Origin of the sequence: Mycobacterium sp. WUMAC-067, from assembly GCF_020217485.1 — a bacterium.
Taxonomy (GTDB): Bacteria; Actinomycetota; Actinomycetes; order Mycobacteriales; family Mycobacteriaceae; genus Mycobacterium.
In genome coordinates this window covers 56091-113761 of record NZ_JAEKMI010000010.1, presented here as the reverse complement: position 1 = coordinate 113761, position 57671 = coordinate 56091, and the positions used below count along the sequence as shown (strand labels likewise).

The 57671-nt window shown below is 68.2% G+C and carries 52 protein-coding genes and 1 riboswitch (2 of these 53 cut by a window edge); of the genes, 22 read left to right on the top strand and 30 right to left on the bottom strand.

Annotated elements, in window-relative coordinates; all coding sequences use genetic code 11:
- The 7 genes from JF781_RS09640 to JF781_RS09610 form a co-directional block, all read right to left on the bottom strand.
- Nucleotides 1–1626: the 5' portion of an ABC transporter family substrate-binding protein gene (locus JF781_RS09640; protein ID WP_225329963.1), read on the bottom strand. Its footprint begins 282 nt before the window's first position; the window shows 1626 of its 1908 coding nt (coding positions 1–1626); the start codon lies at nt 1624–1626; the stop codon falls past the left edge of the window.
- Nucleotides 1627–1671: 45 nt separating this feature from the next.
- Nucleotides 1672–3561: a translational GTPase TypA gene (gene typA / locus JF781_RS09635; protein WP_225341158.1), complete on the bottom strand. Its 1890-nt coding sequence runs from the start codon at nt 3559–3561 to the stop codon at nt 1672–1674.
- Nucleotides 3562–3787: 226 nt separating this feature from the next.
- A complete protein-coding gene (narI, locus tag JF781_RS09630) occupies nt 3788–4519 on the bottom strand; it encodes a respiratory nitrate reductase subunit gamma (protein WP_225330455.1) in 732 nt (243 codons plus the stop codon).
- Nucleotides 4512–5180 carry a nitrate reductase molybdenum cofactor assembly chaperone gene (narJ, locus tag JF781_RS09625; protein ID WP_225330456.1) on the bottom strand — a complete coding sequence of 223 codons (669 nt, stop codon included), beginning with the start codon at nt 5178–5180 and terminating at the stop codon, nt 4512–4514. The genes narI and narJ overlap by 8 nt, the downstream gene beginning before the upstream one ends.
- The gene (gene narH, locus JF781_RS09620; RefSeq protein ID WP_225330457.1) at nt 5177–6796 is read right to left on the bottom strand and encodes a nitrate reductase subunit beta; all 1620 of its coding nucleotides are present in this window, start codon (nt 6794–6796) and stop codon (nt 5177–5179) included. Before narH ends, narJ begins: the two co-directional genes overlap by 4 nt.
- On the bottom strand, nt 6796–10494 hold the full coding sequence (locus JF781_RS09615) for a nitrate reductase subunit alpha (protein WP_225330458.1): 3699 nt from the start codon (nt 10492–10494) through the stop codon (nt 6796–6798). Before JF781_RS09615 ends, narH begins: the two co-directional genes overlap by 1 nt.
- Before the next feature lie 454 nt (nt 10495–10948).
- Nucleotides 10949–11341: a (deoxy)nucleoside triphosphate pyrophosphohydrolase gene (locus JF781_RS09610; RefSeq protein WP_225330459.1), complete on the bottom strand. Its 393-nt coding sequence runs from the start codon at nt 11339–11341 to the stop codon at nt 10949–10951.
- Nucleotides 11342–11638: 297 nt separating this feature from the next.
- Between JF781_RS09610 and JF781_RS09605 the strand changes: the two genes are divergently transcribed.
- Together JF781_RS09605 and JF781_RS09600 are read left to right on the top strand one after the other, a co-directional pair.
- Entirely contained in the window at nt 11639–12415 is a 777-nt protein-coding gene (locus tag JF781_RS09605) for a cell division protein DivIVA (RefSeq protein ID WP_225330460.1), read from the top strand.
- Nucleotides 12416–12495: 80 nt separating this feature from the next.
- Nucleotides 12496–12780 (top strand): 4a-hydroxytetrahydrobiopterin dehydratase, encoded by a 285-nt coding sequence (locus tag JF781_RS09600; protein ID WP_066868689.1) that lies wholly within the window; start codon nt 12496–12498, stop codon nt 12778–12780.
- Here the strand turns inward: JF781_RS09600 and JF781_RS09595 are convergent.
- A complete protein-coding gene (locus JF781_RS09595; protein ID WP_225330462.1) occupies nt 12777–14045 on the bottom strand; it encodes a mannosyltransferase in 1269 nt (422 codons plus the stop codon). The genes JF781_RS09600 and JF781_RS09595 overlap by 4 nt on opposite strands.
- 185 nt (nt 14046–14230) lie before the next feature.
- Here JF781_RS09595 and JF781_RS09590 point away from each other — a divergent pair, with 185 nt between their 5' ends.
- Both JF781_RS09590 and JF781_RS09585 read left to right on the top strand, forming a co-directional pair.
- A complete protein-coding gene (locus tag JF781_RS09590; protein WP_225330461.1) occupies nt 14231–14989 on the top strand; it encodes a hypothetical protein in 759 nt (252 codons plus the stop codon).
- 47 nt (nt 14990–15036) lie between these two features.
- Nucleotides 15037–16047 (top strand): hypothetical protein, encoded by a 1011-nt coding sequence (locus JF781_RS09585; RefSeq protein WP_225341157.1) that lies wholly within the window; start codon nt 15037–15039, stop codon nt 16045–16047.
- Nucleotides 16048–16120: 73 nt separating this feature from the next.
- Here JF781_RS09585 and JF781_RS09580 read toward each other — a convergent pair whose 3' ends face one another.
- Together JF781_RS09580 and JF781_RS09575 are read right to left on the bottom strand one after the other, a co-directional pair.
- On the bottom strand, nt 16121–16267 hold the full coding sequence (locus JF781_RS09580) for a hypothetical protein (protein WP_007169078.1): 147 nt from the start codon (nt 16265–16267) through the stop codon (nt 16121–16123).
- Between the two features lie 28 nt (nt 16268–16295).
- The gene (locus tag JF781_RS09575) at nt 16296–16868 is read right to left on the bottom strand and encodes an HhH-GPD-type base excision DNA repair protein (protein WP_225328153.1); all 573 of its coding nucleotides are present in this window, start codon (nt 16866–16868) and stop codon (nt 16296–16298) included.
- A gap of 111 nt (nt 16869–16979) precedes the next feature.
- Here JF781_RS09575 and JF781_RS09570 point away from each other — a divergent pair, with 111 nt between their 5' ends.
- Nucleotides 16980–17513, top strand: coding sequence for a nuclear transport factor 2 family protein (locus JF781_RS09570; RefSeq protein ID WP_225328151.1), 534 nt, complete (start codon nt 16980–16982; stop codon nt 17511–17513).
- Nucleotides 17514–17545: 32 nt separating this feature from the next.
- Here JF781_RS09570 and JF781_RS09565 read toward each other — a convergent pair whose 3' ends face one another.
- Nucleotides 17546–17770, bottom strand: a complete 225-nt coding sequence (locus JF781_RS09565; RefSeq protein ID WP_225328150.1) for a DUF5302 domain-containing protein — start codon at nt 17768–17770, stop codon at nt 17546–17548.
- A gap of 48 nt (nt 17771–17818) precedes the next feature.
- A complete protein-coding gene (locus tag JF781_RS09560) occupies nt 17819–18262 on the bottom strand; it encodes a PPOX class F420-dependent oxidoreductase (protein ID WP_225328149.1) in 444 nt (147 codons plus the stop codon).
- Nucleotides 18263–18337: 75 nt separating this feature from the next.
- Here JF781_RS09560 and JF781_RS09555 point away from each other — a divergent pair, with 75 nt between their 5' ends.
- A complete protein-coding gene (locus JF781_RS09555) occupies nt 18338–18859 on the top strand; it encodes a DUF1697 domain-containing protein (RefSeq protein WP_225328148.1) in 522 nt (173 codons plus the stop codon).
- A gap of 55 nt (nt 18860–18914) precedes the next feature.
- Here the strand turns inward: JF781_RS09555 and JF781_RS09550 are convergent, their stop codons facing one another.
- Nucleotides 18915–19280: a GntR family transcriptional regulator gene (locus tag JF781_RS09550; protein WP_008254464.1), complete on the bottom strand. Its 366-nt coding sequence runs from the start codon at nt 19278–19280 to the stop codon at nt 18915–18917.
- A 37-nt stretch (nt 19281–19317) separates the two neighbouring features.
- On the opposite strand from JF781_RS09550, the gene JF781_RS09545 reads away from it, so the two are divergent.
- Nucleotides 19318–20031 carry an NAD-dependent deacylase gene (locus tag JF781_RS09545; protein WP_225328147.1) on the top strand — a complete coding sequence of 238 codons (714 nt, stop codon included), beginning with the start codon at nt 19318–19320 and terminating at the stop codon, nt 20029–20031.
- 9 nt (nt 20032–20040) lie between these two features.
- Here JF781_RS09545 and JF781_RS09540 read toward each other — a convergent pair whose 3' ends face one another.
- Both JF781_RS09540 and JF781_RS09535 read right to left on the bottom strand, forming a co-directional pair.
- Nucleotides 20041–20673 (bottom strand): class I SAM-dependent methyltransferase, encoded by a 633-nt coding sequence (locus JF781_RS09540; RefSeq protein ID WP_225328146.1) that lies wholly within the window; start codon nt 20671–20673, stop codon nt 20041–20043.
- Nucleotides 20674–20738: 65 nt separating this feature from the next.
- Complete coding sequence (locus JF781_RS09535; protein ID WP_225328145.1) at nt 20739–23075, bottom strand: MMPL family transporter; 2337 nt, start codon at nt 23073–23075, stop codon at nt 20739–20741.
- 313 nt (nt 23076–23388) lie between these two features.
- Here JF781_RS09535 and JF781_RS28430 point away from each other — a divergent pair, with 313 nt between their 5' ends.
- A complete protein-coding gene (locus tag JF781_RS28430) occupies nt 23389–23511 on the top strand; it encodes a hypothetical protein (RefSeq protein WP_003878506.1) in 123 nt (40 codons plus the stop codon).
- A 156-nt stretch (nt 23512–23667) separates the two neighbouring features.
- Here JF781_RS28430 and JF781_RS09530 read toward each other — a convergent pair whose 3' ends face one another.
- Both JF781_RS09530 and JF781_RS09525 read right to left on the bottom strand, forming a co-directional pair.
- Nucleotides 23668–24432, bottom strand: coding sequence for a 3-hydroxyacyl-CoA dehydrogenase (locus tag JF781_RS09530; RefSeq protein WP_225328144.1), 765 nt, complete (start codon nt 24430–24432; stop codon nt 23668–23670).
- A gap of 49 nt (nt 24433–24481) precedes the next feature.
- A complete protein-coding gene (locus tag JF781_RS09525; protein WP_225328143.1) occupies nt 24482–25564 on the bottom strand; it encodes a CaiB/BaiF CoA-transferase family protein in 1083 nt (360 codons plus the stop codon).
- A 120-nt stretch (nt 25565–25684) separates the two neighbouring features.
- On the opposite strand from JF781_RS09525, the gene JF781_RS09520 reads away from it, so the two are divergent.
- Both JF781_RS09520 and JF781_RS09515 read left to right on the top strand, forming a co-directional pair.
- Nucleotides 25685–26497 carry an enoyl-CoA hydratase gene (locus tag JF781_RS09520; RefSeq protein ID WP_225328142.1) on the top strand — a complete coding sequence of 271 codons (813 nt, stop codon included), beginning with the start codon at nt 25685–25687 and terminating at the stop codon, nt 26495–26497.
- 95 nt (nt 26498–26592) lie between these two features.
- The gene (locus tag JF781_RS09515; RefSeq protein ID WP_225328141.1) at nt 26593–27957 is read left to right on the top strand and encodes a DUF2867 domain-containing protein; all 1365 of its coding nucleotides are present in this window, start codon (nt 26593–26595) and stop codon (nt 27955–27957) included.
- Nucleotide 27958: 1 nt separating this feature from the next.
- On the opposite strand, the gene JF781_RS09510 is transcribed toward JF781_RS09515, so the two are convergent.
- Together JF781_RS09510 and JF781_RS09505 are read right to left on the bottom strand one after the other, a co-directional pair.
- Nucleotides 27959–28681 (bottom strand): CPBP family intramembrane glutamic endopeptidase, encoded by a 723-nt coding sequence (locus JF781_RS09510; RefSeq protein ID WP_225328140.1) that lies wholly within the window; start codon nt 28679–28681, stop codon nt 27959–27961.
- On the bottom strand, nt 28678–29826 hold the full coding sequence (locus JF781_RS09505; RefSeq protein ID WP_225328139.1) for an NAD(P)H-binding protein: 1149 nt from the start codon (nt 29824–29826) through the stop codon (nt 28678–28680). Before JF781_RS09505 ends, JF781_RS09510 begins: the two co-directional genes overlap by 4 nt.
- A 91-nt stretch (nt 29827–29917) precedes the next feature.
- On the opposite strand from JF781_RS09505, the gene JF781_RS09500 reads away from it, so the two are divergent.
- Genes JF781_RS09500 through JF781_RS09490 form a run of 3 tightly spaced genes read left to right on the top strand, consistent with a single transcriptional unit; the run spans nt 29918 to nt 32543 of the window.
- Nucleotides 29918–31000, top strand: a complete 1083-nt coding sequence (locus JF781_RS09500) for a type III polyketide synthase (RefSeq protein WP_225328138.1) — start codon at nt 29918–29920, stop codon at nt 30998–31000.
- Between the two features lie 29 nt (nt 31001–31029).
- Nucleotides 31030–31530, top strand: a complete 501-nt coding sequence (locus JF781_RS09495) for an isoprenylcysteine carboxyl methyltransferase family protein (protein ID WP_225328137.1) — start codon at nt 31030–31032, stop codon at nt 31528–31530.
- On the top strand, nt 31527–32543 hold the full coding sequence (locus JF781_RS09490; protein ID WP_225328136.1) for an NAD(P)/FAD-dependent oxidoreductase: 1017 nt from the start codon (nt 31527–31529) through the stop codon (nt 32541–32543). The genes JF781_RS09495 and JF781_RS09490 overlap by 4 nt, the downstream gene beginning before the upstream one ends.
- Nucleotides 32544–32623: 80 nt before the next feature.
- On the opposite strand, the gene JF781_RS09485 is transcribed toward JF781_RS09490, so the two are convergent.
- From JF781_RS09485 to JF781_RS09445, 9 genes are all read right to left on the bottom strand, one after another.
- Nucleotides 32624–33415 (bottom strand): crotonase/enoyl-CoA hydratase family protein, encoded by a 792-nt coding sequence (locus JF781_RS09485; protein WP_225328135.1) that lies wholly within the window; start codon nt 33413–33415, stop codon nt 32624–32626.
- Nucleotides 33412–34560, bottom strand: coding sequence for a thiolase family protein (locus JF781_RS09480; protein ID WP_225328134.1), 1149 nt, complete (start codon nt 34558–34560; stop codon nt 33412–33414). Before JF781_RS09480 ends, JF781_RS09485 begins: the two co-directional genes overlap by 4 nt.
- 222 nt (nt 34561–34782) lie before the next feature.
- A complete protein-coding gene (locus JF781_RS09475; protein WP_225328133.1) occupies nt 34783–36267 on the bottom strand; it encodes an aldehyde dehydrogenase family protein in 1485 nt (494 codons plus the stop codon).
- Between the two features lie 91 nt (nt 36268–36358).
- Nucleotides 36359–37573 carry a cytochrome P450 gene (locus tag JF781_RS09470; RefSeq protein WP_225328132.1) on the bottom strand — a complete coding sequence of 405 codons (1215 nt, stop codon included), beginning with the start codon at nt 37571–37573 and terminating at the stop codon, nt 36359–36361.
- Nucleotides 37573–38577 (bottom strand): SDR family oxidoreductase, encoded by a 1005-nt coding sequence (locus JF781_RS09465; RefSeq protein WP_225328131.1) that lies wholly within the window; start codon nt 38575–38577, stop codon nt 37573–37575. Before JF781_RS09465 ends, JF781_RS09470 begins: the two co-directional genes overlap by 1 nt.
- The gene (locus tag JF781_RS09460; RefSeq protein WP_225328130.1) at nt 38570–39718 is read right to left on the bottom strand and encodes a spirocyclase AveC family protein; all 1149 of its coding nucleotides are present in this window, start codon (nt 39716–39718) and stop codon (nt 38570–38572) included. Before JF781_RS09460 ends, JF781_RS09465 begins: the two co-directional genes overlap by 8 nt.
- Before the next feature lie 5 nt (nt 39719–39723).
- Nucleotides 39724–40842: an ABC transporter substrate-binding protein gene (locus tag JF781_RS09455; protein WP_225328129.1), complete on the bottom strand. Its 1119-nt coding sequence runs from the start codon at nt 40840–40842 to the stop codon at nt 39724–39726.
- A gap of 87 nt (nt 40843–40929) precedes the next feature.
- Entirely contained in the window at nt 40930–41778 is an 849-nt protein-coding gene (locus JF781_RS09450; protein ID WP_225328128.1) for a CbbQ/NirQ/NorQ/GpvN family protein, read from the bottom strand.
- Between the two features lie 56 nt (nt 41779–41834).
- Entirely contained in the window at nt 41835–43595 is a 1761-nt protein-coding gene (locus JF781_RS09445) for a nitric oxide reductase activation protein NorD (RefSeq protein ID WP_225328127.1), read from the bottom strand.
- A gap of 215 nt (nt 43596–43810) precedes the next feature.
- On the opposite strand from JF781_RS09445, the gene JF781_RS09440 reads away from it, so the two are divergent.
- The 7 genes from JF781_RS09440 (at nt 43811) to metE (ending at nt 52513) form a co-directional block, all read left to right on the top strand.
- Nucleotides 43811–44986: an acyl-CoA dehydrogenase family protein gene (locus tag JF781_RS09440; RefSeq protein WP_225328126.1), complete on the top strand. Its 1176-nt coding sequence runs from the start codon at nt 43811–43813 to the stop codon at nt 44984–44986.
- Complete coding sequence (locus JF781_RS09435) at nt 44983–46104, top strand: acyl-CoA dehydrogenase family protein (RefSeq protein WP_225328125.1); 1122 nt, start codon at nt 44983–44985, stop codon at nt 46102–46104. Before JF781_RS09440 ends, JF781_RS09435 begins: the two co-directional genes overlap by 4 nt.
- Nucleotides 46104–46751 (top strand): nitroreductase family protein, encoded by a 648-nt coding sequence (locus tag JF781_RS09430; protein WP_225328124.1) that lies wholly within the window; start codon nt 46104–46106, stop codon nt 46749–46751. Before JF781_RS09435 ends, JF781_RS09430 begins: the two co-directional genes overlap by 1 nt.
- Nucleotides 46752–46889: 138 nt before the next feature.
- Complete coding sequence (locus tag JF781_RS09425) at nt 46890–48170, top strand: TetR/AcrR family transcriptional regulator (protein WP_225328123.1); 1281 nt, start codon at nt 46890–46892, stop codon at nt 48168–48170.
- A gap of 97 nt (nt 48171–48267) precedes the next feature.
- Complete coding sequence (locus JF781_RS09420; RefSeq protein WP_225328122.1) at nt 48268–49110, top strand: SDR family oxidoreductase; 843 nt, start codon at nt 48268–48270, stop codon at nt 49108–49110.
- 87 nt (nt 49111–49197) lie between these two features.
- A complete protein-coding gene (locus JF781_RS09415) occupies nt 49198–49839 on the top strand; it encodes an SDR family oxidoreductase (protein WP_225328121.1) in 642 nt (213 codons plus the stop codon).
- Nucleotides 49840–49886: 47 nt separating this feature from the next.
- Nucleotides 49887–50102, top strand: a riboswitch (cobalamin riboswitch).
- Between the two features lie 140 nt (nt 50103–50242).
- The gene (metE, locus tag JF781_RS09410; RefSeq protein WP_225328120.1) at nt 50243–52513 is read left to right on the top strand and encodes a 5-methyltetrahydropteroyltriglutamate--homocysteine S-methyltransferase; all 2271 of its coding nucleotides are present in this window, start codon (nt 50243–50245) and stop codon (nt 52511–52513) included.
- A 68-nt stretch (nt 52514–52581) separates the two neighbouring features.
- On the opposite strand, the gene JF781_RS09405 is transcribed toward metE, so the two are convergent.
- Nucleotides 52582–54312, bottom strand: coding sequence for a DUF3556 domain-containing protein (locus JF781_RS09405; protein WP_225328119.1), 1731 nt, complete (start codon nt 54310–54312; stop codon nt 52582–52584).
- A gap of 70 nt (nt 54313–54382) precedes the next feature.
- Entirely contained in the window at nt 54383–55087 is a 705-nt protein-coding gene (locus JF781_RS09400) for a TrkA family potassium uptake protein (protein ID WP_225328118.1), read from the bottom strand.
- 121 nt (nt 55088–55208) lie between these two features.
- On the opposite strand from JF781_RS09400, the gene JF781_RS09395 reads away from it, so the two are divergent.
- Nucleotides 55209–56705, top strand: coding sequence for a potassium/proton antiporter (locus JF781_RS09395; RefSeq protein WP_225328117.1), 1497 nt, complete (start codon nt 55209–55211; stop codon nt 56703–56705).
- Between the two features lie 109 nt (nt 56706–56814).
- A protein-coding gene (locus tag JF781_RS09390) for an FAD-dependent oxidoreductase (RefSeq protein WP_225328116.1) crosses the window boundary here: on the top strand, nt 56815–57671 show its 5' portion. It continues 523 nt past the right edge of the window; the window shows 857 of its 1380 coding nt (coding positions 1–857); the start codon lies at nt 56815–56817; its stop codon lies off the right edge, out of view.

The following is a 57671-nucleotide window of genomic DNA, read 5'->3' as shown; positions in this document are numbered from 1 at the left end:
GGGCCGGCTGGGCGGCGGTGCGGACGTCGGCAGTGTCGAGGTGGGGGCGGTCGTGGTGCCCGGCCCGGTGGACGGCGCGGGCCCGGCGGGAGCCGACGAGGCCGGCGTCGCCTCCCCGGTGGCCGGGACCTGGGTCGATTGCAGCGCGGGACAGCCGTAGCGGGAAGCGAGGCGGGTCGCCAGGTTTCCACCCGCCTGGTGCCAGCCGACGATCGCATCCACGCGGCTGTCGTTCAGCGCGTCGCGGTAGAGGGTGACGGGGTCCAGCGCCAGCACCGTCGCGGCGATGCCGACGTTGCGCAACTGGTCGGCGGCGGTGTTGGCCACCGCCACCGCGGTCGGGTCATTGGCCGCCACCCCGATCGCCAGCGACAGCTGTTGGCCGTCCTTACTGATCCGGCCCCGGATGACCTCGGGCGGCCCGGTGTTCGCCGGGGTCGGCGCGGGTGACGCCGAGGCATTGGGTTCGACCCGGTATCCGGCCCCCTGCAGCAGGGTCAGCGCGGCCGCCGTCGTCATCGCCGGCGGCGCGGTCGGCTCGTAGCCGGGATCGCTCGGCGCGCGGATCTGGGCCTGATCCAGGGTGACCGTATTGTCGCTGCCCGCGCCGACGGCGGCGAGCAGGTCGACGTCGAGCAACCCCAGGATCGCCTTACGGACTTGCGTGTCAGACAGTTTGGGCTCGGTCGCGCGCAGCGTGAGCTGCATGACCCGCGGCGTCACGATCCGCGCGGTCCGGACGTCGGGAATGGCGGACAGCTGCGCGAAGGCCGCCGAGCCGCCGTGGACCTGCGCCACCTGGGTGTCGCCGTTGCGCACGGAGTCGGCCAGCGCGGCGGGCGCCCCGGCGCGCCGGAAGAGGATGAGCGCGGGTTTGGCCGGCGGCCCCCAGTAGCGGTCGTTGCGGGCGACCAGGATCTCGTCGCGCTGGGGGTCGATGCTTTCCACGCGGAACTGCCCACCCGTGACCGGAAGCGCCCGGGCCAGCCCGGCCGCGAATCCGCCGGGCACGTCCTTGACGATGTGCGCGGGAAGGATGTTGCTGAACAACTCTTTCCACGCCGGATACGGCTGCGCGAACGTCACCACCGCCTGCTTGCCGCCCTCGAGCGACTGCACGCCGGTGATGAGGTCATAACCGGCCGGGTCGACGACTCCGGGCTGACTGACCATCTGGCGCCACAGGTACCAGAAGTCGTCCGCGGCGATGGGGGCGTTGTCGGTCCACTGCGCCTCCGGCCGGATCTTGTAGGTCACGGTGAACGGGTTCTGGCTCGTCACGTCGGCGGACACCAACAGCGTCGGGTCCATCTCCCAGCGTGAGCCCGTGGGCGCGGTGGTGTCCGGAACCGGCCGAAAGGCGCTCGGCAACACCAACGCGCTGATCGCCGCGTTCACCGGGGACAGGTCGGACAACAGGTGCGGATTGAAGCCCGCGCCGATCGAGTCGATGCCCATGATGATCTCGCTGACCCGGGGCGGCGGCGGAACCGAGTTGTGCGGCGTATCGGTGCTCTGCGGCGCCGGCGGCGGGTTGACCGTACACGCCGAAACCACCAGCCCGACCAACGAGACGAGGCCGCCGAGCACCATGAACAAGCGGCGGACGCGTCTCGGCACGCTGATCAGGGTAGCGAGCAGCCGCGCAGCGGCCCGTTCGACCACCAGAGGTTAGCCCCGGGCCTTGGCGCGCGACCGGCTGCGCGCCCGGGCGGTGGCGTCCAGCTCGACCTTGCGCACCCGCACGATCTCCGGAGTCACCTCGACGCATTCGTCCTGCGCGCAGAACTCCATGGCCTGCTCCAGGTCGAGCTCGAGCGGCTTGGCCAACGTCTCGATGACATCGGCGGTCGAGGACCGCATGTTGGTCAGCTTCTTCTCGCGGGTGACGTTGATGTCGAGATCCTCTGCGCGCGGGTTGATTCCGACGACCATGCCCTCGTAGGTGTCCTGGCCGGGCTCGACGAAGAACTGACCCCGGTCGGCGAGCTGGATCATCGCGAACGGCGTGATGGTGCCCGCGCGGTCGGAGACCAGCGACCCCGTGTGGCGGGCCCGGATCTCCCCGGCCCATGGTCGGTAGCCGTCGAACACGGCGTTGGCGATGCCGGTGCCGCGGGTGAGGGTGAGGAAGTCGGTGCGGAACCCGATCAGTCCGCGGCTGGGCACGATGAAGTCCATCCGGACCCAGCCCGCCGCGTGGTTGGCCATCTCTTCCATGCGGCCCTTCCGGGCGGCCATCAGCTGCGTGATCGCGCCGACGAACTCTTCCGGGCAGTCGATCGTCATCGCCTCGAACGGCTCGTGCAGCTTGCCGTCGATCGTGCGGGTCACCACCTGCGGCTTGCCGACCGTGAGCTCGAAGCCCTCCCGGCGCATCTGCTCGACCAGCACGGCCAGGGCGAGCTCGCCGCGGCCCTGCACCTCCCAGGCGTCGGGCCGGTCGATGTCGACGACCCGGATCGACACGTTGCCGACCAGCTCGGCGTCCAGCCGGCCGCGGACCATGCGCGCGGTCAGCTTGTGGCCGGACACCTTGCCCGCCAGCGGCGAGGTGTTGGTGCCGATCGTCACCGAGATCGCGGGCTCGTCGACCGTGATGCGCGGCAGCGCGTGGGCGTGGTCGGGATCGGCCAGGGTGTCGCCGATCATGATCTCGGGGATGCCCGCCACCGCGACGATGTCGCCAGCGACCGCCTCGTCGGTGGCGCTGCGCTCGACGCCTTCGGTCGCGAGCAGCTCGGTGATCTTGGCGCTGGTGATGACGGGCAACCCGTCGACCTCGCGCATCCACGCGACCTGCTGGCCCTTGCGCAGCTTGCCGTTGTAGATCCGGATCAGGGCGAGCCGGCCGAGGAACGCCGAGGCGTCGAGGTTGGTCACCAGCGCCTGCAGCGGGGCCTCCGGGTCGCCCGACGGCGCCGGGATGTTTTCCATCAGCACGTCGAACAGGGGGTCCAGGTTGTCGCCGGCGGGCGCCTCGCCGTCGGCGGGCTGCTCGGTGCTGGCGACGCCCGCGCGCCCGGACGCGTACAGCGTCGGCAGGCCCAGCGCGTGCTCGGCGGCCGCGGCCGCCTCGTCGTCCAGGTCCGACGCGACGTCGAGCAACAGGTCGTGGCTGGCCTCGACGACCTCGGCGATGCGCGCGTCGGGCCGGTCGGTCTTGTTGACGACCAGGATCACCGGAAGGTGGGCGGCCAGCGCCTTGCGCAGCACGAACCGGGTCTGCGGCAACGGGCCCTCGGACGCGTCGACCAGCAGCAGCACCCCGTCCACCATGGACAGCCCGCGCTCGACCTCCCCGCCGAAGTCGGCGTGACCGGGGGTGTCGATCACGTTGATCACCGTGACGGTCCCATCCGGGTGATGGCGATGCACCGCGGTGTTCTTGGCCAGGATGGTGATGCCCTTTTCCTTCTCCAGGTCACCGCTGTCCATGATGCGTTCCTGGGTGTCGTCACCGCGGTGGTGCAGCGCGCCCGACTGCCGCAGCATCGCGTCAACCAGGGTGGTCTTGCCGTGGTCGACGTGGGCGACGATAGCGACGTTGCGAAATGACACGTCGGTGATTGTGGCAGCGGGGGGCTGTCAAAGCGAACTGGCTAGCGAACCGGCTGGTGGCCGGCGCCGGCGTTGAGTGTGCGGTGGCGGCGTTGAGTGTGCGGTGGCGGCGTTGAGTGTGCGGTGGCGGCGTGGCGGATCGGCGTGTCGTCGGCCTGGCTGCACGACCAAAGCCCACGTCGCACACCGAACGGCGAGACGGCGCCTCGCGCCTTGGCCGGGTCCGCTACCAGCCCCGGCGCCGCGGCGCCGTGCCCACCAGCTGGCCCTTGCCCGCCGCCTCGCGGCTGCGGTAGACGATGTAGGGCCGGAACAGGTAGACGACCGGGGCGCTGAACACGTGCACCAGCCTGGTGAAGGGCCACAGCGTGAACAGCACCATGCCGATCAACGCGTGCAGCTGATAGTCCAGCGGCGCGTTGATCATCACCTCGCCGTGCGGCTGCAATATCCAGATCCGGCGGAACCACAAACCGACCGTGTAGCGATAGTGGAACTCGCCCCCGTGCGGGCCCGTGCCGATCAGGTCGCAGTACAGGCCCACCACGATCGCCAGCACCAGCACCACATACATCACCTTGTCGCTGCGGGTGGTGGCCATGGACACGGCGGGGCGAGTGAACCGCCGGTACACGAGCAGCCCGATTCCGACCAGCGTCGCGATGCCGGCCGCCGAGCCCGCGATGACCGCCTGCATGTGGTAGAGGTGGTCGCTCATCTTCATCATCTGTGTGACCTTCGGCGGGATGAACAGCCCCACCACGTGCCCGGCGAACACCGCCAGGATGCCGAAGTGGAAGACGGGGCTGGCGATGCTCAGCAGTCGCGACTCGTAGATCTGCGAGGACCGTGAGGTCCAGCCGAACTTGTCGTAGCGGTAGCGCCACCAGGTCCCCACGATCAGGACCGACAGCGTGACGTACGGGGCGATATCCCAGAACAGGACGTTGCTAAACACCTGGCGTTCCTTTGCGGGGTGGCACGGTCAAGGTAAACGGTTGCAGCCCAACGGCTTCCGCGGGCGGGCCGGCCTGCGCCAGCCGCTCGGCGCGGCGCACCTCCTGATCGGTGGCAGCCGGCAGGGTCTCGCAGATCGCCGCAACCACCGGCTCGTACGGTGACTTGGCGTCGGCCAGGGCGCCGCGCAACACGTCGATCGGCACGCGGTGCTGGACCAGCAGTCGCCGGCCGGCCTCGGGATCGACGGTCGCGGCGAATTCGAGCACCACGGTCAGGTGATCGGGCGCCTCCCCGCTCGGCGGCTGCGCACCCGCCTCCCGGTACGCGGTGGCGAACGCCAGCATCTCCCGGCCGCGGTTGCGGGTGTCCCCCGCGGTCCAGTACGTCAGATACATCGTGGCGCGCCGGCGCAGGTCGAACGTCGCGACATAGTCCATCGCGGCGGCCATCGGCTCACGGGCACGCAGCGCCGCCGCCGTCTGCTCGAGGAGCGCCGCCGCGGGACCGCTGATGTGGCCGAGTATTTCGTCGACGGCGTCCAGGCGCTCGGCGAACCCGTCGTCCGGGTAGGCCAACAGCAGCGACGCCGCCTGCCACACCAGGCGATCCTGCATCGCCCGGCCGGTGGAACGCTCGCGGAGCGCGGACAGGAGCCTCACCGCTTCTGCTCCTCGGGGAACATTCCCGCGGGCACCTGGCCACCGTCCCAATTGAGCAGGTTCACCCGCGGCCGCGCGTGAGCGGGTTCCGCGTCTGCAGCGCCGCCACGCTGGAGCGCGTGGAAGGTCTCCACCGACACCGGGACGGGCTCCGATTCGTACATGCCCGGGCCGCCCTCGCCCGTCAACGAACAGCCCATCTCCTCGAGCTCGCGGGCCTGCGGGGCGAAGGCCGTCGGAATCACGTAGCGCTCTTCGTATTTCGCGATGGCGAGCAGCCGGTACATCTCGTAGATCTGTTCTTCGGTCATGCCGACCGAATGCGGGATGTGCGGTTGGGTGTCGCGGCCGAGATTGATGTCGCGCATGTAGGAGCGCATCGCCGCCAGCCGCCGCAGCACCCCTTCGACGACGGCGGTGTCGCCGGCGGTGAACAGCTCGGCCAGGTATTGCATCGGGATGCGCAGCGCGTCCAGCGCGCCGAACAGGTTGCCGATGTCCTCCCCGTCGTGCCCGTCGCGGCTGACCGCGTCGACCACCGGTGACAGCGGCGGGATGTACCAAACCATCGGCATGGTGCGGTATTCCGGGTGTAGCGGCAGCGCCACCTTGTAGGTGTGGATGAGCGCGTAGATCGGGGAACGTTGCGCGGCCTCGATCCACTCGTCGGGGATGCCCTCGGCCCGCGCACCGGCGATGACGTTCGGATCGTTAGGGTCCAGCAGGATCTCGCACTGCGCCTGGTAGAGATCGGTGTCTTTTTCCACCGACGCCGCTGCCAGCACCCGATCGGCGTCGTAGAGGACCACCCCGAGGTAGCGCAGCCGCCCCACACAGGTTTCCGAACAGATGGTCGGCAGGCCGACCTCCATGCGCGGATAGCACAGCGTGCACTTCTCGGCTTTGCCGGTCTTGTGGTTGAAATAGACCTTCTTGTAAGGACATCCGGACACGCACATCCGCCAGCCGCGGCAGCGGTCCTGGTCGACCAGCACGATGCCGTCCTCGCTGCGCTTGTACATCGCCCCCGACGGGCACGACGCCACGCAGGAGGGGTTGAGGCAGTGCTCGCAGATCCGGGGCAGGTAGAACATGAAGGTCTCTTCGAGCGAAAGTTTGATCTCCTCGCTGATCTTCTTCAGGATCGGGTCCTCGGCCAGGATCTCCGACGAGCCGGCCAGGTTGTCGTCCCAGTTCGGCCCCCACGACACCTTCATCGGCTCACCGTTGATCGCGCTGCGGGGCGCGGCCGTCGGGAAGGTGTCACCCGCCGGTGCGGTGATCAGGTTCTCGTAGTCGTAGGTCCACGGCTCGTAATAGTCGCCGATGACGGGCAGCTTCGGGTTGGCGAAGATGCGCAGCAGCTTCTGGATACGGCCGCCGTCGCGCAACCGCAGCCGGCCCTTCTTGTCGCGAATCCAGCCGCCCCGCCACTTCTCCTGGTCCTCATACGTGCGCGGATAGCCTTGGCCGGGACGGGTTTCGACGTTGTTGAACCACACGTATTCGGTCCCGGATCGGTTGGTCCACGCCTGCTTGCAGGTCACCGAGCAGGTGTGACAACCGATGCACTTGTCGAGGTTCATCACCATCGCCAACTGCGCCATGACCTTCATCAGTACGTCACCTCCTGGCTGCGGCGACGCACGACGGTCACCTCGTCGCGCTGGTTGCCGGTCGGCCCCAGGTAGTTGAATGCGAACGCGTGCTGACCGTAGCCGCCGGCCAGGTGGCTGGGCTTGATCCGCACCCGGGTGAGCGCGTTGTGGTTGCCGCCACGCTTGTTGTTGGTTTCGGTGCGCGGGGTGTCGACGGTGCGCTCCTGCACGTGGTAGACGTACACCACCCCGTCGGGCATCCGGTGCGAGACGATCGCCCGGCACACGTAGATGCCGTTGACGTTGACCGCCTCGACCCAATCGTTGTCGCGCACTTGGATTTTCGCCGCATCGCCCGGGCTCATCCACATCGTCGGGCCGCCGCGGGACAACGACAGCATGTACAGGTTGTCCTGGTAGGTGGAGTGGAAGGACCACTTCGAGTGCGGCGTCAGGTACCGCACGGTGAGCCCGATTCCGTCGTCCGTCGGGCCGAGCTGTGGCTGGCCGAACAAGCGGGCCATGTCCAGCGGCGGCCGGAAGACCGGCAGGTGCTCGCCGAGTTCCTCGACCCAGTCGTGGGCCAGATAGAAATGCATCCGCCCGGTCAGGGTGTGGAACGGCTTGAGGTTTTCGATGTTGATGGTGAACGGTGCGTAGCGGCGACCGCCCGTTTCGCTGCCCGACCATTCCGGGCTGGTGACCACGGGTACGGGCCGCGCCTGGGTGTCGGCGTAGCTGATGCGCTTGTCCTCGCTGCCCTCGGCCAGATGCACCAGGCGCTGACCCGTGCGCTTCTCCAGCTCGTGGAAACCCTCGACCGCCAACCGGCCGTTGGTCGTCCCCGACAACAGCAGCAGCACATCGGCCATCCGTGCGGCGGTGGTGACGGCCGGACGGCCCGCTGCCACACCGGATTTGAGCACACCGAATTTGGCGGCGAGCTCCTCCACCTCCCGGAACGGGTGCACCGTGATGCCCTTGGTTGTCAACCCGAACTTGTCGACCAGCGGACCCAGCGTCAGCCACTTGTCGTAGATGGCACCGTAGTCACGGTCCACCACGGTCAGCTTGCCCATGGTGCGGCCCGGCACCGGCGTCCCACCGTTGTGCAGCCAATCCTGCTCGGTGCCATCGGGATAGGCCATCGCGTCGGGCGTGTCGTGCTGCAGCGCGCTGAGCACGACGTCGGTGCGGGTGCCCAGGTGCTCCTTGGCCATGGCGCTGAAGGCGCGCGCGATCGCGCCGAAAGCCTCGAAGTCCGAACGGGTTTCCCAGGGCGGGTCGGTCGCGGCGCTGAACGCGTGCACGTAGGGGTGCATGTCCGTGCTGGAGATGTCGGCCTTCTCGTACCAGGTCGCCGCCGGCAGCACGACATCCGAAACCAGCGTCGTCGAGGTCATCCGGAAGTCGATCGACATCATCAGGTCGAGCTTGCCCTCGGGGATGTCCCCCTCACACGTCACATCGACGGGGCGCACCCCGTCCTCGGGCGGCACCGCTGAGGCGTTGGAGTCGGTTCCCAGCAGGTGGCGCAGGAAGTACTCGCCACCCTTGCCCGACGACCCGATCAGGTTGGCGCGCCACACGGTAAGCACCCGCGGCCAGTTGACGGGGTTGTCGGGATCGGTCACCGCGAGTCTGAGTTTGCGCTGGCCGAGCTGCTCGGCGACGTAGTCGGTGACGTCGCGGCCCGCGGCGCGCGCCTCGTCGGCGACGTCCAAACTCGACCGGTCGAACTGCGGGTAGTACGGGCTCCATCCCATGGCCACCGCCGACGCCAGCAGGTCCATGGTGTGCTTGCCCGCGAAGCGGCCCCGGCCCACCGGGCTGGCCAGCTTGTCCGCCCCGTAGCCGTCATAGCGCCATTGGTCGGTGTGCGCGTACCAGTACGAGGCACCGGGCACCTGCCGCGGCGGCCGCACCCAGTCCGTGGCCATCGCCATCGTGTGAAATCCGGTGAGCGGGCGCACCTTTTCCTGGCCGACGTAGTGGGCCCAGCCGCCTCCGTTGCGGCCCATCGACCCGGTCAGCATCAGCAGCGCCAGCACCGCACGGTAGATCGCGTCGGCGTGGAACCAGTGGCAGATGCCGCCGCCCATGATGATCATGGAGCGGCCGCCGGATTCCTCCGCGCTGTGCGCGAATTCCCGTGCCACACGGATGGCCTGGGCGGCCGACACACCGGTGATCGCCTCCTGCCACGCCGGGGTGTTCTGCTGCGTCGCGTCGTCGTAGCCGGTGGGCCATTCGCCGGGCAACCCCTCGCGCGCCACCCCGTACTGCGCGAGCATCAGGTCGAAGACGGTGCACACCACATGCTTACCGATGCGGCGCACCGGGACACCGCGCGCCACGGTCGTGCCCTCGCCGTCGACGGTGTCGAAGCTGGGCATGTGCACCAGCGCGGTGCTGCCATCCCCGTTGGAGCCGTGGGCGTCTCGCACGCTGAGCGCCGGCACCAGGTCACCTAGATCCAGGTTCCACTTTCCCACCCCGGACTCGCCGTACCGGAAGCCCAGCGAACCATGCGGAACCACAACCGAATTGGTGGCTTCGTCCAGCACCGCGGGCTTGAGTGCCGCGTTCTCGACCGCCTCACCCAGGTCCGCCGCCGTCAGGTTCTTGCCCGGCACCAGCATGTCGCCGCGTTCTTCCAGCTTGATCAGGAACGGCAGATCGGTGTAGCGACGCGAATAGTCGGTGAAGAACGGGACCTGCTTTTGCACATAGCATTCCGAGAGAATGACGTGACCCATCGCCATGGCCAGCGCCCCGTCGGTGCCGGCCGCGCACGGCATCCACTCATCGGCGAACTTGGTGTTGTCGGCGTAGTCGGGGCTGACCGTGACGACCTTGGTGCCGCGGTAGCGCGCCTCGGCCATCCAGTGCGCGTCCGGCGTGCGGGTGATCGGCACGTTGGAGCCCCACATCATCAAATACGCTGCGTCCCACCAGTCTCCGGACTCGGGGACGTCGGTCTGGTCGCCGAACACCTGCGGTGAGGCCACCGGGAGGTCGGCGTACCAGTCGTAGAACGACGTCATGGGGGCGCCGATCAGCTCGAAGAAGCGCGAGCCGGCGGCATAGGAGACCATCGACATCGCCGGGATCGGGGAAAATCCGGCGACCCGATCCGGGCCGTAGGTCTTGATCGTGTGCACGTGCGCGGCGGCGATCAGCTCGGTGGCCTCGGCCCAGGTGACGCGGACCAGTCCCCCCTTTCCGCGGGCCTGCTGATAGCGCCGGCGGCGCTCGGGATCGGCCTGGATGTCGGCCCACGCCAGCACCGGATCGCCGAGCCGCGCCTTGGCTTCCCGGTACATCTCGACCAGCACGCCACGGGCGTAGGGGTAGCGCACCCGGGTGGGCGAGTAGCTGTACCAGGAGAAGGAGGCGCCGCGGGGGCAACCACGCGGCTCGTACTCGGGACGGTCCGGACCCACCGACGGATAGTCGGTCTGCTGGGTCTCCCAGGTGATGATCCCGTCTTTGACGTAGATCTTCCACGAGCATGACCCGGTGCAGTTCACGCCGTGCGTGGAGCGAACCACCTTGTCGTGGCTCCACCGGTCGCGGTAGAACACGTCGGCCTCGCGTCCGCCCTGCCGCGTCACGGTGCGCAGGTCAGCCGAGATCTCGCCCGGCGTGAAGAACCGCCCGCTGCGCTCCAAGAGCTCCTCGAGCACTCCACCAATGTGCGGTGTGGCAGTCAAGAAGTACTCCTCCTCGTCGATAGCGTCGCGCCTCGTCGTCCGGCCCTGCGTGTGATCCCAGTTGAGTTGTGTGCGGCGATCATCCCCGTGATCCGCCCGTCCGCACCAACTCGGATCGGCTCAACCATCGGCAGTTCGGGACCGCGGCCTGGGCGGCGATACAGCACCAGCATAGGTCGGCGTGGACGGGCCGATCACCTTCGCCGCACGCGGTGAATCCGGGAAAACAGGGTCATGAGCATCGGTTTTCGCGCACGCGAGGGCCTCCCGGTCGGGCACCGAGCCGGGACGGCAGGGTCTGAACAATCATTCGGCTGGCTATCGGCACGCACATCCAGGGCAGATTCGTGTGGCGTTACTACAAGTCATATCGTCGTATTCAGTTGACTGTGGCGACCTGCAACGCGGCTGTGCATCAGCTGCGGGAAGTCTGTGGGCTTGTTATGAGGGGCGTTCACAGGGCGCCGGCCAAGTCCGCCAGCCAGCCCCTGTCGGCCGGCACCCAGTCGAGATCATGCAGCTCAGCGGCGGTAATCCAGCGCAGGGCTCGGTGATCACGCGCGTCCGGGCGGCCGCTGAGCAAACGCGCCCGGTAGGCGCGCAGCGTGATCCCGCCGTCCACCGCGATGTCCGCGCCGAGCCGGTCGCCCACCGCGACGTCGCCCGTCGCCAAACCCAGCTCCTCGGCCAGCTCGCGGACCAGGGCGTCGCGCTCGGTCTCGCCGGGCGCGACCTTGCCCCCGGGTAGCTCCCAGCGGCCGGCCAACTCCGGCGGGCGGACGCGCTGTGCCACCAGGACGCGCGCGTCGCAGATGAGGGCGCCGGCGACGACGATCTGGGTCGGCATGGCCAGTGACGGTATACGGCGCCCTTGCGAATCACCACCGCTCGGCAACGCCGGCCGCACCGCCGGTGGGATCCGGACAGCTTCGGGCCCCGCACGCGAGGGCGAACGTCTCGGCATCGGAGCAAGGGCCGTGCAGCCTCGCCCGCGAAACTGCCGCCGAGACGGCCACCCCAGTCGATTTCTCTATCGAATTATGTTGGGACATAACGACTCTCTTACGGTTTAGTCGCCGCCGTGGAATACTCGACCCTAGTCGGTCACGACCACTACAGGCACTTCCAACGAGGGGAGTTGACAATGATCGCCAAACCCGCAAAGTCGTTCACTCGGATCTTCCGGGGCTATGACCCGGCTCTGGTCGACCCCTACATCGAGGCGTTGCTCGCCAAGGAGAAGGTACTGATCGACGAAGTCCTGAACCTCAGGACCCAGCGAGACGAATCCAGCAATGAAGCGGCCGGGCTGCGGATCGAGGTCGCCTGCCTCAAGGACGAGGTCGCCGCACTGTCGGACACGTCACCGACGCCCTATGCGATGCAGCATCGGATGGCGAAGCTGCTGCGGCGCACGCTCGATGAGGTTTCCCGGATGCAGGACGAGGCGCGCGCCGAGGCGGATGCCCTGATCGCGGATGCCGTGGCCGAGGGGGAGGCCGCGCGGCGAGAACACCGAGAGTTGTTGGAGCACATGGCCGTGCAGCGAAAAGCGCTCGAAGTGGAGTGTGAGGAAACCAGGAAGAAGCTCGACGCCGACCTCGCCGGGATGCGGGCCGAAGCCCAGGCATTGATCGATGCGGCCTCGCGGGACGCCCAGCATGAACGTGAGCAGCTGCTCGCCGACGCAAAGCAGAAAGCTCACGAGTTCGATGAGCGAGCCCACCGGGCGATGGACGAGGCGAATCAGCAACGGATCATGATCCTGGAAGAACTGATGGGCGTGGCCCGCGACCTAGAGGGCGTTCCCACCAGCCTGGAGTCCGCTTACCAGCAAAGACAGAGCCTCCCGGAGGCGGACGTCGTGGTGGCGTTGGACCAGAAAAAGCAAGCACCGGGTAACTCCGCCGTAGCCTCGTAGGTGACCACCTTCGCGGGAGGTCGCGTTCGGGGCCGCCCCCTCGATCAACCCGTTATCCGACAGGAGAGGACGAGTCCGATATGGCCGTGTTAACGGATGAGCAAGTGGACGCCGCACTGCCCGAGCTCGACGGATGGGAGCGGGCCGATGGGGCCCTGCGCCGCTCAATCAAATTTCCGAGTTTTCTCGCCGGCATCGACGCCGTGCGCCGGGTGGGCGAGCACGCGGAGAGCAAGGACCATCACCCGGACATCGATATTCGTTGGCGGACAGTCACTTTCGCTCTCGTCACGCACTCCGAGGGTGGCATCACCCAAAACGATATCGACATGGCCCGCGATATCAACGGCATCGTCGACAGCTAGCCGGTGGCCTCGGCGCGTTCGCCGGGCGTGGCGAACCGCCCGCGGCTGCCGGTGGCCGCGATCCAGATCAACGTCGCGACCGCGGCCACGGTGTAGATCAACGCGGCCCAGGCCAGGTACCACGGGCGGCTGATCTGCCAGATGGTCGGTTGAGCGAAGCTCAGCAACCACGGCACGCCGATCAGGGTGAGCACCAACCAGCCCCAGCCGACGATTCGCGCTCCGCGCAGCGTGCGCCCCGCGCCGTGGATCGCCCAGATCATCAACGGCACCAGCCACACCCAGTGGTGGGTCCAGGAAATCGGCGAGAGCAGCAGCCCGAACAACTCGACCACGAGCAGCCTGCCCAATTGATCGGCGGCGTCCAGCGCGCGCCAGGCCAGGACGGCCAGCACCGCGGTGACGACGAGGGCGACCACCAGCGGCGGGCCGAACCCGACGTCGTGGCCCAGGATGCGCGAGATGCCGCCGCGCCACGACTGATTGAACGAGGTGGCGATGGGGCCCACCCGGTGGGCGTCGCCGAGCAGGTCGGTGAAGTAGTAGCGGGTCTGATCCCCGACCACCACGACCGAAATCCCAATGGTGGCAACGAAAACGACCGCCGAGAACACCGCCGCGGCCCACCGCCGGGCGCCGGCCAGATAGACCCCGGAGATGGCGGGGGTCAACTTGATTCCGGCCGCCACGCCGACCAGTAATCCCGACAGCCACCATCGCGTGGTGTAGACCGCCCACAGCACCGCGGTCATGAGCAACACGTTGACCTGGCCGTAGTCGAATGTGCTGCGCAGCGGCTCGATCCAGATCGTGATCGCCGTCCACGCCATCGCGAGTCGGCGGCCGCGGGGGCCGGCCGCCACACCCGTCAGGCGCTGGCTGATCCGGATCGCGGCGTACAGGGCGGCCATGGTCGCGACCTGCCACAGAAATGCGACGAGCCCGAACGGCAGCAGGTGCAGCGGGTAGAAGACGACGGCCGCGAACGGCGGGTAGGTGAACGGCAGCGGGAAGTCCGGTGTCTGGTCGGCGTAGACGTAGCTGTACAGGGCGCCGGGATGGTCGATCGCGGCGGCCCCGCCGAGGTAGACGTGCAGGTCGACGAAGTTCGCGCCGTTGGGGGCCAGGTAGGTCCAGGCCAGCCGCGCGGCGATGCTCACGATGAGCAGCATCGGCGCGCCCCCTTCGAGGAGACTCACCAACCGCTGGGTGATGGGTGCCGCCGGGGCGGCCGAGATGGTTTCTATCCGCCCGACTTTAGCGATCGGGGCGTGCGGCGCCGCCCCGTCGGTCCCGGACTTCTATTTAGGGAACCGCATTTCGCGCTTTCGGTCACCGCTCTCACTCGTCTCCGTAACGAATGAATAAATGCCACACGTGTCACTTGAGTCCCATCTGCATCAAAGTAGCTTCAGCGGCGGGACCTGTAATCGATCAATCAGGGAGAGTCATGCCAACCATCTGGACTTACTTGCGTGCAGCCGCCGTCGTGGCCGGTTCGTCCGCAGCACTATTGACGGGCGGTATCGCCCACGCCGACCCCGTGCCGGCTCCGGCGGTGCCGAACATTCCGCAGCAGCTGATCAGCTCGGCGGCCAACGCACCTCAAATCCTGCAAAACCTCGCGACCGCACTGGGCGCCACGCCGCCCTCGGCGCCGGCCACACCGGGCATCAGCTTCCCGGGTGTTCCGGCCGCCGCCTCGCCGGCGTCGGCGTCCACGGCGGGCATCCCGTCGATCCCCGGCCTGACGCCGGCGGCACCCGCCGCTCCCGCGTCATCTCCGGCGGCGCTCCCGTCCATTCCGGGGCTGGCGCAGTCGGCGACGCCGGCCGCGCCGGCGGCACCTTCCGCGGCGTCCGGCATTCCGGGAATGATTCAGGGCCTGACCGGCGCACAGCCGGCGGCCGCGAGCCCGGCCGCTCCGGCGTCCTCGTCGATCCCGGGCCTGCCCGCGATCCCGGGGCTGTCGGCACCGAGCGCGCCGGCCACGCCGCCCGCACCGCAAATCCCGCAGGCGCAGGTCAACATGCCGGCGATGCCCGCGGGCCTTCCGGTGCCCTCGCAGGTGCGGCTCCCGCAGGATCTGCCGGCGCTGGCTTCGGGCCAGACCCCGGCGGCTCCGGCGGCACCAGCCGCTCCGGCCGCACCCGCGCCGGCTGCCAGCCCGGCCGGACCGGCAGCGCCGCTGCTTGCCGCATTGCCTTGAGCAGCGTCGTAGTCGGACCAATCAACCACTGAGAACCGGAGGACACCGTGGCAACCACTTGGAATCTGTCCAAAGGTTTGGCCGCTGTCGTCACGGCATCGGTTGCCGCGCTCGGGCTTAGCCCGAGCGCGGTAGCCGATCCGGCGGCGCCGCAGCCGACACCACAATCCAACGCGGCCCAACAGCTGCCGGGTCTGCCTGCCCTGTCGCAGCTCAGCCCGCTCATCCAGCAAGCGGCGGGCGACCCGCAGCAAGCGACGCAACTGCTGATGGCCGCCGCGCAAGCCTTCGCCCACAGCCCGACCGCTCCCAGCGAGTCGAAAAACGTGGCGGCGGCGGTGAATCAGTTCGTCCAAGAGCCCACCGCACCCGTGCAACACGTTCCCGCGACCGGCGTGGAACCCGGTTTGCAGGCGCACCTGCCGACCGGAATCGACCCGGTGCACGCGGCGGGTCCCGCACCCGAAGCGGCACCGGAGGCGCACCTGCCCGCCGGCGTCGACCCGGCGCACGCGGCCGGGCCAGCGCCGGCACCCGTGCCCGCCCAGCCCGCCGCCCAGTCCGCGAATGTGCCCGCCGCGGCACCGGTTCCGGCGCCACCTGCGCCGGACGCCGCCCCGACGGCGGCCGCCCCCGGGTTCGGCGCCGACACGCCGCCGACCCAGGACTTCATGTATCCCTCGATCGGCACCAACTGCCTTGCCGATGGCAGCAGCGCCATCGCCACCGCACTGTCGGTCGCGGGCCCGGCCAAGATTCCGCTTCCCGGCCCGGGGCCCGGGCAGACCGCCTACGTGTTCACCGCGGTCGGCACGCCCGGACCCGCCGAGGTGCAGAAGCTGCCGTTGAACGTCACCTGGGTGAACCTGACCACCGGCAAGTCCGGCACCGTCGCCCTCAAGCCGCGTTCGGACATCAACCCGGAGGGGCCGACGACGTTGAGCGCGATCGCCGACACGGGCTCGGGCAGCATCATGTCGACGATCTTCGGGCAGGTCACGACCAAGGAAAAGCAGTGCCAGTTCATGCCCACGATCGGCTCGACGGTGGTGCCGTAACAGACCGGCGCCGTCACCGTCTCGCCACCTGCGAACGCGCGTGTCCCCGCACCGGGGTCACGCGCGTTCGCTACTAGTACGCCATGAACAGGATCGCGTCGCGGTCGTACTCGAGGCCAGGATGAACGCTGGCGAGGTGAGCCTGGGTCAATTCGACCAGCTCGTCCTCGTCCTTGCCGACAATGGCTTCGCCGCACGGACACGTCAGGTGTGTCTTCACGTTGCCGCCCTTCCCTTCTGTACACCCACTACTTCGCCGCCTTGGCTGCCGCTTTCATCTGCTTCTTATAGGAACGCACCGCGCCCATCGATTCGGCGTCGACGATATCGGCGACGGAGATGTGCGTGCCCGGTTTGCCGAACTCGCCGGCGGCTCGTCGCCACCCGGACGGCGTCACCCCGTACTGCTTGCCCAGCAGCGCCAGAAAGATCTGCGCCTTAACGGCGCCGAAACCGGGCAGCCCCTTGATGCGCCGCAGCAGCTCCTCGCCGTCGGGGTCGCCCGCGGTCCACAAGCCCGCGGCGTCGCCGTCGTAATCGTCCACGATGATCTGGGCCAGGGTCTGGATACGTTTGGCCATCGATCCCGGAAACCGGTGGATCGCAGGCCTTTCCGAGCACAGCGCGGCGAACTTGTCCGGGTCGTACTCCGCGATCTCGTGAGCGCCGAAGCTGCCCATGCGGTCGGCGATCTTCTTCGGTCCCGAAAAGGCGGTCTCGAACGGCACCTGCTGATCGAGGACCATCCCGATGAGCAGGGCCAACGGATTCTCGTCCAGCAGCGCGTCGGCCTCGGGATCTTGAGCCAGCCAAAGTTTCACCGTCAACGACCTTCCTTCCGCTGAACACCCTACGACCGAGACCGCCTGGCGCGACACCAACCACCGAAATTGCGCCTATGACCAGCACCCTAACCATCGAGTTATCGTGACGTGGTGGTGGATGAGGCCCGATTGGCGCTGATGCTGGCCCGCGACGAACTGCACGCGCTCGTCACCTCCTATTGCCGGGCCATCGACCGCGCCGATTACGACGGCCTCCGGGGCCTGTATCACCCCGACGCGACCGACGCGCACGGGTCGTTCTCGACCGGCGGTGTCGAACAGTTCATCGCGCAGTTGCAGGCCGCGGAGCCGTATGTGCGTGTCTCCCAACACAACATCACCACGACGAACTTCGTGATCGAGGGCGAGGCGGCCCGCGGTGAGGTTTACTGCCTGGTGTTTCACACCTTCGCCGACCCCGAGCACGACGTCGACGTGGTCATCGGCGGCCGGTACCTGGACGAGTACACCAAGCACGACGGGCGCTGGAAGTTCAGTCGACGCACCATCGTGGCGGACTGGGCATACCAAAACGACCCGTCCCAAGTGAACTTCGGACACCCCAGCACGCGGGGAAGCCTACGCGGCAGACCGGGGCAAGACGACCCGTCGGTCGGCCTGTTCTACCCACCCCGGGGATAAACGAATCAGGCTGTCTGCCAACGACTCTCGGGTCAGCCGCTCTTGCGGCGGAATTCGCGGCGGTTTCCCGCCGCGCCGTGCGCCCGGGACTGCTTGCCGGCGCCGTCTTTGTGGTCGGACGCGTTCGAGGATTTCGCCATCTTGCGGTCGAGGGCTTCGCGGAACTTGCGCTTGGTGTCCTCGTCCGACCCGGGCGATTCAGAAGCCCCCGAAGATTTGGACGACTTTGAACCCTGCCGGGCATTCGATTCAGCCATGGGTGCAGCTTAGCCCCGGTCTGCCGGGCGGGCCCGCGGCCGGCGCGGCTACCGCATGCCCGGGGGCATGCCGTACAGGTGGGTGATCGGCAGCGTCAGCAGCACCCGCCGGTCGGTGACCATCGCCTGACGGTATTCGTCCCAATCCGGGTGTTCGCCGGCGATGTTGCGGTACAAGGCAATCAACGCCTCCACGGTGCTGTCGCCGGGCGCGGCCGCCGGGGGCGTCAGTTCGGCAGTGCCCTCGGCGACGGCGTACGACCAGCCGTCGTCGGCGTCGACCAGGATCGACGCCCGCGGGTCGCGGCGCAGGTTGCGCGTTTTGGCGCGCGGCTCGGTGATCGACACCTGGATCGCCATGCTGCGCGGGTCGAAGTGGTAGCTGACGTTCGACAGCTGGGGTCGCCCGTCGCGCTTGATGGTGGCCAGCACCCCGAGGGAATGTCCGCTTATCAAGGCCAGCAGCTTGTCGTCGAAGACTTGGCGTCCCATGACGAAAGCCTACGTCGCGCGCCGCCCGGGCGGCCCGGGATGGCCGTTTGGCGGCCGGGCTGGTGGAATCTGGGCATGACCGAGTACGCGGCGTTTCTGCGTGGCGTGAACGTCGGGGGCGTCAACCTGAAGATGGCCGAGGTGGCGGCCGCGCTGACCGACGCGGGCTTCACCGCGGTGCGAACCGTGTTGGCCAGCGGCAACGTCCTGCTGGAGTCGTCGGCCGGCGCGGCGACGGTGCGCAAGAAGGCCGAGTCCGCGTTGCGCGAACGTTTCGGCTACGACGCCTGGGTGCTGGCCTATGACCTCGGCACCGTGCGCGACGTGGTCGCCGCCTATCCGTTCGAGCGCGACGCCGACGGCTACCAGTCCTACATCACGTTCGTCGCCGATGAGGCGGTGCTCGACGAGCTCGCCGGGCTGGGCAAGGACGCGGGTCCGGACGAGCGGATCAGCCGCGGTGACGGCGTGCTCTACTGGCAGGTCCGCAAGGGCGCCACCCTGGACAGCACCATCGGCAAGACGATGGGCAAGGCCCGCTACAAGTCGTCGACCACGACGCGCAACCTGCGTACGCTCGACAAGGTGTTGCGCTGAGCGGCAGCACCACACAGACTGTGCGCCAACGATTTTCGATGCCGGACGATACCGCTTACTCGTCGGGCACCGATTCGATGTAGCGCAGGGCATCGGCCTTGTCCAACCCGAGTCCCCGCGCTACCCGAACGTACTCGCGGGCGGCGGCCGCCATCGCGGCGTCGGTCGGGTCGTAGCGGGCGACGAATGTGCCGAAGCGGCCCCGGGTTTCGATGATGGCGGCGGTTTCCAGCTCGCGGTAGGCGCGAGCCACGGTGTTGACCGCGACCCCGAGTTGGCCGGCCAGGTCCCGCACGGTGGGCAGGCGGGTGCCCGGCGGCAGCGCGCCCTCCCGGACCCCGTCGATCACCTGCGTCCTGAGCTGGTCGAACAACGGCTTGCCCGCCTTCACGTCGACCCGCAACCAATCACCCAGTTCCACCCGTTCAGTATCCCCCAGCTCCGGCTATCTTGGTGGGATGCGCGTAGCGGTGCTCAGCGGCGCGGGGATCTCCGCGGAAAGCGGTGTGCCGACCTTCCGCGATGACAAGAACGGGTTGTGGGCACGCTTCGATCCCTACGAGCTGTCCAGCACACAAGGGTGGCGCGACAACCCGCAGCGCGTCTGGGGCTGGTATCTGTGGCGGCACTACCTGGTCGCCGATGTGCAACCCAATGCGGGTCATCGCGCCATCGCCGCCTGGCAGGACGATGCCCAGGTCACCGTCATCACCCAGAACGTCGACGACCTGCACGAGCGGGCGGGCAGCGACTCCGTCCACCACTTGCACGGAAGCCTTTTCGAATTCCGTTGTGCGCGTTGCGCTGTGCCGTACAGCGGCGCGCTGCCGCAGATGGCCGAGCCGGCGCTGGAGGTGGAGCCTCCGGTGTGTCAATGCGGCGGCCTGATCCGGCCCGACATCGTGTGGTTCGGTGAGCAATTGCCCGACGAGCCCTGGCAGCGCGCCCACGAGGCGACCGAGTCCGCCGACGTGATGGTGGTGGTCGGGACGTCGGCGATCGTCTATCCGGCGGCCGGGCTCGCGGAGCTGGCGCTGGCGCGCGGCGCCGCCGTCATCGAGGTCAATCCCGAAGTCACGCCGCTATCGGCCAACGCCACCCTCAGCATCCGCGAGTCGGCCGGCCAGGCGTTGCCCGGACTGCTGCAGCGGCTGCCGGCACTGCTCAAGTAGGCGGGCCCCTCAGGCGGGCCGGCGCGCGCGGCCCAGCAGGAGCTCGGAAACCGGCATCGGCGCCCAGGCCGGCAGCGTCCACTCCCGCCGCGACGTGTCGACTTCGAATCCCGCCTCGACGATCGAGCGTTCGGTGTCGCGATGGGTGTGGCAGTTACCGAATAGCCGGGGCCACAACGTCGCATCGACGAAACGCTGAAAACGGCCCCGCGCGCCGGCGCTGGCGATGTGCTCGAGGTAGCGCAGTTCCCCACCCGGTCGCAGTAACGAGTACAGGCGCCGCAGCACGGCGCCCGGGTCGCGCACCGAGCACAGCACCAGCGAGCACACCACCGCGTCGAATGGCTCCCCGTCGCTGAGGCTTTCGGCCGTCTCGCCGGAAACGATGATGCGGGCCGGCGCCGCGTCGGCCGCGGCGCGCGCCCGGGCCGCCAGCCGCGGTTCGGGCTCCACCGCGATCACCTCGTCGACGGAGGCCGGATAGTGCGGAAAGTTCGTCCCGATCCCCGCGCCGACTTCCAACACCCGGCCGGACAAGCCGGCCAGGTTCTCCCGTCGCAGGACCCGGATCGCCTCGGCTTCATGGCTGGCGACGACGGGCCAGACGCGCGCGAAGAAGGGGTTGTCGACCGCCGTTGTCATACGTGTGTGAACCTTCCGACTCGGATGAGGCCCAGAATAGGGTTCGGCGACGGCATGGGTCGCCGTTAACCGATATTGGGCACCGGCTCCCCGAGCGCGGCCCCGGCGACCGGCGCCGGAGTGGGCTCGCGGTGTGCGGGTTGTTCGCCTTCGCTGATGCCGAACCGGTCGTGCAGCCGCGCCAGGGGCCCGGGCGCCCACCAGTTCCAGCGGCCCATCACGTGCATGAAGGCCGGGACGACCACCATCCGCACCAGGGTGGCGTCGGCGAAAACGGCCAGCACCAGGCCCAGACCGAACATCCGCATGAACGAGACGTGGGCGGCGATCAGCGCGGCGAACGACATCGACATCACCAGCGCGGCCGCGGTGATGACCCGGCCGGTGCGGGCGACGCCGAGAGCCACGCTCTCGTCGTTGGCGGCGTGGGCCTGCTTCGGGGTCGGCTTGGCGGGTCGGGCGGCGCCGGACGCCAGCCAGTACTCGCGGATCCGGGAGAGCAGGAAAACCTCGTAATCCATCGACAGCCCGAAGGCGATGCAGAACAGCAGCACCGGCATGTTGGCCACCAGCGTCCCGCTCGGCGTGGTGCCAAGCGCGCCGAGATGGCCGTCCTGGAAGATCCACACCAGCGCACCGAACGCCGCGGTCAACGACAGGAAGTTGCAGGCGAGCGCCTTGACCGGCAGCAGCACGCTGCCGGTCAGCAGGAACAGCAGCACGAAGGTGATCGCGGCCATCAGCCCGAGAACCAGCGGAAGCCGTTCGGTCACCGCGTCGACGCTGTCGCGGTTGACCTGCGCCACCCCACCCATTTCGACGGATCGGCCCGCCGGGCCGGGGACGCCGTGCAACCGCGCGAGCTGGGTGTCGTTCGCTGCGGAGAACAGTGGCGCCGTGCTGCTGACGGTCAGGAACGCGCTGCCGTGGGCCAGCCCGGTCGCCCCGGCCGGCGGCCCCATCCGGTTTCCGCCCGTGAAGGTTCCCCCGGGCGCAAACACCGCCGCCACGTCGGGCACCCGCGAAAGAGCGGCGGCGTAGGCGTCGAAGTCCCCCGGATTCAGGCCGGAGGCATCGGCGATGACGACGGGCACCGACGTCGCGGAATCGTCGGCGAAATCGCTGCGCAGCCGGTCACCGACCTGATGCGCCGACGCCGAGCGCGGCAGCACCCGGTCGTCCGGGAACCCCCACTTCACCGAGAAGAACGGCAGCCCGAGCAGCAGGAGCAGGCCCACGACGGCCAGGCCCACCGGCGCCCAGCGGCGCATCACGAACTTGCTCGACCGATACCAGAACAGTTGCTCGACGGGCTTGCGCGACGGCTCGGGTCGCCGGAGAGCCCGCCGCAGCAGCCGGCGCACGTTGAACGCGTCCAGCCGGTCGCCCAGCAGCACGATCGCGGCCGGGGTGATCACGATCGAGGCGGTGGCGACGAAGGCGACGGTGGCCACCCCGGCGTAGGCGAACGACTTGAGGAAGTACATCGGGAACGCGACCGTCGCCGACATCGACAGCGCCACGGTGACCGCGGAGAACAGCACCGTGCGGCCGGAGGTGGCCATGGTCCGCACGAGCGCTTCGTCGCGCTCGTGCCCGTCGGCCCGTTCGTCGCGATAGCGGCTGACGATGAGCAGGGTGTAGTCGATGGCCAGCGCCAGGCCCAGGGCGGTGCTGAGGTTGAGGGCGAAGATCGACACCTCGGTGGTGAAGGTGACGAGGCGCAACACCGACATCGAGCCGACAACGGCCAGCGCGCCCAACGCCATCGGCAGCGCGGCGGCCAGCAGCCCACCGAACACCCAGATCAGCACCACGAAGCTCAGCGGCAGCGCGATCATCTCCATCACCAGCAGGTCGTCCTGGTTCTGCTTGTTGATCTGCGCGTACTGCATGGCCGCGCCGCCGGCGCGGACGGTCACCCCATCACGGTCGTGGACGAACTGGTCCGCCAGGGTCTGCGCGTTGTGCTGAACGAAGTTTTCGCCGCCTTTGAGGTTGACCACGATGAGGCCCGACTTGCCGTCGCGGCTCACCAGATCGTCCGACGCTCCCGGGGCGCCGTCGGCGAGGGGTCGTGCCCACGGCGAGGAGACGTTGTACACCAGCGGGGACCGTTGCAACTGGTCGACGAGGTCGGTGCCCACCGTGCGGGCCTGTTCGCTGTGGGTGCCGCCGGGGGAAGTCACCAGGATCAGCATCTGCTGACCGCTCTGCCCGAACTTGTCGGTCAACACGTCGATGGCGCGGGCGGACTCCGAGTCCAGATCTTGGAAGCCGCCGGGAGACAAGCTCTTGGCGACGGGAATGCCGAAGACGGCGGCGGCGATGAAAACCAGCAGCCCTATCGCAATGATCCGGCGCGGCGCCGCGATGGCGACCCGGGCGATTTTCTGCAGCATTTTTTCAAGCCCTTCCGCTGCCGGTGCCCCTTTGCGCTGGCCGCTGGCTAGTCCGCGACAACGTAACAAACGCTAATGTCCACGCGTCGAACAGTGTTGTCTCTAAGCACGTGAAAGGGCCCGCAGACCGTTCAACGCCGGCTTTTAAACCGCGGGGACGGTAAGAGTCCGGCCAGAAAAATGTGTCGCAAGTAAGCAGCTCACGGCGCAAATCCCAGCGGAAATGGCGGCCACCCTACCCGTCGGTAAATTGCCACCATTTTCCGAATCGTGACTCAAAGTTTCCTTAATGGTGGCCCATACGCTCAGTGTCATGTGGATCGACGACACAAGTGCCGACGTCATCAAGGTCGACTTCGAGGCCCTCTACCACGGCGACGTGCTGGTGGAAGGCGAGACCTCGGAGCAGTTCGACGAACTGCAAGCGGCGAGCTGAGGCCCGACATGAGCATGCTCGCACGGCTGTTAATGGCCGAACCCTCCGTCAGTCGGTGGTTCCGTAAGTAACCATCGAATCGTGGTTATCACGAAAGCCCCCCGCCGATGCGGGGGGCTTTCGTTTTGTCGATGTTTTTCGCAGGGGCGTACGCCGCTAGCGCGGCGCCATGCGAATGGCGCCATCGAGGCGGATGACCTCGCCGTTGAGCATCGGGTTCTCGACGATGTGGACGGCCAGCGCGCCGTACTCGTCGGGGTCGCCCAGCCGCGCCGGGTGCGGCACCTGCTTGCCCAACGAGGCCTGCGCCTCCTCGGGCAGCGAACCCAGCAGCGGGGTCTTGAACAGGCCGGGCGCGATGGTCACCACGCGGATGAGCTCGCGCGACAGGTCGCGGGCGATCGGCAGCGTCATGCCGACCACGCCGCCCTTGGACGCCGAGTAGGCGGCCTGGCCGATCTGGCCCTCGAACGCGGCGACCGAGGCGGTGTTGATGATGACTCCGCGCTCTGGGCTCGTTTCGGGCCCAATGGGTTCGGTCTTGGCGATGCGCTCGGCGGCCAGCCGCAGCACGTTGAACGTGCCGATCAGGTTGACGCCGATGACCTTCTTGAAGCCGTCCAGCGGGAAGGGGCCGTCCTTGGACAGCGTCTTGATGGCGTTGCCGATGCCCGCGCAGTTGACGTTGATGCGCAGCGTGCCCATCGACTCGGCGGCGTCCAAGGCCTTGCCGACGGCGGCCTCGTCGGTGACGTCGGCCTCGACGAAGCGGGCGCGGTCGCCCAGCTCGCGGACGGCTTCCTCGCCGCGCAGGTCGATCACGACCACCTCCGCGCCGCGGTCGAGCAGCCGCTTGGTGGTGGCCAGGCCCAGCCCTGAGGCGCCCCCGGTGACGACGGCGACGGCGTCTTTGATCTCCATGCGAGTCCTTCCTTATTTCCCTCGATTCCAGCCAACTGGTTGGTCGGGACTATACCCAGTCGTTGAGTACCGATTCGGCGTCGGCCACCGGCGCAGCGGGACGCGGTGTCTCCGGCGCGGTGCGGGAGAACCGCGGCGCGGGCCGCGGCTGCAGGCCGCCGTCGACCTCGTAGAAGGTGTCCCGCTCGGTGATGTGCGGCTCGGTCTGCACCTCACCGAAGGCCAGCACCGGCGTCACGCACGCGTCGGAGTCGGCGAACACTTTGGCCCAGTGGTCACGGTCCTGGCTGGCGAACTTCTCGGTCAGCACCGCACGTAGTTCCGGCCAGCGGCCGACGTCGTTCTGCCCGGGCAGGTCCGCCCCGTCCAGGCCCAGCCCGGTGAGCATGGCGGCGTAGAACTGCGGCTCGATGGCGCCGACCGCGACGTAGCGGCCGTCGGCGCATTCGTAGGTGTCGTAGTAGGGGGCGCCGCCGTCGAGCAGGTTGGTGCCGCGCGCGTCGGTCCACATGCCCGACGACCGCATCTGCCACATCATCTGGACCAGCACGCTCGAGCCGTCCACCATCGCCGCGTCGACAACCTGCCCCTTGCCGGAGGTCTGCCGCTCCCACAGCGCGGACAGGATGCCCAGCAGCAGGAACATCGAGCCCCCGCCGAAGTCCCCGACGAGGTTCAGCGGCGGGACGGGCCGTTCGTTCACCCGGCCGATGGAGTGCAGGATGCCGTTGAGCGAGATGTAGTTGATGTCGTGGCCGGCCTGCTGGCTGCGCGGACCGGTCTGGCCCCAGCCGGTCATCCGGGCGTAGACCAGGCGGTCGTTGACCTTCGCGCAGTCTTCGGGGCCGAGGCCGAGCCGCTCGGTGACGCCCGGGCGGTAGCCCTCGATCAGCACGTCGGCCTTGGCGATCAGTTTGAGGACGAGGCCGCGGCCTTCGTCGGACTTCAGATCGGCGGTCACCACGCGGCGGTTACGCATCATGGCGTCCTTTGCCACACCGCCCGGACCGGACGACGGGCGGTCGATGCGCACCACGTCGGCGCCCAAGTCCCCCAGGATCATCGCGGCGTGTGGGCCCGGCCCGATGCCGGCCAACTCGACGACGCGCAGTCCCTTCAACGGTCCAGCCATGATCCACCGACCTTTCGTCCGCTCCGACGACATTGACCGTTCGTGCTCAAACAACCGGTCGTTCGACATCTTCGCAGCCGTGCCCGCGGCCCGCGCAGCCCGGTCACTTATGGTGAGCCCATGCCTTCATCCGCGATCGCCACCCTCGCCCCAGTCGCAGGCCTCGACGTCACGCTGTCCGACGGCGTGTTCTCGGTGACCATCAATCGGCCCGACAGCCTGAATTCGCTGACCATTCCGGTGATCACCGGGATCGCCGACGCGATGGAGTACGCGGCGACCGACCCCGAGGTCAAGGTGGTGCGGATCGGCGGCGCCGGACGCGGCTTCAGCTCCGGCGCGGGCATCAGCGCCGACGACGTGTCCGGCGGGGGCGCCGTCCCGCCGGACGAGATCATCCTCGAGATCAACCGGCTGGTGCGCGCGATCGCCGCGCTGCCCCACCCGGTGGTCGCGGCCGTCCAGGGACCCGCGGCCGGGGTCGGTGTTTCCATCGCCCTGGCCTGTGACGTCGTATTGGCTTCGGAGAGCGCGTTTTTCATGCTCGCCTTCACCAAGATCGGGTTGATGCCCGACGGCGGCGCATCGGCGTTGATCGCGGCCGCGATCGGCCGGATCCGGGCCATGCAGATGGCGTTGCTTCCCGAACGGTTGACCGCCGCCGACGCACTGTCCTGGGGGCTGGTCACCGCGGTTTATCCGGCCGACGACTTCGAGGCCGAGGTGGACAAGGTGATCGCGCGGTTGTTGGGCGGCCCGGCCGTCGCCTTCGCGAAGACCAAGCTGGCGATCAACGCGGCCACGCTCACCGAATTGGATCCCGCGCTGCAGCGGGAATTCGACGGACAGTCGGTGCTGCTGAAGTCCCCCGACTTCGTCGAGGGCGCAACGGCCTTCCAGCAGCGCCGCACGCCGAACTTCACCGATCGCTGAATGTCGTTGCGCTGACCCGGCGCAACGCTTGAGTCCGCGTCGATGCGGTAATCCTCCTCGTAAGACCCCAATGGCTGACGAGCGACGGAGGATCGATGCCCGAACCCGTGCGGTGCTTGGTGACCGGCGCGACCGGCTACATCGGCGGGCGCCTGGTGCCCCGGCTGCTCGAGGACGGTCATCACGTACGGGCCTTGGCGCGCAACCCCGACAAGCTGGCGCAGGCGCCATGGCGCCGGCACGCGGAGGTGGCGCGCGGTGACCTCGGTGACGTCGATTCCCTGATCGCCGCGTTCGACGGAATCGACGTGGTGTACTACCTGGTCCACTCGATGGGAAGTTCGAAAGACTTCGCCGCCGAGGAGACCCGCGCCGCCCGCAATGTGGTGACCGCCGCACGGCGCACCGGGGTGCGTCGGATCGTGTATCTGAGTGGACTGCATCCGGAAAACACCGACCTCTCACCACATCTCGCGTCGCGCAAAGCCGTCGGGGAGGCCCTCATCGACTCCGGCATCGAGACCGTGGTGCTGCAGGCCGGGGTGGTCATCGGCTCGGGATCGGCATCGTTCGAAATGATCCGGCACCTCACCGACCGGTTGCCCGTGATGACCACGCCGAAGTGGGTGCACAACAGAATCCAGCCGATCGCGGTGCGCGACGTGCTGTACTACCTGGCCGCGGCGGCTTCTGTTTCGAGCGCCCCGGTCCCGAAGTCACGAACTTGGGACATCGGTGGACCCGACGTGTTGGAGTACGGGGACATGATGCGGGTCTACGCCGAGGTCGCCGGGCTGGGCAACCGCTACCTGTTCGTACTGCCGTTTCTGACCCCGGCGATCGCCAGCCTCTGGGTGGGGCTGGTGACCCCGATTCCGTCCGGCCTGGCGCGGCCACTGATCGAGTCGCTGGAATGCGATGCGGTGGCGCGTGATTCCGATATCGACATGATCATCGAGCCGCCACCGGACGGACTCACCGGATACCGCCGCGCGGTCGAGTTGGCGCTGCAGCGCGCAAAGCGCGGCCTCCCCGATGCCAGCTGGTCGTCGCTGCGGTCCGAGCCGGCCGAGCCGCTGCCCAGCGACCCCGACTGGGCCGGCGAGATCGTCTACACCAGCGTGCAGACCGCGACCGCCGCCGCCGCGCCCGCCGACGTATGGTCGGCGGCCCGCGCCGCGACAGCCGCGCGCCGCTGGCAGCGACGCCTGCCGCTGTCGGGCTGGGGCGTGGAGGAAAGCGATCCCGGCGCCAGGCTGCGGCTGCACTCCATGCCGGGTCGAGTAGGCCGGGCCTGGCTGGAGATCACCGTGCGGCCGGACGGCGGCGGCAGCCGGTACACGCAACGGGTGATCTTCGTGCCGCGCGGCGTCGCTGGCCGGATGTACCGGCTCACGGTGTGGCCGCTGCGGGTCGCCGCCCTGCGCGCTCTGGCGCACAACGTCGTCTCGTCGGCCTGACTCAGACCCCGAACATGGGCGGCAGGGCCAGCACCATGATCAGCCCCCAGCCGACGTGGGTCAGCACCGGCGCCAGCACGCCGCCGCTGGCCCGGCGCTCCAGCGCGCACACCGTCCCGAGGATGATCGCGGCGAATCCCAGCATGGGGTTGCCGCTGGCCATGGTCGCGGCGGTGTAGAGCAGCGTGGAGATCAACACCGGGTGATACCGGCCCAGCGCGGTGTAGAGCGCGCCACGGAAGAACAGCTCCTCGGCGACGCCGTTGATCACGGTGATCAGCACCACCAACACGAAAGAGCCTTGATGGGCGAAGAGCAGCACCCGGGTGATCAGCTCGGAGACGGCCGGGATCTCTCGGGCGATCAGCCCGCCCACGACGAACGCGCCACCGACGAGCAGGCCGACGGTCGTTCCGGTGATGACCGGCCGCTGGTTGCGGCCCCGCCAGCAGATGCCGCCCAGGTGCAACGGACCGGAGACCAGCGCACCGGCGGTCCACACCGCCGCGAGCGCCAGGGTCAGCCAGTAGAAGCTGGCCTCCCCCGGATGGCGCCGCAACGAGTACCCCAGCACCGCCGCGCCGACCACCAGCGTGATCGCGACGATGACGCGGCGCCGCCGCACCACGGACGGCGATTCATGGTGCGGCACAGCAACATTGGTGACGGCGCGGCGCAACTCGGCGAAGGCGCTGCTGTGGTAGGGGGTCGTTGACTGGCTCATGCGGGACGCACCTTCGGGGTCAGGGCGATCAGAACGTCGAGGCCGGTGCGAAGCGCTCCGGCAACCGGACCGGGGACCCTGTTCACCAGCCCCAGGGTCGGCCGCACGATGGGGGGTGTGACGCGCTGGGCGAGTTGCCGGATGCGCCGCGCGTCGCCACCGGCCCAGGCGGCATCGGTGTTGGCGAGGTCGTGCGGATCGGCCAGGGCATTGACGGGGCGCGGCCGCTGATTCGACCGGCCGGCCAGGGCCAGCGCGATGGCGTCGTCGATGCCGAGCAGGCCGCCGGGCGGATCGGGCACCCGGTCGCGCAGGTCGCTGACGGACGCCACCATCGGGTGGTCGAGCGACTGGACGAGGTCCCCGGCCAGGCCCGGGGGCACCGGCAGGGCGACGCCGGTGATCAGCGAGGCCAGCGTCGTGTCGACCCTGCCGACCGACAAGCCGGTATGCCATCGCCCGGAGATGCGGGCATAGGTCTTGAGTAGCCGGCGGTAGGACGTGGTTTCGGGCCCGGAGATGTCATATGCCCCGGCCGGCACCCGGTCGGGATCGGCCGCGGCGACGAGGTAGTGCAGGACGTCGCGGATCGAGATCGGGTCGATCGGGTTGTCCATCCAGCTCGGAATCGGGATGACCGGGAAGCGATCTCCCACGTAGCGCATCATCTCGAACGACGTCGAGCCGGCACCGATGATCATCGCCGCGCCCAGCCACACGAGCTCCGGGCCGTCGGGGACGGTGAGCGCCTCGGCCACCTCGGCCCGGCTGGTCAAGTGCTCGGACAAGGCCTCGTCGGCGGGCACGAAACCGCCCAGGTAGACGATGCGGCGCACCCCGGCGTCGCGGGCCGCGGTCGCGAGGTTGGCAGCCGCGGACTTGTCCGCGTCGCGGAAACCGGGCTGACCGATGCCGTGCACCAGGTAATACACCACGTCAACGGGGCCGCAGCCGGCGAAGGCGGCTCGCAGCGAATCCGGGTCAGCGGCGTCGAGGGTCACCGGCGTGATGTCGTCGAACCAGCCGAAGCGCTTGAGACGCAACGGGTTTCGAGTTGCGGCCGCAACCTGGTGCCGGTTTTGCAGCAGCGCCGTGACCAGTCGTGATCCCACATAGCCGGTGGCACCGGTGACCAGAACCCGCATACCCCGACCCTAGCCCGACGACCAGGCCCCTGGCCCGCGCGACGCAAAGACGGATTTGAACCGGTGCGGCGGCGGCATCGTTCCCGGGTGCATGAAGAAGTTCACTGGGGGCACCGCGGACGTCGCGGTGAAATATCCGTCCATCGCCGGCGTGGCGGTGAAGTTCCCGCCCAACCGCTATACGCAACACGAGGCCATCCGCGCGCTGACCGACATCGCCGGCCCCGATTTTCGCCGCTTCGGCCTCAGCAGCGGCGTCGAATTCCGCAACACCGCGTTGCGGCTGCCCCGCTACCGCGAGCTGAACGGCTTCACCGAGGCCAACGACGCCTATCTCGACGTGGCGCTCGACCTGGGCGAGCAGGCGCTGGTGGCGGCCCTGGACGACGCCAAGGTGAAGCCGTCGGAACTCGACATCGTGTTTTCGACGACGGTCACCGGCCTCGCCGTTCCGACGCTGGAGGCCCGCTTGGCGACGCGGGTCGGGCTGCGGCCCGACGTCAAACGCGTCCCGCTGTTCGGGCTGGGCTGCGTCGCCGGCGCGGCCGGGGTGGCGCGCATGCACGACTATCTGCGCGCCTTCCCCGACCACACGGCCGCGCTGCTCGCGGTCGAACTGTGCTCGCTGACCATCCAGCGCGACGACACGTCGGTCGCCAACCTGGTCGCCACCAGCCTTTTCGGCGACGGCGCGGCCGTGGTGATCAGCGAAGGCGCCCAGCGCACCGGCGCCGAACACACCGGCCCGCGGGTGCTGGCCACCCGTAGCCGGATCTATCCCGACACCGAAGACGTCATGGGCTGGAAGATCGGCGGGGACGGATTCCGCATCGTGCTCTCCGCCGACATCGCCACCATCGCCGAGAAATACCTGGGCGATGACGTCCGCGAATTCCTCGCCGATCACGGGTTGCGCCCGCACGACGTCACAACCTGGGTCTGCCACCCGGGCGGGCCGCGGGTGATCGAGGCCGTCGAGAGCGTGTTGGACCTGCCCGCGGACGCCCTCGACCGCACGCGAAAGTCGTTGCGGGAGAACGGCAACCTGTCGTCGGTCTCGGTGGTCGACGTGCTCGCGGCCAACATGGCCGATCCGCCGCCACCGGGCTCGATCGGCCTGATGATCGCGATGGGGCCGGCGTTTTGCTCCGAGCTGGTGCTGCTGGCCTGGTAGGGCTGGTAGGGCTGGTAAAGACTGTATCCATGTATTACCTGCTGGTGCTGGCCGTTGGGGTCGAGCGCGTCGCCGAGCTGGTGGTGTCCACCCGCAACGCGCGATGGTCGTTTACCCAGGGCGCCAAGGAGTTTGGTCGATCGCACTACCCGGTGATGGTGGTCATCCACACCGCGCTGCTGGTCGGCTGCCTCGTCGAACCGTGGGCGCTGCACCGGCCCTTCATCGGTTGGCTGGGCTGGCCGATGCTGGCGGTGGTGGCGGCCAGTCAGGCGCTGCGCTGGTGGTGCATCACGACGCTGGGCCGGCGGTGGAACACCCGGGTGATCGTGCTGCCGGCGGCCCCGCTGGTGCGACGAGGTCCCTACCGCTGGCTGCACCATCCGAACTATGTTGCAGTGGTGGCGGAAGGGTTGGCGCTGCCGTTGGTGCACACGGCGTGGCTGACCGCGGCCATCTTCACCCTGGCCAACGCCGCGTTGCTGAAGGTGCGTCTGCAGGTGGAGAACTCGGCTCTGGGTTACACATGAGCGATTACGACGCGGACCTGCTGATCGTCGGCGGCGGTCCGGGCGGCCTGGCCACGGCGTTACACGCTCGGCGCCTTGGACTTTCGGTGATCGTGGCCGAGCCGCGCGAGAGCCCCATCGACAAGGCGTGCGGCGAGGGGCTGATGCCCGGCGGACTGGCCGAACTGACCGCGCTGGGCGTCGACCCGGTGGGCATGCCGTTTCACGGCATCGCCTATGTGAGCGAACAACGGCGGGCCCAGGCTCGGTTTCGCGGGGGGCCCGGGCGCGGCGTGCGTCGCACGACGTTGCACGCGGCGCTGGCCGCGCGCGCCAAAGAGCAAGACACCGACTGGATCCGCACGCGGGTGACCGGCGTCCGGCAGGATGCGCACGGCGTCTCGGCCGCCGGGGTGCGCGCGAAATGGTTGGTGGCGGCCGACGGCCTGCATTCTCAGGTCCGGCGGGCCGTCGGCATCGCGGCGAGCGCGGGGACACCGCGACGCTACGGCGTGCGCTGGCACTACCGGGTGCCGGCGTGGACCGACTTCGTCGAGGTGCACTGGTCGCGCTGGGGCGAGGCGTACGTGACGCCGGTCGAGCCCGATCTGGTCGGCGTGGCGATCCTGTCTCGTGGACGGCCCGACCTGGCCTGGTTCCCGCGGCTGGCCCGGCAGCTGGACGGCGCCGGCGCCGGGCAGCCCCGCGGCTGCGGCCCCCTGCGCCAGGTGGTCTCGCGGCGCGTCGCGGGCCGCGTCCTGCTGGTCGGCGACGCCGCCGGTTATGAGGACGCCCTGACCGGCGAGGGCATCAGCCTCGCCCTCAAGCAGGCCGCCGCGGCCGTCGAGGCCATCGCCGACGAGACTCCCGCCTCGTACGAGAAGGCGTGGCACCGGATCACCCGCGACTACCGGTTGCTCACCCGCGGGCTGGTGCTGGCCAGCACGCCGCCCGCGGTGCGGCGCGCCGTCGTGCCGGCGTGCACGCTGCTACCCGGCGTGTTTCGGCGCGGGGTGAACATCCTTGCGCACTGACACGGGGCTTTGAAGCGCGAGCAGACGCAGAATCGCGTTGTGCGGGCAGTTCGCGTGCGATCTGTGTCTGCTCGCGCCTTTTAACGCGCCTTCCAGACCGGGTCCCGCTTCTCGGCGAACGCCAGTGGTCCCTCCTTGGCGTCCTCGGAGCGGATCAGGACCCGCATCTCGCGCACGGTGCGTTCCCAACCCGGCTCGTCGTCGACGACGACCCCGTCGTCGACGCCGTAGGCGACCCGCTTGCTGGCCTGCACCGACAGCGGCGCGTTGACGGTGACCCGCGCGGCCAGCGCCAGCGCGGCGTCCAGCACCGATCCCTGCGGGGCGACCTCGTTGATCAACCCCCACTCGCAGGCGGCGGCCGCGGTGAGCGGATCACCGGTCAGCAGCAGCTGCATCGCCACCTTGCGGGGCAGCTGCTGCGCGATGCGGAAAACGCCACCGGCGGCGGCGATCAGCCCGCGTTTGACCTCGGGGAGCCCGAACTGGGCCCGCTCGTCGGCCACCACCAAATCACTGGCCAGCGCCAGCTCGGTGCCGCCGCCCAGGGCGGTCCCGTTCACCGCCGCGATGGTCGGCTTGTCGATGAAGTGGTGGACGTAGCCGGCGAAACCCCACTCGGGATGGTCGGGGTGGTAAAGGTTTTCGCGGCGAGCGATCGCCTTGAGGTCGGCGCCGGCGCAGAACGACTTGTCGCCTGCGCCGGTGAGCACCACCGCCCGCACCTCGGGATCGTGTTGCGCCGCTTCCAGCGCATCCCCGACGCCGATGCTGACCGCGGCGTTGACCGCGTTGCGGGCCTCCGGCCGGTTGATGGTTATCACCATCACGTTGCCCCGGCGTTCCGCCAGGGCGCCGGGCGCTTCCGTCACAACAGTTCCACGATGGTGGCGTTGGCCTGGCCGCCGCCCTCGCACATGGTCTGCAGACCGTAGCGAATCCCCTTGTCCCGCATGTGATACAGCAGGGTGGTCATGATCCGGGCGCCCGATCCGCCGAGCGGGTGGCCCAGCGCGATGGCGCCGCCGTTGGGGTTGAGCTTCTTCTCGTCGGCGCCAATGTCCTTGAGCCACGCCAGCGGGACGGGCGCGAACGCCTCGTTGACCTCGTAGGCGCCGATGTCGTCGATGGACAGCCCGGATTTCTTCAGCACCTTCTGCGTCGCCGGGATGGGCGCGGTCAGCATGATCACCGGGTCGGCCCCGGCCAGCGACGCGGTGTGCACCTTGGCGATCGGTTTGAGGCCCAGCTCCTTGGCCTTCTCGGCCGACATGAAAAGCAGCGCCGCCGAACCATCGGAGATCTGCGACGAGTTGCCGGCGTGGATCACGCCGTCCTCCTTGAACGCCGGCTTCAGCGAGGCCATCTTCTCCATCGGCGTGCCGCGGCGGATGCCCTCGTCCTTGAGGACGACGTTGCCGTCCTGATCCTTGATGCCGACGATCTGGCCGTCGAAGGCGCCGGAATCCTGTGCGGCCGCGGCCTTTTCGTGCGAGGCCAACGAGAATTCGTCGAGCGCGGTGCGGTCGAAGCCCCACTTCTCGGCGATCATCTCGGCGCCGATGCCCTGGTTGGGGATCTGGCCTTCGTAGCGATCCAGGAAGGCCTGGGAGTACGGCCTGCCCCCGTTGGCCAGCGACGCCCCCATCGGGGTGCGCGACATCGACTCGACGCCGCCGGCGACGACGACGTCGTAGTGCCCGGCGATCACCCCGGCGGCCGCGAAGTGGATGGACTGCTGGCTGGACCCGCACTGGCGGTCGACGGTCACGCCGGGGACGGTCTCGGGCCAGCCGGCGGTCAGCAGCGCGGTGCGGCCGATGTCGAGGGCCTGCTCGCCGGCCTGCATGACGCAGCCCCAGATGACGTCGTCGACGATGCCCGGATCGACGCCGGCCCTGTCGACCAGGCCGTTGAGCACCTGCGCGGACAGATCCGCCGGGTGCAGCCCGGACAATCCGCCGTTGCGCTTCCCGATCGGTGAACGCACTGCCTCGACGATGACGGCTTCAGCCATGGTCTTGTCTCCTTTGACACGTGGACTTCGAAAGAGTTGAGTCTTGCCTCGATTGTCAACCAAGGGGTTGGGAGGGCGAACCCCGGGGTGCTTCTCCCCCGTATCGACCGAGGTGACCAACTACGCCGTCGCACGCGCTACCGCATGTGCGAGCGGATTCGAAAGCCACGTAAAGCAGGCCGGCACAGCCGTTTTGGGTGGCGCGACCAAGTCGCGCCGCCCTCAACCGGCGGGGTAGGCGACCGACTTGATCTCGGTGTACTGGTCGAACCCGGCGACACCGTTCTGGCGACCCACGCCGCTTTCCTTGTAACCACCGAACGGGGTGTCGGCGCCGTAGGGGGCGCCACCGTTGACGCCCATGAAGCCGGCCTTGATGCGGCGGGTCACCGACAGCGCACGCTCGAGGGAACCCGCAAACACGTTGCCGGCCAACCCGTACACGCTGTCGTTGGCGATCCGGATCGCGTCCTCCTCGTCGTCGAACGGAATGACCGAGAGCACCGGGCCGAAGATCTCTTCCTGCGCGATGGTCATCTTGTTGTCGACGTTGGTGAAAAGCGTTGGCCGCACGAAGTATCCCTTGTCGAAACCCGTCGGCGCGTCGGGACCGCCGACCAGTGCGGTGGCACCTTCTTCCACACCCTTCTTGATGTAGCCGGTCACCCGCTCGAGCTGCCGCTGCGAGATCACTGGGCCGCACAGCGTGCCGGGGTCCTGCGGGTCGCCGCACGTGACGTTCTCGTAGATGTTCTTGAGGATCTCCACGCCCTCGTCATAGCGGGACCGCGGCAGCAGCAGCCGGGTCGGGTTGGCGCAACCCTGACCGGCATGCATGCACGGCGCGATGCCGACCATGCAGGCCGTCCCGAAGTCGGCGTCCTCCAGCACGATGGTGGCCGACTTGCCGCCGAGCTCGAGGAACAGCCGCTTCATGGTGGCGGCGCCCTTTTCCATGATCCGCTTGCCGACCACCGTCGAACCGGTGAAGGAGATCAGGTCGACCTTCGGTGACAGCGTGAGCTCCTCGCCCACGAAGTGGTCCGACGCGGTGACGACGTTGACCACGCCGGCGGGGATGTCGGTCTTCTCGGCGATCAGCCGGCCGAGCCGGGTGGCGTTGAACGGCGTGTTCGGCGCCGGCTTGAGCACCACCGTGTTGCCGGTTCCCAGCGCCTGGCCGAGCTTGTTGAGGGTGACCTCGAACGGGAAGTTCCACGGCACGATCGCGCCGACCACACCGACCGGCTCCCGCCATACCTTGCGGGTGGTCAGCGTGCCCGTGAGGCTGATGACCTTGTCGCCCAGGTCGGTCTCCCACGCGTACTCGTCGATCAACCGGGCGGGATAGCGCAGCCCGTCTTCCAGCGGGGCGTCCAACTGGGGGCCGAACGTGATGGCCCGCGGCGAGCCGACCTCGAGGATGAGTTCCTCGCGCAGTTCTTCCTTCTCCGATTCGATCGCCTCGTGCAGCTGCAACAGGCAGCGCTTGCGCAGTTCGCGGTTGGTCGACCAGTCGGTCTCGTCGAAGGCGCGTCGGGCGGCGTCGATGGCCCGCTGCATGTCCTCCTTCGAGGCGTCGGCAACCTCGCCGAGCGGCTCCTCGGTGGCCGGGTTGATATTGGTGAAGGTGCCGGCCTGCCCGTCGACGAGCTTGCCGTCGATCATCATCTTCGGCTCGAAGCGGACCTTTACAGCCTCAGTCATATCTGTCACTCTCTTCTGGGTCGTTGAGGGGCTACGGAGAGCCTTACCGGAAACTAGCCGATTGGCAAGGTGTAGCCGGCCGCGGGGCCGCTTAGTGCGGGTCGAACAGCACCGGCACCGACGTCGGCGACCGGAAAACCTGCCCGCGGATGTGCGGATCGTCCGCGTCCGGGTCCAGCCGAAGGTTCGGCAGCCGGTCGAGCAAAAGGTTGATGGCGGTGCGCATCTCGAGCCGCGCCAGGTGCATGCCGAGGCAGACGTGCACACCGTGCCCCCAGCCCAGGTGGCTCTTGGGTGCGCGGAAGATGTCGAACGTTTCCGGTTCGGGATAGCGGTCTTCCTGCCGATTGGCCGCACCCAGCATCGGCATTACCGTCGAACCAGCCGGTATCGGCACCCCGCCGAGCTCGGTGTCGCGGGTGGCCACCCGGGTGATGGTCAGCAGGGGCGGTTCCCACCGCACGCCTTCCTCGATGGCCTGCGGCAGCAGCGACCGGTCGGCGCGGATGGCGTCGAGCTGCACGGGGTCGGACAGCAGCGCCAACAGCAGGCTGCCCAGCGACCGGTAGGTCGTCTCCACCCCGGCGGGCAGCAGCAGGCGCAGGAACGAGTAGATCTCCTCGTCCTCGAGTTTCTCGCCGTCGATCTCCGCCTGGGACAGAGCGCTGATCAGATCGTCCTGGGGCTCGGCGCGGCGGGACGCGAGGATCGGCGCGAAGTAGTCGCACAGCGCGGCCGAGGCGGCAAGGCCGCGTTCCGGGTTCAGGATCCAGCTCAGCAGCGAGATGGACCAGCGCTGAAACTGCGGGTAGTCCTCCTGCGGCAGGCCCAGCAGGCCGGCGATGATCTGGCTGGGGTAGTCGAAGGTGAATTCCTTGACCAAATCGGCCTTGCCGTGGGCGGCGAACTTGTCGATCAGGCTGTTGCCCACGCGGCCGACCAGCTCGTCTTCCCACCGCGCCAAGGCCTTCTGCGAGAAGGCCTTGGACACCAGTGATCGCAGCCGGCCGTGCACCGGCTCGTCCATGCCGAGCATGACGCGCTCCCCCAGCACCGGGCCGAACGCGGCGATGACGGCCGCCGAGGAGAACGTCTCGTTGTCGCGCAGCATCTGCTGGGCTTCTTCGTGACGGTAGACGATGAAGACGGGCTTGGATTCCTCATGCGGCATCCCCGACGTGTCCAGGCGTTGAATCGGCTCCTCGCGGCGCAGCCGGGCCAGCTCGGTGTACGGGTCGCGCACGTCGCCCGAGACCGCGTCGTCGAACGCGCCGAAGTCTTCCAAGTCGTCGAAAAGTTGCTCCACTATTCCCCCTCGTTTCCTTTGTGGCGCTTGGCCGCCAGCGATGCCAGGCGCTGCAGCACCGGTGCCGGAAGGATCTTCGCGGCCATCACCATCGCCTTCTGGCTGGCGGTCAGCGGCCACGCCCCGCCCCGCATCGACCCCTGTCTCGGTATGCCCAGCACGATCCGCGACAGGTGGTGCATGCCCGAGGCGGGCAGGATCCTGTTGGCGGCCAGCAGGATCGACGCGTCCGGGCCGATGCCGCGGCGGCGAAACGGCTCCCGGTCATCGAGCGCCTTCAGCAGGCCGTCGGCGAAGCGCTCGGGCGGCCGGGCCATCTTCATCGCGAAGCGGCCGCGGCTGTTCATGGTGTTGTGCAGCCGGGCGTACGGGCCGGCGAAGTCGCGATCGTCGGTGGTGCCGGCGTCGGTGATGATCTCGGTGTCATAGGTGCCGGCGACCACCACGGTGACCCCGAGTCCGAAAGGCGCGATCTCGCACGCCATCGATTCCCCCCACCGCTCCAGCGCCCCCTTGGCCGCCGAGTACGGCGCGGTGGCGGGCTGGCCGCGCACTCCAGCGGCGCTGGACACCAACACAATTCGCCCCGCACCCGCCGCCCGCATCGACGGCAGCAGAGCCTGGGTGAGCGTGACAGGCCCCAGCACGCTGGTAGCAAGCATGCGCTGCCACAACGCCAGATCGGTTTCCTCCACCATTCCGGCCGCGGAGATGCCCGCGTTGTGCACCAGCGCATACGGTGCGCCCACGGCTTCCTCGATTGCCTTGGCCGCCGCGGTGATTGACGCGGTGTCCGTCAGGTCGAGCTGCACACCGATCAATCGTTCGTCGTCGGACGGCGTCAGCCCCTGGTCCTGAATCGCCTGACGCAGCAGCGGCATTCCCTGGTCGGGTGTGCGCATGGCCGCGACGACGCGCCACCCTTCCCGATACAGCCGCACCGCCGAGGCGAACCCCAGCCCGCGCGACGCGCCGGTGATGACGACCGTGCGCGGCTCAGCCATGGTTGCTCGGTGCGGGGGTTGCGCACGCGCCTTCGCCCGGTGGCGGGGGCTCGACGTGGGGCCGACCGTTGGGCTCTCCGCTCGCCCACGTCGACCAGATGCCGACCGAGAACGGACCTTGCGCGCCGGCCTTCTCGTAGAAACCTTGCGGGTCATAGACTTTGGCCTCGGGGTACGGCCACGGGCAGGCCACCGAGGTGGCGGCATGGCTGACCTTGATGACCCAGAACCAGCCGCCGTACGCGAAGTAGGACACGTTGATGATGACGAACATCACCAGGAAGGTGCCCAGCACCGGTCGCCCCGGGAACAACTTCGCCTTTGCGGCAAGCTTTTCCGCGACCGATTTCCCGGTGTCGTCGCGATAGCACAGGATCGCGGCCGGCACCATCACGAAGCACACCGAGAACGACTCCCAGATCAACGGGAACTGAAATGTCGTGCCGGTGAACACCGATCCCCACGGAATGACCTGCGAGTAGATGTACATGCCCCAGTGGACGAGGGTGTTCTCCAGGAATGCGTCGAAAACGAAACCGATCACCAGGGTGATCAGACCCAGGCACACCAAGGGGTGCCGCGACGCATAGCTCGCGGGCCCGTATTTCGCCTGCAGCTTGCGCAGCAGCCAGACGGCCGGGAAGTAGGGGCCGAAGTAGAACATCACGTAACCGAAGACGACGAACGGCTCGACCGTCGGCGACAGCGAAACCAGCGGCCAGGATTCCGGCCAGTGCACCAGATCGGGGTTGTAGACCGCGAATGGCGACCAGTTCATGATCGGGTCCTGCCACACGATCAGCGTGGTGCACAAGAACATCAGCATCGCCGGGCTGCCGGGGTTGCGGCGCCAGCCCCTGATGAAGACGATCAACAGCACGATCAGCGCCACCACGGTGGCCCAGTCCAGGAAGTCGATGTAGTCCAGCCCGAACATGAACTTCACCGGGCGCGGCCGCCCCTGCACGTTCGGATTCGCCACGCGCGGGTCAAGGGCCACCCGGCAATTCGCGATGAAGAACAACACGAAGGCGGCCAGCGCGGCGCCGGAGATCCAGCCGCCCCAGCCGCGCCTGTTGGTTCGCGGCGGGGAAACCGCTTCCTGTTGCGCGGCAGGCGGTGTGGACTGTTCGGTGGACATCGTCGTCAGCCTTCCTCGCCGAAGCGATCAACCAGGTGCGAGTTGACGCCATCGGCATCGAGCGTGCGGGCCACGAGATACCCGGCGCCCATCCATGCCCGCCGCGTCCACTTGCCGAAGGAGATCCGGGTTCCGGGCGCCCCGGAGGCGGCGGGCATCATCTTCACCCGCTCCAGCGCCTCCTTGATTCCGCGCGGGCTGAGCGGGTGCGCGTCGGTGAACGCGCGCACGAGTGTCGCGGCGACGTCGCGATTCACCACGGTCACGCAGAACTCGGGCCGGCTGCCGTTGTACCGCTTCGCGTAGCTGTCGAGGAAGTCCTGGCCGATCCGGTTCGCCTCGTCGTACTGGTCGACACCGATCCAGCCCATGAACGCGTTCCACATGATCGGGTTCACCCAGGCGTTCTGCCACGCGGTGGTGGTGAAACGGGGCGGGTCCCAGGCGAGAGCCTCGAGGGCCGGGTTGATGAAGACGATTCCGAATCCGAATCCCAGGTGCACGATCGCCTCGGCCTTCGCCTCGTGCAGCGTCCGCACCGCAGCGTTGATGTCCTGGGCGGTCTGGGCGATTTCAGCTTCCGCCACGATCCGAATGCCCTTGCGCCGACAGGCACTTCGCAGGTTCTTCAGGTAGCTCTCGCCGATGAGGCTCTGCTCGACCAGGACACCGATTTCGGCCAGTCCCCGTTTGGCGATCAGGTCGGCCAGGAAGATGGGTTCATCGGTCATGGATCCCTGGGGGAATGCGAAGGTCCACTCGCCCAGCCAATCGTCGGTGCCGGTCACACTGATCGCGGGCACCTTGAACCGCTCCTCGATCGCTTCGCGCAACGGCACGCAGTTATCGGTGATGTTGGGGCCGAAGACCACCAGGCAGCCCTCGTCGACCAGTTCGCCATACGCGTCGATCACCGCCTTGACCGAACCCTTGGGCAGGCCCTCCACCTCGCGGTAGATCATCTGCACCGGACGGTCCATCAGCCCCTGGGCGACCGCCTCTTCGAAGATGAGGTCGAAGGTCTGGGTGAAGGACGCGAACAGATCATCGGGAAACCCCGGCGGCAGCCTGAAATCCATCAGGTAGCCGACTTTGATCGGCTCAGCGCTGCTTTCGTAGGACATCTGGCCTCCCGGGTGGCATGTTCGCGCGCGTGCCCAAAATCAAAAACCTAATATTTGTTCAGACACTAGCGGGGGCGATATGCAGCGTCAATCGTCGTGCTCGCCCAGGTAAATCTCGATCATCTCGCCCAGGGCTTTGCCCACCGCCACGTCGTCGGTGAGCGGCCCCGCGATGGCCGCCCGGGCCGCCTCCCTCATGCTCAGCCCCTCGGCCACCAGCCTGCCCGCCGCGATCAGCACGCGCGTCGACGCGACCTCACGCAACCCGCCCGTCTCGAGCCGGCGAATCGCCTGACCGAAACGGACCAACTCGGCCGCGGTGGCAGCGCCCACGCCGGCCTCGTGCGCGACGATTCCCTCTTCGACATCGACTGCGGGGAAGTCGAATTCGATCGCGACCATGCGCTGACGTGTCGAATCCTTGAGATCCTTGAGCACGCTCTGATACCCGGGGTTGTACGACACCACCAGGCCGAATCCGGGGGCCGCGTCCAGCGTGACGCCGAGTCGCTCGATGGGCAGCTGGCGCCGGTGGTCGGCGAGCGGATGCAGGACCACGGTGGTGTCCTGGCGGGCTTCGACCACTTCGTCGAGGTAGCAGATCGCGCCCTCGCGCACGGCCCGGGTCAGCGGGCCGTCCACCCAGACGGTCTCGTCACCGCGCAGCAGATACCGCCCGACCAGGTCGGCGGTGGTCAGGTCGTCATGGCAGGCGACGGTGATCAGCGGCCGGCCCAGGTCGTAGGCCATCGCCTCGACGAATCGGGTCTTCCCACAGCCCGTCGGGCCCTTGAGGACCAGCGACAGGCCCTGGCGGTACGCCGCCTTGAAGACGGACTCTTCGCCGCCGACCGCCTGGTAATAGGGCCGCACTCCCTTTGCGTCCGCGTCGGACGGACCGCGGTTGAAGTACGCAAGCCCGGACTCGTTGGCCATAGCTTCCCTTCAGATCGTCCGGCGATTTGGAGCCTATGCGGAACAGATGTTTGTTTTCAAGTGCCGCGACGAGCGGGTCCGGCGAGTTGGTTCGCCAACTGTGTTCTGGGACTTGACATCAGCGACGGCCTACGGCGAACCTCCGCCGAGCGCAGCGCCGACCGAAACAACGGTCCGATGACACCGGCCAGCTGATCGGGGCGCGCGATCGTCGCGTGCGCGGTAGTGCCGAACACCCTGCGCAGCGATTGCACATCGGTTCCCGCGCCGATGGTCAGGCACACACAGCCGGTCCCCCGCCGACGGGCCTCGGTCAGCGCGCGGCGCGCGTCCGCGGCACCGTAGGCCCGCTCGTATCCGTGGTCATAGGCGAGGCCGTCGGAGAGCACCACCAACAGCCGCCGGGACGTTCCGCCGCGCGCCTCCAAGACCGCCGAACCGTGGCGGATCGCCGCGCCCAGCCGCGAGTACGCGCCGGGTTCCAGGCTGTTGAGCCGTCGGATGACCTGGGCGTTCAAATGGTCGTCGAACCGCTTCACGGGCACCATGCTCACCGCGCGCCGGCCCTGCGAGTAGTACGCGTAAAGCGCGACGCGGTCACCCAGGTCGTGCAGGGCCACCGTGAGGTTGGCGACCGCGGCGCGCTGTTGTTGGTGCACCGTCCGCCCGACCGTTCCCGGCTCGGCCGCCGACCCCGACACGTCGAGCAGGAGCAGCACCGACAGGTCGCGTCGGCGCCGCAGGCTGTCGAGGTACACCGCCTCGTCGGGCACCGACCCGGCCCGCACTTCGACCCGGGCTTCGACGGCCGCGTCGATGTCGATGTCGTCGCCCTGCGACTGCCGGTGCCGGCGATGCAGACCCATGCCGAGCCGCGAAAGCGGACGGCGCACACCGAGGGCGTCGTCGATGGCCTGCGTCGCGGTGGCGTTGATCTCCGGTTCGATCTCGCGCACGGTGCACCATGCCGGTCGGTAATTCCTGTGTGCCACATCCCATTCCGGATACCGCACACCGTCCGCGGCGGGGTCCTCATCGTGCCCCTCGTCGCCGGGGGCCGGCGCCAGCGACGCCACGGCGTAGGCGCCGCGCCGGGTGGAACTGATGCGATGAGTGGGGCCGTCCGCGCCGGGCGGCCCGCCGCCGCTCCCGGTCCTGCGCGCCGAGGACAGCATCTTTTTCAGCCATTTGCCGATGAAGCCGCCCCCGCCCACGGGGCTGGTGAACAAGTCCGGGTCGTCGGAATCGTCGACCTCACCATCGTCGAGCTCCTCGAGTTCCCGCTTCTGGTTGTTCGAATTTCGCGGAACATGTTGGGGTTCGGCCTGATTCTGCTGCGCGGACACCCGGGAGGCCGCCGCCGCCACCTTTGCCGCACGGATCACGCCGAATTCCGGTCGCGGGTCCTCGATGGCCCCCCGCGCGGCGGCGATGCGCAACGACGCTGCGGGTGAGTCGCTGCGACCGGCGACGGCGCGATCACCGACCGGCGACAGGATGCCCGGCAGCAGGTCGGCGTTGCTCACCAGTGCGCGATGACCCTCGACCGCCAGATAGCGTCTGGCCAGCCGCGGGTGGCGCACCAAGGCGCGCACCACGGCGGGATCCAGACTGCCGGCCGCGATCATCGAGGCTTGTACCGCGACCGACGCGAGCCGCCCGCGGTCTGGCGCGGCGGGGTCGATGTAGATCGTCTGGCCGTCCGTCCACGCGGATTCACCCGGCCGCAGCTCGGCGACGGCCACCGCCCGGCCCGCCAGTGCCGAGGCCAGCATCCCGAGCCCCTGCACCCGGTCACCGCGCGCGTCGTCTGCCACACCCGACCTCCGAACCGTCGTTGACCAAATATCTGTTCCACCGTAAAGTCCGCCATGAGTGCAGTCAATCGGCTTTTCCGTCACAAGAGGCGGCGTCACCGCGGGTGTACACGAGTTAGTCAGGAACACATCATGATTGACTTCACCGCCAGGCGGCGGTGGTCACCGGTGCCGGCCACGGCATCCCGCGTGGCAGCCGACATCATTGACCAAGCATGGGCCCAACCGTAAAGTCCGGGAAAGTGGACTTCTCATACCCGGCGGAAGTGGAACAGTTCCGCACCGAGCTGCGTGAGTGGCTTTCGGAAAACCTGACCGACGAGCTGGTGGCCGCCCGCCGGCCCACTGGGCGCGACGACGCCGCGTTCGAGAAGCTGCGGGTGTGGAACGCGACGATGGCCGACGCGGGATGGGCCGCGGTGTCGTGGCCGCGTGAGTACGGCGGCCGCGGCGCGACGGTGCTCGAGCAATTGGTCTACACCGAGGAAACCACCCGCGCCCGAGCCCCGGTGCCGCTCAACGTCATTGGGTTGAACAACATCGCGCCGGCCATCATGCAATACGGCACCGAGTCCCAGAAGCGCACCCTGCTCCCGCGCATGATGCGCGCCGACGACATCTGGTGCCAGGGCATGTCGGAACCGGAGGCGGGCTCCGACCTCGCGGCGCTGCGCACCCGCGCCGTGCGTGACGGAGACGACTTCATCGTCAACGGCCAAAAGATCTGGACGTCGCTGGGACATCGGGCCGACTGGTGTCAGCTCTACGTGCGCACCGATCCCGACGCTCCCAAGCACAAGGGGATCTCCTGCCTGATCGTCGACATGACCCTGCCCGGCATCGAGGCACGCCCGCTGGTCACCCTCAACGGCGACGCCGACTTCGCCGAGGTGTTCTTTCACGACGTGCGGGTGCCGGCAGACGCGTTGCTCGGGCCACTCAATGCGGGCTGGCAGGTGGCCACCACCACGCTCAGCCACGAGCGCGCCGGGGCCGCCCGGTTGTACGCCGAGATGCAGGTGCGGCTCGAAGAGCTGGTGGACGATCTCGCCACCGCCGACACCGGCGCGCTGGACGACCCGGTCACGCTGCGGCGCCTCGGCGAAATCGCGGTCCGCATCAAGTATCTCGAAGTCCTGTGTCAGCGCTCGATCTCGGCCACGATGCACGGCGGCGACGCATTGGGGTCGGCAAGCCTCGCCAAGACCGTGTGGGGCGAGATCGGGCAGGACCTGGCCGCCCTGGCGTTCGACGTGCTGGGTAACCGCGACACCGGCGCGTCGTGGGCGGACTACCGCCTGACGTCGCGCGCGCTGACCATCGCGGGCGGCACCAGCCAGATCAACAAGAACATCACCGCCCAACGGGTACTGGGATTGCCGCGCAAATGAACCTCGAACTCACCGACGAACAGGTGGCGCTGCGCGACACCACCCGGCGCTTCCTCACCGAAAAGGCGCCCATCTCCGGTCACGTGCGCCCGCTGCTCGACGACCCGACCGGGACCGACGCATCGGTCTGGCGCGGTCTCGCCGGTCTCGGCATCACCGGACTGCTGGTGCCGGAGGACCACGGCGGCTCAGGCATGACGATGGTCGAGGCCGGCATCGTCGCCGAAGAGCTGGGCGCCGCACTGCATCCGGGACCGTGGTTGTCGACCGCGGTGGCCGGCCCACGGGCGCTGAACCTGTTGGGCGCCAACGACACCGCCGCGAAACTGCTGCGCGGTATCGCGGACGGCACCACGATCGCCGCCGTCAGCTTCCTGAACCTCGGCAACGCGTCCGCCGTCACCGCCGGCCGGCGCGATGACGGCATGGTGCTCCATGGCGAGGTCACCGGCGTACCGGGCGCCGCCGCCGCAGACGTCCTGCTCGCATTCGCCGACGATGCCGGCGACGCCGGGCTTTTCGCGGTGCGGAACGGCTCGCCGGGGGTTTCGGTCGCGGCCGAACCCGGCATCGACCCGACCCGCAAGCACTTTCGCGTCGCATTCGACGCGGCCCCCGCCCGGCGCCTGGGCCCCGCGTCCGCGCAACAGATCGCCGCGGTGATCGACGACGTGCTGATCGCGGCCGCCGCCGATGCGCTCGGCGCCGCACGCGCCGTCATGGACCTCGCCATCGAATACGCAAAGACCCGAACGCAATTCGGTCAGCCGATCGGCTCGTTCCAGGCGGTCCAGCATCTGTGCGTCGACATGTATGAAACCGTCGAGCTGGCCCGCAGCGGGGTGATCCACGCCCTGTGGGCCAGCGACGCGTTCCCCAGCACCGACGGGCAATCCGGCGAGCGACACCTTGCCGCGCTGCGGGCCAAGGCGTTCGCCGGGCGGCTGGCCGCCGTGGCCGACACCGCCATCCAGGTGTTCGGCGGGATCGGCTACACCTGGGAGCACGACGCTCACCTCTATCTCAAGCGCTTGCTGGGCTGGAGCGCATTTCTCGACGCGCCCGATCGCTACCTCACCGAAATCGGTGCGCACCTTGCGAAGAGAGGCCGTCACTGATGGAGATCGAGTACCTGCTCACCGCGACCCCGTCGGCGCGCAAGTCGCTCGACCTGGACGCGCCCGTCAACCTCGACGACATCCGCGAGTGCCTGCGGATCGGCCTGCAGGCCGCGAACGGGTCGAACGCCCAGTCGTGGCGCTGGCTGGTGATCACCGATCCGGTGTTGCGCGCCAAGATCGCCGAGCTGTATCGCGACGCCTATCTACGGCGGGTCGGTGGGCAGCTGATTGCCGATCTCATGCCGGCGGGAACACCCGAGAGCCGGGTCATGTCGTCCACGGAGTGGCTGGTAGAGAATATGGCAGCAATACCGATGCTGGTAATCCCTTGCTATCAGCCCTACTTGCCGCGCATCGACGGCGACGAATCGTTCCACCTGGCAACGCTGTACGGTTCGATCTTCCCGCCGGTGTGGAACTTTCAGCTGGCCCTGCACACCCGCGGATACGGGACCTGCATCACGACCCTGCACCTGCACCACGAGGAAGAAGTCCGAAAGTTGCTCGGAATTCCGCAAACCTACGTTCAGGGTTGCCTGCTGCCGGTGGGCCGCCTCCGCGCCGGCCGCACCTTCCAGCCGGCCCCACGACGGCCGATCGAGGAAGTGGTTGCGTGCGATCGCTGGGATGGCCCGGCCCTCTAGAATGGGGCTTTCACCGCTTTGTGCAGCGCATTCACCGTGCCCGGTCTGATAGCCTCTAACAAAGATTTGGTTCGGCACGAGAGGACGAATGCGCATGTTCGCCACCCCGCAGTCGTCCCGGCTCGCGCACCGCTGATCATGGCGAAAGCCGAGTCGTTGCGGCCCAGCGGCACAACCGATTCCCCGACGCGCCGCTCCGAGATCCTCGCGACGGCGGCGTCACTGATCGCGTCCTCGGGGTTGCGGACCTCGCTACAGGAAATCGCCGATGCCGCAGGCATTCTCCCCGGCAGCCTGTATCACCATTTCGAGTCCAAAGAGGCAATCCTCGTCGAGCTGATCCGGCGCTATCAAGACGATCTGGACCGGATCGGGCGGTCCGCCCAGGCGAAATTGGACGAGCCAGACTCCCGTCCGGTCGCCGAACAGATCATCGAGCTCGGCTCGGCGATCGCCAATTGCGCCGTCGAACACCGCGCCGCCTTGCAGATGTCCTTCTACGAGGGGCCGAGCACGGATCCGGAGCTGATCAAGCTGACGCAGCAGCGGCCCGTGGCGATTCAGGAGGCGATGCTGCAAACGCTGCGCGCCGGCCGGTGGAGCGGCTATATCAAACCCGACATCGACCTGCCGACACTGGCCGACCGCATCTGCCAGACCATGCTGCAGGTCGGTCTTGACGTCATGCGCCACAAGTCTCCCGGAGACCAGGTGGCCCGGCTGCTCTGCCGAATCATCCTGCAGGGGTTGGCAACTCGTCCGCCGTCCGACGCGGCGCTGGACCGCTCGAAGGCCTTCGCCGCCGCCGACGACGTCATCGCCACCTGGTCCGACGATAGCGACGCCGACCCCAGCGACAAGGCGGCACACGTCCGCGCGGTGGCGCGGACGGAATTCGGCCGCCGAGGTTATGAGGTCACCACGATCAGGGACATCGCCTCCGCGGCCGGGCTCGGCACCGGAACCGTGTACCGGGTGATCGGATCCAAGGACGAACTGCTCGCATCGATCATGGAATCCTTCGGCAAGAAGGTCGAGGCGGGCTGGGTCAGCGTCCTGCGCTCGGATGCCACCCCCGTCGAAAAGCTGGACGCGCTGAGCTGGGTCAACGTCAACGCGCTGGACCGCTTCTCCGACGAGTTCAGGATCCAACTCGCCTGGATGCGCCAATCGCCCCCTGACACGCCCAACCCGGGCTGGCTGTACGCCACGCGGCTGCGGCAAATGAAAACGCTTCTTTCCGAGGGGATCCGGTCCGGGGAAATAGGCGTGGACGCACCGTCCACCGCGATGTTGTCCCGCTGTGTCGTCGGCCTGCAGTGGATACCGGAGAACATCCTGCGGGACGTCGGCAAACGCGCGGGACTGGTGCACGCGCGTGACACCGTGCTGCGCGGCGTCGCGGTCCGCGGCAAGTAAATCTCAATCAACCCGCCCCGGTATTGAACCAAATAACTGTTACCCATACAGTTGAGCGGTTAGAACCGCGTTGGCATTATCGGAGAAGGGGATTTCCATGACCATTGTCGATCGGTTGCGCTACGACGGCAAGCGCGCTCTTGTTGTCGGTGGCGCGACTGGCATGGGCGCCGCCGCGGCCAAGTCAGCGGCCGAACTCGGCGCCGAAGTGATCGTGATGGACTACGCGCCCGTGGACTACAAGGTCGCCCAATCCATCCAGGTGGACCTGCGCGACCCCGCGTCCATCGATTCCGCTCTCGAGCAGCTCGACGGCCCCATCCACGCGGTGTTCTCCGCTGCCGGCGTCGCCGACGGAACGATCGACCTGATGAAGATCAACTTCATCGGCCACCGCCACCTGATCGACCGCCTGCTGGAAAAGGACCAACTGCCCAACGGTTCGGCCATCTGCTTCATCTCCTCGGTGGCCGGCATGGGCTGGGAGAACGACCTGGACCTGATGCTGGAATTCCTGGCCACGCCGGACTTCGCGGCGGCCGAGGCATGGTGCCAGGCGCACGAGGCCGAAGGGATCAACCACTACGGCACCAGCAAGAAGGTGATCAACACCTACGTGGCGACCCAGGGCTACCCGCTGGCGAAGAAGGGCATCCGCATCAACGCGATCTGCCCCGGCCCCACCGACACCCCGCTGGCCCAGGCCAACGCCGACCTGTGGCTGTCCTTCGCCCAGGACTACCGCGACGAGACCGGCTCCAAGGTGCACACGCCCGAGCAGATGGGCGACGTGATGGCCTTCCTCAACAGCGAGGCGGCCTGCGGCGTCAGTGGGATCACCCTGCTGGTGGACTCGGGCCACACCATGGCCTCGATGACCGGCGCCTACGCGCCGGGCAAGCCGATCATCGACATCATCATGGGCAAGGTGAAGCTCTAACTTCTCGCCCGCGAGACTGTAACCGCCTACCGCTCTACCCGACGTTCGCGTTGGTAGTTGCAGTCTCGCGGAAAGTAGCGTGGGGGCATGGCTCGCATCGCCCTCATCGGCGGCCACGGCAAGGTCGCCCTGCAACTGGCCCGCCTCCTGACCGAACGCGGCGACGAGGTGAGCTCGGTCTTCCGCAACCCGGACCACGCCGACGACGTCGCCGCCACCGGCGCCAAACCGGTGACCGCAGACATCGAGCAGCTCGACACCGACGCGCTGGCCGGCTTGCTGGCCGGGCATGACGCGGTCGTGTTCTCCGCCGGGGCCGGTGGCGGCGACCCGGCACGGACCTATGCCGTCGACCGCGACGCGGCCATCCGGGTCATCGATGCCGCCGCCCAGGCGGGCGTCACGCGATTCGTGATGGTGTCCTACTTCGGCGCCGGCCCGGATCATGGTGTGCCGCAGGATGATCCGTTCTTCGCCTACGCGGAGGCCAAGGCGGCCGCGGATGCCCATTTGCGCTCCAGCGATTTGGACTGGACGGTGCTGGGCCCGGGCCGGCTGACGCTCGAGCCGGCGACCGGGCGCATCGCGGTCGACCAGGCCAAAGGGTCGGTGTCCCGCGCCGACGTCGCGCAGGTCGCCGCCGCCGCACTCGCGGATGACTCCACGATCGGCCGCACCATCGAGTTCAACAACGGTGACGTCCCGATCGCCCAGGCACTGGCTCGCTGACCCCTCGACCAGCGGAGTAGGCTGCGCTACGCAGCTGGTCTGTCGTCGCCGCACAACGCGGCGTCGGCATCGAGCGAGACATGTTAGACATGCTTCGCAAGAGGGAACCCGGTGAGAGTCCGGGACTGTCCCGCAGCGGTATGCAGGAACGACCGCCGTCACGAGCACTGGTCTTGAAAAGACTGGGAAGCGACGGCCATTAGGAGCACCACCCCGGTGCGCGCCTGCGAGTCCGAAGACCTGCCAGCTGTGCCGGACGCGCCGCGTCCGGCGGGCTCATCGCCTCGTGGAATGGGCGTTTGACCGCAACCGTTGAGGATTGTGTGCCGCTGGTGCACACCCGAGATGGTTCGGCCTCGCGTCCGCCGGCGGTGACCAGACCGTTGATAAAAGGACGAAAAACGTGACCACTCAACCATTCACCGCCACGGTTACCGGCTCGCCGCGCATCGGCCCGAAACGCGAACTCAAGCGCGCCACCGAGGGCTACTGGGCCGGCCGCACCAGCAGATCGGAACTGGAATCCGTCGCCGCGACACTGCGCCGCGACACCTGGGCGGGCCTCGCGGCGGCCGGCCTGGACTCGGTGCCGGTGAACACCTTCTCCTACTACGACCAGATGCTGGACACCGCGGTGATGCTCGACGCGCTGCCGGCCCGCGCCACGCAGGTCTCCGACGACCTCGACCGCTACTTCGCCGCCGCGCGCGGCAACTCCGACGTCGCGCCGCTGGAAATGACCAAGTGGTTCGACACCAATTACCACTACATCGTCCCCGAGATCGCACCCACCACGAAGTTCGCGCTGAATCCGGACAAGGTGCTCTCGGAGCTGAAAGAGGCGCTGGCACAGGGCATTCCCGCACGGCCCGTCGTCATCGGACCGGTAACCTTCCTGCTGCTCAGCAAGGGGGTCGACGGCGCCGGCGCACCCATCGAACGACTCGAGGAACTGGTGCCCATCTATTCCGAGCTGTTGTCGCTGCTCGCCGACAACGGTGCGCAGTGGGTGCAGCTCGACGAGCCGGCGCTGGTGACCGACGCCTCCCCCGACGCGCCCGCGTTGGCCGAGGCCGTCTACAACAAGCTGGGCGCGGTGAGCAACCGGCCGTCGATCTACGTGGCCACCTATTTCGGCGACCCCGGCGCGGCGTTGGCAGGTCTGGCACGCACGCCCGTCGAGGCGATCGGCGTCGACCTGGTCTACGGTCCCGACACGGCGATCGCCGCCGTCCCCGAACTGGCGGACAAAATTCTGGTGGCCGGCGTCGTCGACGGACGCAACATCTGGCGCACCGACCTGCAGGCCGCGCTGGGCAAGCTGGCGAGCCTGCTGGGTTCGGCTGCCGCAGTTGCCGTTTCGACGTCCTGCTCGACGCTGCACGTGCCGTATTCGCTGGAGCCGGAGACCGGGCTGGACGAGGCGCTGCGCAGCTGGCTGGCCTTCGGCCAAGAGAAGGTCGCCGAGGTGGTGGCGCTCGCCCGCGCGCTGCGCGAGGGGCGTGAGGCCGTCGCCGACGAGGTCGCGGCGTCCAACGCCGCGGTGGCCTCCCGCGCGAGCGACCCGCGCCTGCACAACGACCGCATCCGTGCCCGCATCGACTCGATCGTGGCCTCCGGTGCACACCGGGGTGACGCGGCCGGGCGCCGGGCCAGCCAGGACGAGCGGCTGCAGCTGCCGCCGCTACCGACGACGACGATCGGGTCGTTTCCGCAGACCGTTCAGATCCGCAAGGCCCGCGCCGCGCTGGTCGCCGGTGAGATCGATGCGGCCGAGTACGAAAAACGGATGAAGCGCGAGATCGCCGACGTCATCAAGCTGCAGGAGAGCCTCGGGCTCGACGTGCTGGTGCACGGCGAGCCGGAGCGCAACGACATGGTGCAGTACTTCGCCGAGCAACTGGAGGGCTTCTTCGCCACCAAGAACGGCTGGGTGCAGTCCTACGGCAGCCGCTGCGTGCGCCCTCCGATCCTCTATGGCGACGTGATCCGCCAGCACCCGATGACGGTGGAGTGGGCCAAGTACGCGCAGTCGCTGACCGACAAGCCGGTCAAAGGCATGCTGACCGGCCCGGTCACGATCCTGGCGTGGTCGTTCGTGCGCGACGACCAGCCGCTGGCCGACACCGCCAACCAGGTGGCGCTCGCCATTCGCGACGAGACCGTGGACCTGCAGGCCGCCGGTATCGCGGTCATCCAGGTCGACGAGCCCGCGCTGCGTGAGCTGCTGCCGCTGCGGCGCGCGGACCAGGACGACTACTTGCGTTGGGCCGTAGGGGCTTTCCGGCTGGCCACGTCCGGCGTCGCGGACTCCACGCAGATCCACACCCACCTGTGCTACTCGGAATTCGGCGATGTGATCGGTGCGATCGCCGATCTGGATGCCGACGTGACGTCGATCGAGGCGGCACGCTCACACATGGAGGTGCTCGACGACCTGAACGCGATCGGCTTCTCCAACAGTGTGGGACCGGGCGTCTACGACATCCACTCGCCTCGGGTGCCGAGCACCGAGGAGATGGCCGAGTCGCTGCGCGCGGCGCTGCGGGCCGTTCCGGCCGAACGGCTCTGGGTCAACCCGGACTGTGGATTGAAGACCCGCAACTCCGACGAGGTGAGCGCGTCGCTGAAGAACATGGTCGCCGCCGCGCACGAAGTCCGCGCGGGGGCTTAGGTTTTCGCGAGCGTAACCCCACTGCGATTTTCGAGCGATTATTTCGCAGTGAGGTTACGCTCGCGGACCTACGCCGGCTTCGACACCACCTCGACCGGAACGTCGTCGGCCCAGGGCTGCCGCGTGACCATGTCGGCGACCCGGACGATGCCGCGCTCGAACTCACCGGTCGCCGCGTCGACCAACCGATACGTCTGCGTCTGCTTGTGAATCGGCTGCGCGTCAAGCAGAACGACGCGGACCTCGCCCGGCTCGAAGTGACAGCGCTCCTGCAGCGCGGTGATCAGTTGCTCGTTGTGCATGTGGCCGTCGCCGAAGTTCCAGCCGATCGCGGTGCTGCAGATCCGCTCGCCGTCGGTGAGGACGTAGTCGTCCTCGTTCTGGCCCGCCATGGCGCGGTGCGCCAGCGTGAACAACGCCCGGCCGTGAGTGTTGAACCCGCGGAACGCATATCCCATGTACAGCGGGATCTGCGCGGCCTCCGGGCTGCCGTAGAACCGCTCCAGCTGGGCCTGCGGCATGCTGGCGATCGCCACGATGCCCCTGCCGATCTTCTCGTTGGCGGACGGCTTGATGCACCACAGGGTGGTGTCCCAATTGCCGGCGTAGTAACGCATCCCGGGCAGAAACGAGATCTTGCGCGGAAACATGTTGCCCAGCAATACGATTCCCGCGATCACGACAAACAGGATCGCGACCACCACCGGGTGCCTCAGGTCGGCGAGCCCGATGTGGGTGTGCGCGACGAACAACGACAGCACCCCGAAGATCATGAAGACGTTCCACTCCAGCGGCACGCCCATGGGGATCGAGACGAGGATGCCGAGGTGGAAGCACACCATGACGACGGCGGCGACCGTGACGGGCCACCCGCCGTGACAAAAAAACAGCGGTAGCGGCACCAGCATCTCGATGGCGGTGCTCAGGTGCGCCAGCCACCGCGACAGCCGCCCCGGCCGCAGGTCATCCGGAAACTTCTCGAAGAAGCGCCGTTTCAGCCAGCGGGGCCGCACCAGCGGGTTGTTGGACATCATCGTGGAGATGACGAACGGAAAGTGTTTGTTGAGTTTGGATGTCGCCGCGCCCATCCAGATCACCAGGAACACCACTTTGGACCCGACGATCATGTCGGGGGCGGCGAACAGGAACGTCACCGCCATGGTCGCGTACACCTCACCACGCGCGGCCAGGAAGATCACCTTGTCGCGCAGACCGAGCACCGCGAGCAGCAGCAGGATCAGCACGATCTTCCATGTGGGCAGCAGCCCGATGGTCGTGCCCAGTTCGGGGATGGGCCCGGTGCCGTCGGCGAACAGCGCCGCGAGGGTCACCAGTAGGAACAGCGCATACAGGGCGACGTCGATCGGTTTGCGCTTGGTGCCCTTGGTCAGTGGCACGCGGTCCGGCCAGGGTGGCAGCCGGATGGTGCCGAAGCGCATCCAGTACAGGACCGAGCCCATCGGCGGGAAGAACCGGTTGTTCAGCGGCCCGAAGCCACAGCCCAAACCGATCACCTCGAACAGCATCGTGTAGAGCACGACCTTCTCGAACACGATCGGCTCCGACCACCACGACGCGACCTGCGTGAACCCGCCGAGACCTCGGGTGGCCGAGGCGAACAGCCACGCGCCCAGGATGTAGAGCAGGATTTTGACGACGTAGAACAGGTGCAGTGCGACCGGCGTGCCGAAGCCGACCTCGGCCCAGTGCTTGGCCATCGGGCGGATCTTGTCGCTGCGGCTGCCCTTGTTCCATTCGGCCATGTCGAGCTGCGGTAGCTCGGGCTTCAGAAATCCCATGGTTCCACAGACTAGAACGTGTTCTAGGTGGGTGGCACGCGTTGGGCAGGAAACTGGGCCGGCAAGTTTCTCACTGGGCCAGCCGGTATTTCACCGCGTGCGCTGTCCGGCTTGGGCCGCCGTGGACGATGAGGGCGCGGACCTGATTCTCGGCGGTACTGCCTGCGACGAACAACATTTCGTCGCCGGCCTCGAGCACGTCGTCGGGCTGCGGCAGGATGACGCTGCCGCCGCGCAGCACGGTGATCAATGCGGCGTTTTCCGGCAGCGGCAGGTCACAAATCCGCTGGCCGACGAGCGGGTTGTCCACCGGCAGTGTCAGTTTCGACAGGTTGACCTGACCATGCGCGAGGCCCATCAGCTGCACGAGGTGGCCGACGTCGATGGCCCCCTCGACCCCGGCGACCATGGCGCGGGGTGTGGAGACCGCCACGTCGACGCCCCAGGCCTCGGTGAACAGCCACTCGTTTCTCAAGTCGTTGACGCGGGCCACCACTCTGGCAACCCCGAACTCGGCCTTGGCCAGCAGCGCCGCCGCGAGGTTCACCTTGTCGTCGCCGGTGGCCGCGATGACCACATCACACAGCTGCAACCCGGACTCTTGCAGCGACGCCAGCTCACACGCGTCGGCAAGTAACCACTCCGCCTCGGGCACCGTGTGCGGCGCGTAATGGTCGACGTTGCGCTCGATCAGCAACACCCGGTGTCCGGCCTCGAGTAGCTCACGTGCGACCGAGCGACCGACCGCGCCCGCGCCGGCGATCCCGATGCGCACTATCCACTCTCCTGACGGCTGGTCGGCGTGTAACCCAGCTAGTCATTAGTGTTACTAGTGATTCACTTGCACACAACCCGACTTCGCTGGCTTGTGCCGCGACCGAACGGCGATAAACAACATGACCTTGCAGCAGCTGTACGTGACGCTGCTGGTCGGGGGCCTCGTGCTGCTGGCCAGCATCGTCGCCACCCGGGCGGCCGCCAAAGTGGGGCTGCCCAGCCTGCTGCTGTTCCTCGCGGTCGGCGTCGCGCTCGGCGACGACGGGCTCGGGCTGGAATTCAACGACGTCCAACTCGCCAGCGATCTCGGCACGACGGCACTGGCAGTGATCCTGGTCGAGGGCGGGCTGACGACGCGGTTCGCCGACATCCGCAAACTGCTGGCGCCCGCGGGTGTGCTGGCGACCGTCGGAGTGGGCATCAGCATGGTGGTCACGGCCGCGGGCGCACACCTGCTGCTCGGCATCAACTGGCAGCTCTCCCTGTTGCTCGGGGCCATCGTGTCGCCGACCGATGCCGCCGCGGTGTTCTCCGTCCTGCGCGTCCTGCCGTTGCCCAGGCGCGTCGCCGGCCTCCTCGAGGCCGAGTCCGGATTCAACGACGCGCCCGCCGCCATTCTCGTGCTCATGTTCAGCACGACACCGCTGACACTCGCCCCGGGAACCGCCGCCACCGGCGTGGTGTACGAGCTGGTCGTCGGCGTCGCGGTCGGCTTGTTCAGCGGGGTGCTCGGCGCGTTCGCGATGCGCCGCGCGGCGCTACCGGCCTCCGGGCTCTATCCGCTGGCGACCTTTGCGCTGGGCATGGTGGCGTTCGCCGCGGCCGCCAGCGCTCACGCCAGCGGCTTCATCGCCGCGTATCTGTCCGCGGTGATACTGGCGAACTCCGGGCTGCCCCATCGCTCGGCCACCCGGTCTTTCGCCGAAGGGCTCGGCTGGCTCGCCCAGATCGGCCTGTTCGTCCTACTCGGGCTGTTGGTGAGCCCGAGCCAATTGGGCCCCGAACTGATACCGGCGATCGTCATCGGCGCGGTGTTGCTGTTGCTCGGCCGGCCGCTCTCGGTCTTGATCTCGCTGGCCCCGTTTCGGGTGCCGTTGCGCGAGCAGGTGTTCCTCTCCTGGGCCGGCCTGCGCGGCGCGGTCCCCATCGTGCTGGCAACATTCCCCATCGTCGAAGGCGTCGCGGACAGCTACCGGCTGCTCAACATCGTGTTCATCTTGGTCGTGGTCTTCACCCTGATCCAGGGCCCCGGGTTGAGCCTGCTGGCCCACAAGATCGGGCTGATCTCCGGTGAAGCCACTCGCGAGATCCAGGTGGAGGCGGCGCCGCTGGACGTGTTGGAGGCCGAACTGTTGACGATGACCGTGTCGCCGCCGTCGCGGCTGCACAACGTCTCGGTGCTCGAGTTGCGGCTACCGGACCCCGCCGTCATCACCCTGATCATCCGCAAGGGCCGCACGTTCGTCCCCCAGCCCCACACCCGCATCCAGGCCGGCGACGAACTGCTCATCGTCACCACACCCAAGACGCGGGCGCCCGCCGAACGCAGGCTCCGCGCGGTGAGTCGCCGCGGCAAGCTGGCGCACTGGTTCGACGAGTACGGCGAACCGGACTGATCTACTGCCGCTGCCCGCGGCCTCGCGGGAGAAATCGCGTTAACCCCGCACCGCCGGCACCCGCTCGGTGTAGTTTGCCGCTGGGGTGGACGAGGTTGAGGAGCCAGCCGTGTCTGAGGTCGATTATTGCGTGGTTGGAGCCGGATTCGCGGGCCTGACAGCCGCCTTGCGGCTCCACCAGGCGGGCCGATCGGTGGCCTTGCTGGAGGCGCGCGACAGGGTCGGTGGGCGCACCTTCACCGAGACCCGCCCGGACGGGACGTGGATCGACCGCGGCGGCGCGTGGATCGGCCCGGGCCAGGACCGGATCTACGCGCTGATGAACGAGTTCGGCGTGCCGGAGTACAAGCAGCACAACGACGGCGACGCGATGATGATCGTCGGGGGCAAGAAGCACCGCTACGGCGGCACCATCCCCTGGACGATGAGCCCGTGGGCCGTCACCAACCTCGGCCTCGCCCTGATGTCGTTCGCAAGGATGTGCAAAGCGATCCCCCGCGAAGCCCCTTGGGAGGCAAAGGAAGCCGCCGAGTGGGACCGGATCAGCCTCGGCGCGTGGATCGAGAAGAACACGCTGTCCAAGGCGGCCCGGGAAATGCTGAACATGGCCCTGTCCGGCCTGTACACCTCGGCGGGATCCGAGACGTCATTGCTGTGGGCGTTGCTGCAGACGGGATCCGCCGGCGGCCCGACCTTCGCCATCACGGGCAAGGGCGGCTCCCAGGACGCCCGCCCGGTCGGCGGCATGGGCGCCATCTACCGACAGATCGCCGCCGAACTCGGCGACGCGGTGCACCTGTCGCGGCCGGTCCGGCAGATCGCGCAGGACGCCGACGGCGTCACCGTCAGCGCCGAGGGCATGACGGTGCGGGCGCGGCGGGTGATCGTCGCGATCCCGCTGGCGATCGCCACGTCGATCGTCTACGAACCGGCCCTGCCGGTGGACCGGGCCTTCCTGCACCAGCG

Bases quoted from the DNA above. Each gene is read 5' to 3' on its own strand.
- JF781_RS09600 (WP_066868689.1), top strand. From the start codon at position 12,496: ATGGCCGTGTTAACGGATGAGCAAGTGGACGCCGCACTGCCCGAGCTC.
- JF781_RS09465 (WP_225328131.1), bottom strand. From the start codon at position 38,577: ATGGCTGAGCCGCGCACGGTCGTCATCACCGGCGCGTCGCGCGGGCTG.
- JF781_RS09415 (WP_225328121.1), top strand. From the start codon at position 49,198: ATGGCTCGCATCGCCCTCATCGGCGGCCACGGCAAGGTCGCCCTGCAA.
- JF781_RS09450 (WP_225328128.1), bottom strand. From the start codon at position 41,778: ATGGCCAACGAGTCCGGGCTTGCGTACTTCAACCGCGGTCCGTCCGAC.
- JF781_RS09565 (WP_225328150.1), bottom strand. From the start codon at position 17,770: ATGGCTGAATCGAATGCCCGGCAGGGTTCAAAGTCGTCCAAATCTTCG.
- JF781_RS09520 (WP_225328142.1), top strand. From the start codon at position 25,685: ATGCCTTCATCCGCGATCGCCACCCTCGCCCCAGTCGCAGGCCTCGAC.
- JF781_RS09545 (WP_225328147.1), top strand. From the start codon at position 19,318: ATGCGCGTAGCGGTGCTCAGCGGCGCGGGGATCTCCGCGGAAAGCGGT.
- JF781_RS28430 (WP_003878506.1), top strand. From the start codon at position 23,389: ATGTGGATCGACGACACAAGTGCCGACGTCATCAAGGTCGACTTCGAG.
- JF781_RS09455 (WP_225328129.1), bottom strand. From the start codon at position 40,842: ATGTCCTACGAAAGCAGCGCTGAGCCGATCAAAGTCGGCTACCTGATG.
- JF781_RS09490 (WP_225328136.1), top strand. From the start codon at position 31,527: ATGAGCGATTACGACGCGGACCTGCTGATCGTCGGCGGCGGTCCGGGC.
- JF781_RS09540 (WP_225328146.1), bottom strand. From the start codon at position 20,673: ATGACAACGGCGGTCGACAACCCCTTCTTCGCGCGCGTCTGGCCCGTC.
- JF781_RS09475 (WP_225328133.1), bottom strand. From the start codon at position 36,267: ATGACTGAGGCTGTAAAGGTCCGCTTCGAGCCGAAGATGATGATCGAC.
- JF781_RS09530 (WP_225328144.1), bottom strand. From the start codon at position 24,432: ATGGAGATCAAAGACGCCGTCGCCGTCGTCACCGGGGGCGCCTCAGGG.
- JF781_RS09605 (WP_225330460.1), top strand. From the start codon at position 11,639: ATGATCGCCAAACCCGCAAAGTCGTTCACTCGGATCTTCCGGGGCTAT.
- JF781_RS09405 (WP_225328119.1), bottom strand. From the start codon at position 54,312: ATGGGATTTCTGAAGCCCGAGCTACCGCAGCTCGACATGGCCGAATGG.
- JF781_RS09395 (WP_225328117.1), top strand. From the start codon at position 55,209: ATGACCTTGCAGCAGCTGTACGTGACGCTGCTGGTCGGGGGCCTCGTG.
- JF781_RS09430 (WP_225328124.1), top strand. From the start codon at position 46,104: ATGGAGATCGAGTACCTGCTCACCGCGACCCCGTCGGCGCGCAAGTCG.
- JF781_RS09590 (WP_225330461.1), top strand. From the start codon at position 14,231: ATGCCAACCATCTGGACTTACTTGCGTGCAGCCGCCGTCGTGGCCGGT.
- JF781_RS09480 (WP_225328134.1), bottom strand. From the start codon at position 34,560: ATGGCTGAAGCCGTCATCGTCGAGGCAGTGCGTTCACCGATCGGGAAG.
- JF781_RS09525 (WP_225328143.1), bottom strand. From the start codon at position 25,564: ATGGCTGGACCGTTGAAGGGACTGCGCGTCGTCGAGTTGGCCGGCATC.
- JF781_RS09500 (WP_225328138.1), top strand. From the start codon at position 29,918: ATGAAGAAGTTCACTGGGGGCACCGCGGACGTCGCGGTGAAATATCCG.
- JF781_RS09495 (WP_225328137.1), top strand. From the start codon at position 31,030: ATGTATTACCTGCTGGTGCTGGCCGTTGGGGTCGAGCGCGTCGCCGAG.
- JF781_RS09505 (WP_225328139.1), bottom strand. From the start codon at position 29,826: ATGCGGGTTCTGGTCACCGGTGCCACCGGCTATGTGGGATCACGACTG.
- JF781_RS09610 (WP_225330459.1), bottom strand. From the start codon at position 11,341: ATGCCGACCCAGATCGTCGTCGCCGGCGCCCTCATCTGCGACGCGCGC.
- JF781_RS09440 (WP_225328126.1), top strand. From the start codon at position 43,811: ATGGGCCCAACCGTAAAGTCCGGGAAAGTGGACTTCTCATACCCGGCG.
- JF781_RS09555 (WP_225328148.1), top strand. From the start codon at position 18,338: ATGACCGAGTACGCGGCGTTTCTGCGTGGCGTGAACGTCGGGGGCGTC.
- JF781_RS09460 (WP_225328130.1), bottom strand. From the start codon at position 39,718: ATGTCCACCGAACAGTCCACACCGCCTGCCGCGCAACAGGAAGCGGTT.
- JF781_RS09420 (WP_225328122.1), top strand. From the start codon at position 48,268: ATGACCATTGTCGATCGGTTGCGCTACGACGGCAAGCGCGCTCTTGTT.
- JF781_RS09515 (WP_225328141.1), top strand. From the start codon at position 26,593: ATGCCCGAACCCGTGCGGTGCTTGGTGACCGGCGCGACCGGCTACATC.
- JF781_RS09560 (WP_225328149.1), bottom strand. From the start codon at position 18,262: ATGGGACGCCAAGTCTTCGACGACAAGCTGCTGGCCTTGATAAGCGGA.
- JF781_RS09535 (WP_225328145.1), bottom strand. From the start codon at position 23,075: ATGCTGCAGAAAATCGCCCGGGTCGCCATCGCGGCGCCGCGCCGGATC.
- narH (WP_225330457.1), bottom strand. From the start codon at position 6,796: ATGAAGGTCATGGCGCAGTTGGCGATGGTGATGAACCTCGACAAGTGC.
- JF781_RS09510 (WP_225328140.1), bottom strand. From the start codon at position 28,681: ATGAGCCAGTCAACGACCCCCTACCACAGCAGCGCCTTCGCCGAGTTG.
- JF781_RS09425 (WP_225328123.1), top strand. From the start codon at position 46,890: ATGGCGAAAGCCGAGTCGTTGCGGCCCAGCGGCACAACCGATTCCCCG.
- JF781_RS09435 (WP_225328125.1), top strand. From the start codon at position 44,983: ATGAACCTCGAACTCACCGACGAACAGGTGGCGCTGCGCGACACCACC.